Source organism: Microbacterium sp. zg.B48 (genome assembly GCF_024623505.1).
GTDB lineage: Bacteria > Actinomycetota > Actinomycetes > Actinomycetales > Microbacteriaceae > Microbacterium.
Window position 1 is genome coordinate 56,960 of sequence record NZ_JANJFE010000012.1, and the last position, 54,569, is coordinate 111,528.

Below are 54,569 nucleotides of genomic sequence, written 5' to 3' on the forward strand. Positions count from 1 at the left end.
GGGCGCAGGAGGCGATCATCAACGCGGGCGGGAAGGCCGCCTCCAGCGTGTCGAAGAAGACCGACTTCGTGGCGGCCGGACCGGGCGCGGGCTCGAAACTGGCCAAGGCCGAAGAGCTCGGGGTACGGATCATCGACGCCGCGCAGTTCCACGTGCTGGTCACCCAGGGGCCGGCCGCCCTGGGCGACGGTGCCGGCGCGGACGGCGCCGATGCCGCGTCCGCGAGTGGGGAGTGAGCGGTCATGGCGCAATGGCTCTATCGCATCGTCCCGGCCCGTCCGGGGTTGCCCGACGCAGCCGATGAGCACGAAGAGGCCGTCGCCGACCACCTCGATTACGTCCAGGCCCTGAAAAGCGCCGGCATCCTGATCCTCGCCGGCCGGATGCCGGAGGATCCCACCACGCCGGCCATCACGATCATCGAGGCGCCCGACGAGGAGACGGCGCGTGCCGTCATGCAGACCGATCCGGCGGTCGCCGCCGGTGTGATGACCGCGACGCTGTACCCGTACGCCCTCGCGGCCGGCGCAGAGCAGTAAGCGTGCCGGTCTTCGACCATCTCGGCATCACCGTCGCGGACCTGGCCCGCGCGACCGAGCAGTTCGACCCGCTGCTGCAGGCGCTCGGATTCGCGCGATACGACGCGGACGGCTCGGTCTCCTGGTATCGAGAGGGCGACGTGGAGCTGATCCTGTTCCCGGCGCGCGAGCCGGATTCGCAGCCGCACCGGCACGGCGAGGTGGGATGGCAGCACCTGGCCTTCGCGGTGGAGTCCCGGGCGGAGGTGGACCGTCTGCACTCGGTCGCCCTCGCTGCGGGGTGGTCCGCCGTGCGCGAGCCGAAGCTGTATCCGCGGTTCAACGACCGCTATTACGCGTCCTTCGTCGAGGACGACAGCGGCATCCGCCTCGAGTTCATGCACAACCCGCCTCGGTCGCCGCCCCTATCGGATCCGCGCGACTTGCGGATAGGTTGAGGGGCCGATCCTCTCGGCGGAACCGACAGGATGGGGCCGACATGCGAGTGCCGCGCACGGGCAGGGCAGAGCACATCGGCCGGCGCGGGATGAGTGGGCTGCTCGCCGCGGTCTTGGCCCTGGGGCTGGCCGCCTGCGGGGCAGGGCCGGTGTCCCAGGAGGCCTCGCCCGCGCCGACGGGTCAGACGCCGACTCCGGGGCTGGATCGGCAGCTGGTGGCCGCTCTGGAGGCGGCGCTGGACGAATCGTTCGCCGCCACGCAGCTGCCCGGCGTCCTGGTGGGCCTCTGGATCCCAGGCCAGGGTGAGTGGGTGGCCTCGCGCGGGACCGCGAACCTGGAGACGGGGGAGCCGATGAAGGCAGGCAACCAGCAGAAGATCGGCAGCATCACCAAGAGCATCGTCACCAGCGTCGCCCTGCAGCTCATCGGGGAGGGCACCTCCGGCCTCACGCTGGAGGACACGATCGACCGCTGGTACCCGGACTTCCCCGAAGCGTCCCACATCACCGTGCGGATGCTGATGAACATGTCCAGCGGCATCGGCCCTCCCGGTATGGAACAGATCGAGCGCATCTGCGCGGCCCCGTACGCGGTCGCCGACCCGGAGCGTGTCATCGCCATCGGGGCGACGACGCCGAGGTCGGGCTTCGCGCCCGGGGAGGGATTCACGTACTCCGGTTTCAACACCTTCCTCCTCGGCCGCATCCTCGAGCAGACGACCGGCGAAGACCTGGCCGGTCTGATCCGGGCCAGGATCACCGAACCGTTCGGACTGAGCCGCAGCCGGTTCGCGCCGGACGGGCAGGTGGAGGCACCGTCGACGCACGGATATTCGCTGTTCTGCCCGGAGCTGCCCCGTCCCACCGACACCATCGATTGGTCCAACGCGGAGAGCTGGGCTGCGGGCGCCATGGTCTCCACGCTCGACGACATGCACGCGTGGGGCCGGGCCCTGGGGGCAGGAGCCGGCATCTCTCCCGAGCTGCTGATCGCCCGGTACGGCGACACCGCTCCGGATTCGGGCGCGGACGGTCTGGCATACGGACTCGGCGTGCAGGTGCACCGCGACCTCGCCACGGGATGCATCCTCGATCTCGGTCACTCCGGGGCGGAGCCCGGGTACGGCACCAACGTCACCTACTTCGCGACGACCGATGCCGTGTTCGTCGCGTTCGCCAATGGCGACGGCGGGACCGGTGAGGAGGTCTTCCGGGTGGTCCAGGCGCTGCACCCCGTCTTCGCGTCGGCCGTCACGGAGATGCCCACGCAGCCCTGCAGCCGATGAAGGCCGGCGCGTCGCACTCCGCGTGCGCCGCCGCAGGAGCCGTCGCGGGGTTCCGCTAGCCTGAGCGTCGTGATTCTCGACACCTCCCAGGCTGTCGTGACCAGGCATCCGCTGGCCATCGGGCATGCCGTCGGGGCGATGACCGCCCTCGCGCTGGTGCTCGCCGCCACCTCCTCGGCGTACGGCTATCACCGCGACGAGCTGTACTTCCGCATGCTTCCGCCCGCCTGGGGCTACACCGACCAGCCGCCGCTCACTCCGCTGCTGGCCAAGGCCGCCGTCGCGCTGTTCGGCGACAGCGTCGTGGGGCTGCGGATCCTCGCGCTGGTGTGCGCAGCGGCATCCGTGCTGATCCTGACCCTGGTCACCAGGGAGGTCGGCGGCACGCGCGTGGCGCAGGCCCTCACCGCGTGGGGCATGGCCGGGGCCAGCCTCACCCTCCTCTTCGGGCACGTTCTGCTCACGGCCAGCCTCGACCTCGTGGTGTGGCCCGCCGCACTGCTGTTCACGATCCGCGCGGTGCTGCGTGCGGACGGCCGGTGGTGGCTGGCCGCGGGCGCCGTGATCGGGGCGAGCACGTTCAACAAGCTCCTGGGCGTGATCCTCATGATCGGCATCGCCGTCGGACTCGCCGTGTGCGGACCACGACGATGGTTCCTGTCGGGCTGGCTGTGGGGCGGCGTCGGGCTGGCGGGACTGCTCGCCGTGCCGAACGTGATCTACCAGGCCGCCCACGGATGGCCGCAGTTCGCGATGGGCGCCGCACTCGCTCAGAACAACGCCGACGAGGTGCGCATCCTCGTCGGACCCATGCTGATCCTCCTCGTCGGCCCGGTGCTCGCCGTGTTCTGGATCGCCGGCCTTGTCGGGCTGTTCCGCCGACCGCAGTGGCATCCGCTGCGCTTCCTGGCGGTCACCTTCGCCGTGGTGGTGCTGTTCGTCTTCATCGCCGGCACGCAGTTCTACTACACCGCAGGGGTGCTGGCGGTCCTGACCGCGATGGGCTCGGTGCTGGTTGCCCGCTGGGCGCGCACGAGACGCCGCCGCACCGTGGTGGCGATCCTGCTCGGGGTCAACGCCGTCTCGTGCGCGATCGCGTCGCTCCCGGTGCTGCCGGTGCAGGTCTTCGGCGGCACCGGGCTCGCCGCGATCAACTCGGCAGCGGCCGATCAGGTCGGCTGGGAACGGTACGCAGAGCAGGTGACGGATGCCGCGGCATCCGTCCGCGCCGATGCGATCATCACGAGCAACTACGGCGAGGCGGGGGCACTGGACCGTTTCGGTGTCGGCCTGCCGCCGGTGGTGAGCGGGCACAACGCACTCGGCGACCTGGGCCCACCCGCGGCCGATGCCCAGACGGTCCTGCTCGTGGGATGGCAAGGTCGCGGAATGCAGCGCTGGTTCGAGGAATGCGCCCTGGTGGCCACGCTGGAGAACGGCGTCGGCGTCGACAACGAGGAGCAGGGGGCGCCCGTGATGGTGTGCACCGGCCCGCTCGAGCCCTGGGACGAGTTGTGGGAGAGGTTCCGTCACCTGGATTGAGCTTCTGGCGATGCCTGCTAGCGTCCCAGCATCCGATTTCACACTGCACCGAGTTTGGAGTTTCGATGAAGCTGCTCCTGACATCCGGCGGGGTCACGAACGACAGCATCCGCCGGCGACTGATCGAGCTGGTCGGAAAGCCGATCAGCGAGAGCACAGCGCTGCTCATCCCGACGGCGCAATGGGGCCAGCCCGCGTGTACTCCCGAATCGGTGTGGCGGTCCATCGCCGGGGCGTGGCCGGACAGCCCGAACCTCGGCGGCTTGGGCTGGAAATCGGTCGGAGTGCTCGAGCTGACCGCCCTGCCGAGCATCGACCGCGCACGATGGGTCACGTGGGTTCGCGACGCCGACGTCCTCCTGGTGGACGGCGGCGAGGCCGTATACCTCGCGCATTGGATGCGGGAGTCCGGGCTGGCCGATCTGCTGCCGTCCCTCGACGAGACCGTCTGGGTCGGCGTCAGCGCCGGGAGCATGGTCATGACGCCTCGCATCGGCGACGATTTCGTGGACTGGAGACCCGGCGGCGGCGATGAGACGCTGGGCGTCGTGGACTTCTCGATCTTCCCCCACCTGGACTACCCCGGCTGGTCCGGCAACGCCCTGCCCCGTGCGCGCCGATGGGCGGCCGACATGTCCGGTCCCGCGTACGCCATCGACGACCAGACCGCGATCGCGGTGGTCGGCGATGCGGTCGATGTCGTCTCCGAGGGGCACTGGGAACTGTTCCCGCCCCAGCAGCGCCAACCGGGCGGAAGCGCCGCGCAGAAGTAGGCGCGAGGTTACGGCCGGTGGGTGCCCGACCGTTCGTTGCCGCGCTTGTAATTGCCGGTGACGCGCGCCATCACCTGCTGCGGGTCGTGGCGCTGGACATCGTCGAGGAACTTCATCGCCGAGGACGTGCGGAGCGTCGCGGCCAACCGGCCATGGTGGCGGATCTCCACGCGGTCGCCCCGGACTGTGAACTCGAAGCCGTTCGGTGTGCCTGCCATGGCTTTCAGCATGCCGCACCACGGGCCACAGGGGAATCGACAGGTCGGGTTCCGCAATCCCCTTGTGCGTCACCGCTGAAGAGGCGACACTCCAGACAACACCACCGAAGCGAATGGAGCTCTCCGCGTGCACATCGAGGACAACGGCCCGAATCCGAATGCGTTCGACATCGAGACCGCCACCCGCGAGAACTCGACGTATCGCACGGTGGCCTGGACCGGGAAGTACCTGCAGGTCACTCTGATGTCGATCTCACCCGGAGACTCGATCGGGCTGGAAGTCCATCCGGAGACCGATCAGTTCCTGCGTCTGGACGCGGGCCGCGGCAGATGCGTGATGGGTCCGGAGAAGGACCAGCTCACCTTCGAGCAGGAGGTCTCCGACGGCTGGTCCATCCAGGTGCCCGCCGGCACGTGGCACGACGTCATCAACACCGGCGACGAGCCGCTTCGCCTGTACGCGATCTACGCCCCGACACACCACGCGCCCGGCCTCGTGCAGGAAACGGCGCAGAAGGCGGAGCAGGACGAGGAGTCCGGAAAGGACGAGCCGCCGTCGTGGACCGTGCAGCCCGGCCCTCGCGCAGAGGACGAGCACGCCTGAGACAGGCGGCAGGGCCCGTGCCCTCACGAATGACCGTGCCTACGAATGACCAGTCAGCTGCAACAGCGAGTCGCGCACATGGCGACGCAGCACTTTGCCGACCATCGAGGTGGGCAGCTCGTCCACGACGAAGATCCGTCGGGGGACCTTGTAGGGGGTGAGGATGCCGCGGGCGAACTCCCGGACGGACTCGACATCGATCTCCTCACCGGGGGAGACCACGATCGCGGCGACGACCTCCTCACCGGAGTGTTCGCTCGGCAGGCCGACCACGGCCGCATCCTCCACCTGCGGGTGCTGGCGCAGCGCGATCTCCACCTCGGTGGGGGCGACGTTGAAACCGCCGGTGATGATCAGCTCCTTGATCCGATCGACGATGCGGACGAACCCGGCCTGGTCGATGGTCACGATGTCCCCGGTGCGGAACCACCCGTCCACGAAGACGCGCTCGGTCTCCTCCGGCTTGCCGTAGTAGCCACTGAACACCTGGGGACCGCGCACGATCAGCTCACCGGCAGCGCCGGGCTCGACATCCCGGGTCGGCTCCTCCGGATCGACGACCCGCGCCTCCGTGCCGGGCAGCGGCAGTCCGACCGTTCCGGGCACACGGTTGTCCGCGACCGGATTGGCCATCAGCACCGGCGAGGTCTCGCTGAGCCCGTAGCCTTCGACCAGGTATCCTCCGGAGGCCTCCTCGAACGGCACCACCAGGTCGTGGGGCAGCGGCATCGCGCCCGAGATCGCGATCCGCGTGCCCGCCAGCGACACGCCCTTCTCCCGCGATGCCTTCAAGAGCCGCTCGGCGATCGGCGGGACCAACGGCAGGAAGGTCGCAGGATGCTTCTTGGTCACCTCGAGCACCATGTCGGGGTCGAACCGCGGGAACAGGACCAGCCGGGCGCCCATCGACATCGCGAACGTCAGGCACAGGGTGAGCCCGTACGCGTGGAACATCGGCAGCACCGCGTAGACGACGCAGCCGTCGCCGCGCACGATCGAAGGCACCCAGGCGCGCGCCTGCGCGGCATTGGCCAGCAGGTTGCGATGCGTCAGCGCCGCGCCCTTCGGGGTCCCGGTCGTGCCGCTGGTGTACTGGATCAGAGCGAGATCGGCCGTCTGCGGCTTCGGGTGCGAGACCGGCAGCGGGGGAGTCGAGACGATGGATTCCCACGAGATCGTGCCGCCCGCGCGTTCGTGCAGGGCGGAGCGGGCGGCACGCGCCTTCGCGATCGGCATCCTCAGCGCCGCGCGGGTGCGCAGCGGCATCGCCTTGGTGATGTCGACCGAGATCAGCGAGGTGACGGCGAGATCGGCGGGAAACTCCTGCACGGTCGCGACGACCTTGCTCCACACGATCGCGTGACGCGCGCCGTGGTCCTCGAACTGCTTGCGCAGCTCCCGCGGCGTGTACAGCGGATTGTGCTCGACGACCACCGCACCCAGGCGCAGGATGGCGTAGAACGCCACGATGTGCTGCGGGCAGTTGGGAAGGACGATCGCCACCCGATCGCCGTGCCCGACGCCCTGGTCGCGCAGACCGGCAGCGGCGCGCTCGATCGCGAAGTTCAGCTCGCGGTAGGAAGTGGTGCGGCCGAAGAACTGCAGCGCCGGCGCGTCGGGGTAGTCACGGGCCGAGGCCTGCACGATGTCCACCAGTGATCCGCTCAGCGGCCCGAGATCCGCCGGGACGCCCTCGGCGTAGCTGGCGATCCAGGGGCGGGGAGGCTCGTACGTCGTCACCGGAACAGCCTACTTACGGTCCGAACGCGCAGGCGGGCGCTCGTAGGATGGGGGAGTGTCTGAAATCACCCCTGATCTCGTGCGCCATCTCGGTGTGCTCGCCCGGATCCAGCTGAGCGACGAGGAGGTCGGGCGCCTCACGGGGCAGCTCGACGTGATCGTCGACAACATCGCCAAGGTCTCCCAGGTGGCGACCCCCGATGTGCCGGCGACGAGCCACCCGATCCCGCTGCAGAACGTCTTCCGTCCCGACGTCGCCGCCGACATGCTCAGCACCCAGCAGGTGCTGCAGAATGCTCCGGATGCCGCGGACGGGCGTTTCCGCGTCACGGCGATCCTGGGGGAGGAGCAGTGAGCGACATCACTCGCCTGTCCGCCGCCGACCTGGCCGACAGGCTCGCCTCGCGCGAGGTATCCAGCGTCGAGGCCACCCAGGCGCATCTCGACCGGATCGCTGCCGTAGACGGCGACATCCACGCCTTCCTGCATGTCAGCGACCACGCGCTCGAGGTGGCCGCCGACATCGACCGCCGCCGTGCCGCGGGGGAGCAGCTCGGACCGGTCGCCGGCGTCCCGCTGGCGATCAAGGACGTGCTGGTCACGACCGATATGCCCTCCACGAGCGGATCACGGATCCTCGAGGGGTTCATGTCCCCGTACGACGCGACCGTGGTCGCGCGTTCCCGCGCCGCCGGGCTCGTTCCGCTCGGCAAGACGAACATGGACGAATTCGCCATGGGGTCCTCGACCGAGCACTCGGCCTACGGACCCACCCACAACCCGTGGGACCTCGACCGGATCCCGGGTGGTTCCGGTGGCGGTTCAGCCGCTGCCGTCGCCGCGTTCGAAGCCCCGCTCGCACTGGGATCGGACACCGGCGGCTCGATCCGCCAGCCCGCCCACGTCACGGGCACGGTCGGCATGAAGCCGACGTACGGCGGCGTCAGCCGCTACGGCGCGATCGCACTGGCATCCAGCTTGGACCAGGTCGGCCCGGTGACCCGAACGGTGCTGGATGCCGGACTGCTGCACGATGTCATCGGCGGTCACGACCCGCACGATGCCACCTCGTTGACCGACCTCTGGCCGTCGTTCGCGGATGCCGCGCGGGAAGGCGCTCGCGGCGACGTGCTCCGCGGTCTGCGGGTCGGAGTGATCAAGGAGCTGCCGGACTCCGGCTTCCAAGCCGGAGTGTCGGAATCCTTCCGCTCGGCGCTGGCCGCGATGCAGGCGCAGGGGGCCGAGATCGTCGAGATCAGTGCTCCGCACTTCGAGTACGGCGTGGCCGCGTACTACCTGATCCTCCCCGCCGAGGCATCCAGCAACCTCGCCAAGTTCGACTCCGTGCGCTTCGGGATGCGCCTGGATGTTCCGGGCGGCACCGTCGAGGACGTGATGGCCAAGACGCGCGACGCGGGCTTCGGCGATGAGGTCAAGCGCCGCATCATCCTCGGCACCTATGCGCTGTCCGCGGGGTATTACGACGCGTACTACGGCTCGGCGCAGAAGGTGCGCACGCTCATCCAGCGCGACTTCGCCGAGGCGTTCGCGCAGGTCGATGTCATCGCGACGCCGTCCGCGCCGACGACCGCGTTCAAGATCGGCGAGAAGATCGACGACCCGCTGCAGATGTACCTCAACGACGTCACCACGATCCCGGCGAACCTCGCCGGGGTCCCGGGCATCTCGATCCCCTCCGGCCTGGCCAGCGAGGACGGGCTGCCCGTGGGCATCCAGTTCCTCGCGCCGGCGCGCGAGGACGCACGCCTCTACCGCGTCGGAGCGGCGCTCGAAGCAGTCCTGGTCGACTCATGGGGTGCACCGCTGCTGGATCGCGCACCGACCCTTCGACAGGCTCAGGGATCCACCGGAGGGGCACGCTGATGGCCAAGGACAAGCTGATGGATTTCGACAAAGCCCTGGAACTGTACGAGCCGGTGCTCGGCTTCGAGGTGCACGTCGAGCTGAACACCGAGAGCAAGATGTTCTCGTCCGCGGCGAACCCCGCGAACTCCGCCAACCATGCTGCCGGTCCCAACACCCTGGTCGCGCCGGTGGATATGGGACTTCCCGGCTCACTGCCGACCGTGAACGCAGAGGCGATCAAGTACTCGATCAGTCTCGGGCTCGCTCTGGGGTGCTCGATCGCCCCGACCAGCCGGTTCGCGCGGAAGAACTACTTCTACCCGGACCTGGGAAAGAACTACCAGATCAGCCAGTACGACGAGCCGATCGCGTTCGAGGGCTCGGTGGACGTGGAGCTGGCCGACGGCACCATCGTCACGGTGCCGATCGAGCGGGCGCACATGGAAGAGGATGCCGGCAAGCTGACCCACATGGGCGGCGCGACCGGTCGCATCCAGGGTGCGGAGTACTCCCTCGTGGATTACAACCGCGCCGGCGTGCCGCTCGTGGAGATCGTCACCAAGCCGATCATCGGCGCCGAGCACCGCGCACCTGAGATCGCCAAGGCGTACGTCCAGACGATCCGCGACATCGTCCTGTCATTGGGCATCTCGGAGGCCCGCATGGAGCGCGGCAACCTCCGCTGCGACGCCAACGTGTCGCTGCGCCCCCGCGGACAGGAGAAGCTGGGCACGCGCACCGAGACGAAGAACGTCAACTCGATGCGCTCGGTGGAACGGGCCGTCCGCTATGAGATCCAGCGCCAAGCCGCGATCCTGGCAGCCGGCGGTTCCATCACACAGGAGACCCGGCATTGGCACGAAGACACCGGGACCACGTCGCCCGGCCGTCCTAAGTCCGACGCGGACGACTACCGGTACTTCCCGGAGCCGGACCTGCTGCCGGTAGCGCCGTCCCTCGAGCTCATCGAGGAGCTGCGCGCCGCACTGCCCGAACGCCCGGCCGAGCGCCGGCGGCGGCTGAAGAGCGAATGGGGCTTCAGCGACCTCGAGTTCCAGGACGTCGCCAACGGCGGCCTGCTCGCCGAGGTGGCCGCCACGATTGCGGCCGGGGCAGCCCCGGCAGCCGCACGCAAATGGTGGACCGGTGAGATCAGCCGCCTCGCGAACGCCCAGGGACGGGAGGCAGCCGATCTGATCTCGCCGGCCGATGTGGCAGCGCTGCAGGCGCTGATCGGGGCCGGCACCCTCACCGACAAGCTCGCACGGCAAGTGCTGGAAGGCGTCGTCGCCGGGGAGGGCACCCCGCAAGAGGTGATCGACCGGCGCGGGCTGGCCGTCGTCTCGGACGACGGCGCACTGATCGCCGCGATCGACGAGGCGCTCGCGTCGCAGCCGGACGTCATGCAGAAGATCCGCGAAGGCAAGGTGCAGGCGGCCGGCGCGGTCATCGGCGCCGTGATGAAGGCGATGCGCGGTCAAGCCGACGCCGCCCGTGTGCGTGAACTGATCCTCGAGCGCGCGGCGCAGTAGCCTCATCCGTCGTATGTCGGCGGCGCGGGGGAGAATCGACGTATGGGACGCGGGGACGGCACGGGGCGGATGGTCTCCCCGGCGGACGCGGACGACGCCGGAACCGGCATCCTGCACGTGGACATGGACGCGTTCTACGCATCGGTCGAGGTGCTGGATGACCCTTCATTGCGGGGCAAGCCGATCATCATCGGCGCCCCCGATGGGCGCTCCGTGGTCTCGAGCGCTTCGTACGAAGCACGCCGCTTCGGCGTGCGTTCGGCCATGCCGGTCGGCCAGGCACTGCGGCTGTGCCCCACCGCGATCGTCGTCCCGCCGCATTTCGACCGCTACCTCGCCCTGTCGGCGCAGGTCATGCGGATCTTCCACGACGTGACGCCGCTGGTCGAGCCGCTCTCGATCGACGAAGCGTTCCTGGACGTGCGCGGCGCGGGGCGGCTGTGGGGCAGGCCGGGGCAGATCGCGCGGATGCTGCGAGAGCGGGTGGTCGAGGAGACCGGACTGACCTGCAGCGTCGGGGTGGCCGCGACCAAGCACGTCGCCAAGATGGCCTCGACGATCAGCAAGCCGGACGGCATGCTGATCGTGCCGGCGTCCGGAACCGCGGCGTTCCTCGCGCCGCGCTCAGTCCGCGCGCTCTGGGGCATCGGCCCCAAGTCCGCAGAGGCGCTCGAGGGGCGCGGCATCCATACGATCGGGGATGTGCTGCAGACGCCCCGGCCCGTGCTGGACCGCGCTCTGGGGCCCGCGATGGGCGACCGCATCTGGCAGCTGGCGCGCGGGCTGGACGCGCGCAGGGTCGATACCGAGCGGGTCGAGAAGAGCATCGGCCACGAAGAGACCTTCCACGAGGACATCGGCGACCTCGGGGTGCTGCGCACCGAGTTCCGCCGCCTGGCCGACCGGGTGGGGGCACGCCTGCGCACACACGGCTGGGAGGCGCGCACCGTCGCCATCAAGGTGAGGTTCGCCGATTTCAGCACGATCACCCGGTCCCAGACGCTGCCCGAGCCGACGGCGGTAGGGCAGCGGATCGGCGAGGCGGCGCTCGAGCTGTTCGGCGCCGTCGACCGCCGGATGCCGGTACGACTGGTCGGCGTCCGTGCCGAGAAGCTGCTCCCCTCCGGCGGTGCGGCGCTGACGCTCTGGGACGACGACGCCGAGTGGCGTCGCATCGAGGGGGCGCTGGATGACGCCGCCGCCAGGTTCGGGCGTGGGGCTGTCACGCGCGCGACCCTGCTCGGCGGGCCGCGCGGAGGGGGGACCCTGCCCTCCCACCCGAAACCGCACAGCCTCGATTGAGACCGGACCCCGCCGTGGCTCTGGGCATGCCGCCTCCAGCCCGGTACCGTTGAGCCATGCCCAACATCGCACTCGAACTCGGCAAGCAGTCCGCGACCTTCGGCGTGAAGAGCGCCTACGGCGAGCAGACGGACATCGACGGAGTCCGCATCGTCCCGGTCGCGCTGACGTGGTCAGGATTCGGTGGCGGCTCCGATGAGTCGGGCAACGGCGGCGGGGGTGGCGGGGGATACGCCGTCCCCCTGGGTGCCTACATCCGCCGCGGCGACGATCTGCGGTTCGAGCCGAACGTCGTGTCCTTCCTCGCAGTCGCAATCCCCTTCGTGTGGGTCGCCGGTCGCGCACTCAGCCGTGTCATCCGCGCTCTCAAGCGCTAGCGCCGACCCCTTCTCCGCCGCGCTCGACGTCGCCGCTGCGCACATCCGCGAGGCCATCGTCGGTGTCGCGGCAGCCAACCCGGTCGTGCTCATCGACGGCAGAAGCGGATCCGGCAAGACGACGCTCGCGCGCCGGCTGGTCGCGCGCTGGCCGTTGCGGGGTCGCGTTCAACTGGTGGCGCTCGATTCGCTGTACCCGGGCTGGGATGGCCTGGCTGACGGTGTCGAGGCCGCTCGCGAGCTGATCCTGCGCCCGCACGCCCGCGGGATGATGGGCGTGTGGGAGCGGTGGGACTGGGATGCCTCTGCCCACGCCGAGGCGCATGCCGTGGACCCGTCTCTTCCGCTCATCGTGGAAGGCTCCGGTCTGCTGACCGCATCCACCTCTCAGCTCGCCGATGTGCGCGTCTGGCTGGAGTCACCGCCGTCCTCACGCATGCGCCGCGCCCTGCATCGCGACGGCGACGCGTATCGTCCGCACTGGCCGCGTTGGGCCGAGCAGGAGGAGAGACACCTTCTTCGCGACGCACCGACCAGCCGCGCAACCCTCGTGTTCGCGATCCCGTGACGCAGTTTCAGTCGTCCTCGGATGCGGCCTGTACGAGCCCGTCCAGCCGGTACCCGAGCCACTCGTAGATGCCGAATCGCGGATCGTCCACGTCGTGGTCCTCCTCGGTGCGGATGTCCAGCCGGGTCGCCAGCACCAGTCTGATCGCGGCCAGAGAACGCAGCCACGACCTCAGGTCCTCGGGATCGAGGCGCAGCTCGACGATCTCCATCGCCACGTCTTCCGCGGGCGCGTCCGGCAGGACGGCGGCGTCATGCAGCGAGGCCAGCACCCGATCGGCGTCATCGCGGCGGCGGTCGAGCAGATCCTGTTCGGTCACGTCTCGGAACTCCTGGGCGGCCGTGGCGTCATCGGCATAGGCATCCGGCACCAGACGAGCGATCGCCGGGTCGCCGCCCGCGCTGTGGGCTCCGTCCAGCAGCTCGGCGAACTGCTGGACGAGACCGGCAAGATGAGCCGCCTCCATCCGCGTCAGCTCCAGCACGACCGTCCGGGCGCCGCTCACTGGGGTGCCTGCCGCAGCGTTGCCCACAGACCGTAGTCGTGCATCGCCTGAACGTGCAGTTCCATCTGCTCCCTGGCCCCTTCGGCGACGACGGCATGCCCGTCGTGGTGGACAGCCAGCATCAGACGCTCCGCATGCGGTCGGTCGAACCCGAAGTACTCCCGGAACACGTGCGTGACATAGCTCATGAGGTTCACCGGGTCATTCCAGACGACCGTCTGCCACGGGCGACGAACCTGTTCGTCGAGTCGGATGTCGCGGTCTTCGACCACGTCGGGCGCGGCGGGGTTGGCCATCACGCCCATCCCAGTTCGTGCAGGCGCTCGTCGTCGATTCCGTAGAAATGCGCGATCTCGTGGACGAGGGTCGTGTGCACCTCGTCCCGGAGATCACCGATGCTGTCGCAGACAGCGAGATGCGGCTCCCGGTACAGGATGATGCGGTCGGGCAGTTCGCCGGAACCGTAGCGGTCGCGTTCGGTCAGCGCCCAGCCGTCGTAAAGGCCGAGCAGATCCAGACTCCCGTCGTCCGGGCGATCCTGCACGACGAAGATCACGTTATCCAGTCCGTCGACCATGTCGTCGGGAAGCCTATCCAGTTCGTCGACCACAAGGGCCTCGAATGCCGAGGCATCCATCTCAAGCATTGGGGTGAGTAACGGGGCTCGAACCCGCGACATCGGCCACCACAAGGCCGCGCTCTACCAACTGAGCTATACCCACCATGTCCACCGCGTGTGCGGAGGAACCAGGAAATTCTCTCATACTCCGGGCGCGAAAGACGAAACGGCGGCAGCCGCCGCAGCCCGCGCGCCGTCGCTGGTCGGCCCCGGCTCGGGCACGAAGACAGCGGAGCGGTAATACGCGAGCTCGAGGATGGATTCGCGGATGTCCGCCAGCGCACGATGGCCACCGCCCTTGGCGGGAGCGTGGATGTAGGCGCGCGGGTACCAGCGTCGGCTGAGCTCTTTGACGCTGGACACGTCGACATTGCGGTAGTGCAGCCAGCGGTCGACGCGGGGCATGTATTTCGCCAGGAACATCCGGTCGGTGCCGATGGTGTTCCCGGCCAGGGGTGCCTTGCCCTCGAGGGGGACGAAGCGCTGGATGTACTCGAGCGCCTCGAACTCGGCCTCGGCCACGCTGACGCCGTCGGGGATCTCGGTGAGCAGCCCGGATTTCTCGTGCATGGCGGTCACGAAGTCGTTCATGTGGGCCAGCGCCGTGTCGTCGGGCTTGATGACGATCGAGAAACCCGGGTCGAGCGGCCGAAGCTCGAAGTCCGTCACGACGACCGCGATCTCGACGAGTTCGTCGATCGCCAGATCGAGACCCGTCATTTCGCAGTCGATCCACACGAGTCTGTCGTTTTCCGAAGCCCCCACCATGCGCTCCATCCTAGTCAGGGGCTCGGGACACGCCCTGCCCGCCGGCGGGCACCGGATCCTCCCGCGGGGGCGCGATACGCTGGTTTCGCGCCTCCGTAGCTCAGTGGATAGAGCAGCGGCCTTCTAATCCGCCGGTCACAGGTTCGAGTCCTGTCGGGGGCACTCGTCCCCGTCCGGCCGCCGAATGGGCTCCCGCTCCGCTGGTCCGCGTGGCACTGGCGGCTCTCGCGCCGCGGTCGTATGGTCGGAGGGACGGAAGGGGTTCGATGATGAGCACGGCCGAAGCGCGCCATGGACTGTGGGTGGCCTACGGCAACTCCGGTGTCGTCGGCAGCATCCGCAGGGACGACGCCGGGTACACCGTGACGATGGCGGGAGCCGACGCTTCGGCGGGGACGTATCCGTCGATGGAGATCGCCAAGAACGCTCTGCACTCGCGGATGACACCCGGCAGCGACTGGCCGCAGTTCCGCGAGCACTGACTCGCGTCAGCGCCCGTCGCGTCGCGCGGGTGCGGCCGCGCGTGCGGCGGGTGCGGTGTCCAGGAGCGGCAGCGCGACATGCACGAGCGGTCCGATGAGCACCGCGAACAGCACGGTTCCGATCCCGACGGTGCCGCCGAGCGCCCAGCCGGCCGCGAGCACCGTCGCTTCCACGACCACGCGGCAGATCCAGATCGGCCAGCCCAGACGCGCGTGCAACCCGGTCATCAGACCGTCCCGCGGCCCGGCCCCGAACCGCGCGCCGATGTACAGGCCGGACGCCACGGCGACGAGGAGGATGCCGGCTACCAGCACGCCCAGTTGCGCGGCGAAGCCCGTCACCGGGGGGATGAGCCACAGCACCACCTGCATGCTCGTGCCCACCAGCAGGATGTTCGCCACCGTGCCGATGCCCGGCTTCTGACGGAGCGGGATCCACAGCAGGAGCACGACGAAGCCGAGGATGTTCGTGACCCAGCCGATGCCGATGCCGGTGTGGAGGGAGATGCCCTGAGCGAAGACCGTCCACGGGTCGATGCCCAGTCCGGCCTGAACCGTCAACGCGCACCCCGCTCCGTACAGGAACAGGCCGACGAGGAGTTGCAGGACGCGACGGGGCATGTCTGCTATCCAATCCCAAAAGTGGACCGTACCGACCAGTCCAATGTCGGTATGGTGGCTGCATGGACTCACGGATATCGGCACGTGCGCTGTCCGCGGCACTCGGCGGCTGGCGCACCCGAGAACCCGCCTACGAGGCTCTGGCGGACGGCATCCGGCTGCTGTGCCTGGACAACCGGCTTGCTCCGCGGACGGCACTCCCGGCCGAGCGTGAGCTCTCGGCCGGACTGCGGGTGAGCCGCAGCACGGTGGCGGCCGCGTATCGCAGCCTGCGCGAGTCCGGGCATATCGCCAGCACGCGCGGGTCCGGCAGCGTCACCCTCCCGTTGCGACGCCGCGACCCTGGACGCGCCCCGTCCACCGAGGGCGCGGTGGACCTGCAGCAGGCGAGCCCGCCGGCCTGGCCCGGCCTGGCCGGCGTGGTGGCGGAGGTGGCGCAATCCGCGGCGGCCCTGGTCTCCCGCGTCGGATACGACGTCCTCGGACGGACCGAGCTGCGGGAGGCGATCGCGGCGCGGTACCGCGACCGCGGCATCCCCACATCCGCCGGCGAGGTGATCGTCACCACGGGCGCCCAGAGCGCCATCCACCTGCTGGCCGCCGTCCTGCTCGGGCGGGGCGATCGGGTGCTGATCGAGACCCCGACCTACCCGCACGCCGCCGACGCCTTCCGGCGCGCCGGCTCGCGCCTGGTCGGTGTGCCGGTGACGACCGATGACGGCTGGGATCTGGACCGCGCGGAGCAGGCGTTCGCGCGCACACTGCCCGTGCTGGGCTACCTGATGCCCGATTTCCAGAACCCCACGGGCCGATCGATGACCGAGATCGACCGCACTGCCTTCGCCCGCGCGGCCGATCGCACCGGCACCGTCCTGGTGCTGGATGAGACCACGGCCGACCTGGACATCGACCGCGGAGCACTCTCACCCGGGTTTTTGGACGGGGACCCGGCACTGACGGTGCGCGTCGGCTCCCTCGGAAAGACGGTGTGGGGGGGACTGCGCATCGGATGGATCCGCGCCGAAGCAGACCTCATCCGTCGCCTGGTAGCGGCGCGTCCCGCGCAGGACCTGGGTACCCCCGAGTTCGAGCAGGCGGTTGCCGCAGCGGTGCTGCCCGAGTACGCCGCCGTCGTCGCGCAGCGGTCCCGCGTCCTGCGGGCCGGGCGGGATGCCGTCCTGACCGCGTTGGCGGCGGACCTGCCGGAGTGGCGTGTACCGCGGACGCACGGCGGGGTGTCGCTCTGGCTCGAGCTGGACGCGCCCCTCAGCTCCGCTCTGGTCATGGACGTGCGCTCGCGGGGCCTGCTGCTCTCCGCAGGCCCGAGATTCTCTGTCGATGGTGGCCACGACCGGCATCTGCGGATTCCCTTCACCGGCTCGCCGGATGAACTCGTCCGCGCCGTCTCGATCCTCGCCGAGGCATGGCCTCGCGTGCGCGGAGGGGCTCCGGTGTCCATCGTCGACCAACTGGACTCGGTGGTCTGAGCTGCAGTCGGTCACCGGCTGAACGTCACGCACTCCACGGCGTCGTCGGCCGACCAGAATTCGCCGAGTTCGAGGAACGCGCGGCTCGGTGCGTGAAAGCGCCGGGCGCTGTACCTCAGCTGCGCGCCCTGGCCGATCGCCCGGAGGTGACCCAGGACCAGGCCACGGCCGTCCACGATCCGCCAGAGCGCGGGCGCGGCTCGAATCAGGCGGACGCCGCGGGCGCGGGACAGGTTCGGTGTTCCCGGTGCGGGCTCTTCCAGGATGAGACTCATGTCGTGCTCCTCTCCGATAGGTCGAAGATACGTTCGACCTCCGACATCGCCCAGCGTGACGAGCGAGGGCAACCCCGTCGGCTCCTCCCCAGGGCGCCAGGGGCGACCCGTTCTGCGCAGAGCGCCACCCTCAGGCCCCGGACCGTGCTCGGTCCGCGCAGTCTGAGATGGCGCCGGTGCCCGACGGGCACTCGGGCATCGGCGCGACCCGGGGACGGTCCTCGGGCAGAGAGGATGCGACATGAGCGACACCATCACGATCGTCGGAATCATCGGGACCGACCCGGAGCGGAAGAACCCCAATGGTCTGCCGATCACCACATTCCGCGTCGCCAGTCCGCAGCGCCGTTTCGATCGCTCCACCGGCGCGTGGACGGACAGCGGCACCAACTGGTATACCGTCTCGGCGTACCGCAGGCTCGCCGAGCACGCCTTCCAGTCGTTGCGCAAGAAGGACCGGGTGATCCTGACCGGTCGACTGCGCATCAGGTCCTGGGACACCGGCGAGAGCAAGGGCACCGCGATGGAGATCGACCTGGAAGCGATCGGGCACGACCTGTTCTGGGGCACGTCCGTGTTCACCCGCGATGCGCCCGCTGCGGTGGCATCGCCGTCCGAGCCGGCGGGGGATGCCTGGGCGCCGGCCGACGTCGCCGACCCGGCGTGGGGGAGCCCTGCCCAGCAGAGCCTGGATGCGGACACGGTCGCCCCGCAGGCGGCCACCGGGTCGGAGTCGGCTGACCGACTGGCGCTGGCCGGCGTCGAGGCCCCGTTCTGACCGGCGCACAGAAAGCGCTCGGGGCGGCCCACCTAGACTCTGTCCGTGTCCCGCCACCCCGAGCGTCGCCGTGCGCGCCCCGCATCGTTCGTCCTCCTCGCTGTCGGACTCGGCGCGGCACTGGTGCTGAGCGGATGCTCCGATTCGCAGACGGCGAGCAGTCCGCCGCCGAGCGCAACCGCAACGGCGGCGCCGGAGGCATCTCCGTCGGCCGCGGTGCCCGCCGGCCCGGCGCTGATCCCCGAGGGGAGCGCGGAGGACAACCTGCCGCTGTTCACCAGCGTCACCGCTGCCGTCTGGGCCGGTCCCGAGAACGTGTCCGGACGCGCGTATGTCGATGCTCTGGTGGCAGCGGGGTTCGACAAGGCGGCCATGCAGGTCACGCCCGACCAGACCACCATCGGCAACCCGGCCGAGAGCATCCAGTTCGCCGTCCGGTGGGGTGCGGACTGTCTGGTCGGCCAGGTGGGCCCGTCGTCAGGTGCTCCGGTGACCGTGGTGACTCCCGGTCTGGGCGACGGGAAGTGCCTGGTGGGTGCCACGCGTCCCATCGACTGGTGAGCGTGTCTCGGCCCACCCGGGCGGATCTCGGGCACATGACCGCCCCGTAGACTGGAGCGGATATGGCTGAATACATCTACTCGATGGTCCGCGCCCGCAAAGCTGTCGGCGACAAGGTGATCCTTGACGACGTCACGATGGCCTTCCTCCCCGGAGCGAAGATCGGCGTCGTCGGACCCAACGGCGCCGGAAAATCCACGATTCTGAAGATCATGGCGGGGATCGACACCCCGAGCAACGGCGAGGCGAAGCTCAGCCCCGGCTACAGCGTCGGCATCCTCATGCAGGAGCCGGAGCTGGACGAGGACAAGACCGTGCTGGAGAACGTCCAGCAGGGCGTCGGTCCGATCAAGGAGAAGCTCGACCGCTTCAACGAGATCTCGGCGCTGATGGCCGATCCGGATGCCGACTTCGACACGCTGCTGGCCGAGATGGGCACGCTCCAGGAGGCGATCGACGCCGCTGATGCGTGGGATCTGGACTCGCAACTGGAGCAGGCGATGGACGCGCTGCGCACGCCGCCGTCCGAGGCGATCGTCTCGAACCTCTCCGGTGGCGAGAAGCGCCGCGTCGCGCTGTGCAAGCTCCTGCTGCAGAAGCCCGATCTCCTGCTCCTCGACGAGCCCACCAACCACCTCGACGCCGAAAGCGTCCAGTGGCTCGAGCAGCACCTCGCCAAGTACCCCGGCGCCGTGCTGGCCGTCACGCACGACCGGTACTTCCTCGACCACGTCGCGGAATGGATCTGCGAGGTCGACCGCGGCCGGCTCTACCCGTACGAGGGCAACTATTCGACCTACCTCGAGAAGAAGCAGGAACGGCTCCAGGTCCAGGGCAAGAAGGACGCCAAGCTCGCCAAGCGGCTCGCATCCGAGCTGGAATGGGTGCGCAGCAACGCCAAGGGCCGCCAGACCAAGTCCAAGTCGCGTCTGGCACGCTATGAGGAGATGGCCGCGGAGGCGGACCGCACGCGGAAGCTCGATTTCGACGAGATCGTGATCCCGCCCGGGCCGCGCCTGGGACAGCTCGTCCTGGAGGCGAAGAACCTCCAAAAGGGCTTCGACGGCCGCAGCCTCATCGACGGACTGAGCTTCACGCTGCCGCGCAACGGCATCGTCGGCATCATCGGGCCCAACGGCGTCGGCAAGACCACGCTGTTCAAGACGATCGTCGGACTGGAGCCGCTGGACGGCGGGCAGCTCAAGGTCGGCGAGACCGTCGAGATCTCGTACGTGGACCAGACTCGCGGCGGGATCGACCCGAACAAGTCGCTGTGGGAGGTCGTCAGCGACGGCCAGGACTGGATCCAGGTCGGCAAGGTCGAGATCCCGTCGCGCGCGTACGTCTCGCAGTTCGGGTTCAAGGGCCCGGATCAGCAGAAGAAGGCCGGAGTCCTCTCCGGCGGTGAGCGCAACCGCCTCAACCTGGCGCTGACTCTCAAGCAGGGTGGCAACCTGCTGCTGCTCGACGAGCCGACGAACGACCTGGACGTCGAGACGCTCGGCAGCCTGGAGAACGCTCTGCTGGAATTCCCCGGCTGCGCCGTGGTCATCACTCACGACCGGTGGTTCCTGGACCGCATCGCCACGCACATTCTGGCGTACGAGGGCACCGAAGAGGAGCCCGACAAGTGGCACTGGTTCGAGGGGAACTTCGAGGCGTACGAGGAGAACAAGATCCAGCGCCTGGGACCGGATGCGGCCAAGCCGCATCGCTCCACGTACCGCAAGCTCACCCGTGACTGATGAGCCGACCCGGGCAGCGGCATCCGCCCGGCGAATCCACATTGCGATCAACCTGCGCTGGGGCGATCTGGACGCGTTCAATCACGTCAACAACGCCGCGATGCTGAAACTCCTCGAAGAGGTGCGCATTCGCGCGTTCTGGCGCCCGGGGATCGACGAGGAGGCGCCGCCGACCGCGGTTCTGGACTCCGGGATCGACACCGGTACGCTGACGCTCGTCGCCCGGCAGGAGATCGAGTATCTGCGTCCGGTGCCGTACCAGCGCAATCCGCTGGACGTACAGCTCTGGTTCGGCAAGGTCGGCGGCTCCAGCATCGAGGTCTGCTACGAGGTGTTCAGCCCCGCCACCTCGGCCCAGCAGGAGCTGTACGCCCGTGCCTCGGCCGTCGTCGTGATGGTGGATGCCGCCACGGGCAGACCCGTGCGACTGACCGACGAACAGCGGCAGGCCTGGACGCCGTATCTGGGCGAGCCCATCGCGTACGCGCACCGTCGCTGAGGAGCACCGTCGCTGAGGATCAGCGCCCGCCCGAGGACTCGGCCGGAACACGCACCATGATCTCCTGCGCGACGCTGGCGATCAGGGTCCCGTCTCGGGAGTAGATCCGCCCGGTCGCCAGGCCGCGCCCGCCGCGCGCGCTCGGGGACTCCTGCACGTACAGCATCCAGTCATCGGCCAGGCCGGGACGATGCCACCACATGGCGTGATCCAGGCTCGCCACCTTCAGGCCGGGTGTGGCCCAGGCGATGCCGTGAGCGCGCAGGATCGACTCCTGGATCGTCAGGTCGCTGAGATAGGCCAGCACCGCTCGGTGGGTCCTCTGATCGGCGGGAAGCGCCCGCCGTGTCCGGACCCAGACGGCCTGGCGCGGCGCGGGCTCATCCTCCGCGGTGAGATAGATGGACGATGGGATGTGGCGCAGGTCCAGCGGGCGGTCCACGAACAGCCGCCGCGACATCGGATGCACGCCGGCCAGCTGAGCCTCCAGATCGGGAAGATCCTCCGGGGCGGGCAGTCCCTCGGGCATCGGCTCGGCGTGCTCGACTCCGGGGCCCTCGTCCTGGAAGGACGCGATCATGGAGAAGATCGGCACACCCTCCTGGAACGCCTGGGTGCGCCGGGTGGAGAAGGACCGACCGTCGTGGATGCGGTCCACGGCGAAAGTGATGCCCTTGGACGCGTCGCCCGGCCGGAGGAAGTAGCCGTGCATGGAGTGCGCCGCGCGTCCCTCGGGGGTGGTGCGCTCGGCGGCCACGATCGACTGCGCGAGGACCTGACCTCCGAACACGCGACCGTACGGCATGGACTGCGAGACACCCGTGAAGATGTCCTCTGTGGTGCGCGCACCCGAGTGCGACAGGTCGAGCACGGCGAGCATCGATCCGACCGGATCGGGATCGGGGACGAAGTCGTCCGTGGCAGGCTGATCCGCGGAGGTCGGTGGCTGTTCTTGGGTCACAGGCTCTCTCGTCTCTGCGGCGGGGCAGCGCCCCGCCATCGTTGGTAGTTTAGGGCGGATGCCCCAGCGCCTGATCTTCACCGAAGCCGCCGCCGCGGTGGATGCCCTGACGTTCGCCGGGCGCACGGCCCGCGTCGGCGACGGTGCGGTACGACTGCGCGCAGTGGACGGCACTCTGGTGATGACGTCGGCCCCCTTCGCCCCCCGCGGACTGCTGGATGCGACGCCCACGGTGCTGGCGATGCGCACCGTGCCGGTCGACCCCGAACTCATCTGCGATGTGGTCGTCGACGCGTCCCAGCTGGTCCCGGCGGATGACGATGCCGCGCAGCTGCTGCTTCCGGACGTGGGTCTGTCTCCTTCGTGGACGGGCGTGACACCCCCGCGGGGCGGCTGGGTGCAGACGGGGACGATCGGGACGTCCCTCCTGGCGGCGCGTGCCCAGTGGGGGATCACCGCGGTGGCCGAGGCGCTGCCGGACAATCCGGGTGAGGACGCCGTCCGCGCGGTGCGCGCAGCGGTCTGGGGTGTGCCGGATGACGCACTGGGCGGGCTGCCGTTGGGCGTCGCGTTCGCCGCATTCACGCTGGGGTTCATCGTCGGCGAGGAGGAGGGCGTGCTCCGCACCGGCGGCGCGTGGACGCGCCTCACGCTGCGCAGGGGCCACGTGCTGCTGCGCGGACCCGCGCGCGTCGGCATGACGGACGTGCGTACGACGGGCGCAGCAGCCTAGACCGCCGCGGCGGCGGCCCGGCCGGCGATGCGGCCCGAGAAGAGGCATCCGCCCAAGAATGTCCCTTCCAGCGCACGGTATCCGTGGACCCCGCCGCCGCCGAACCCGCTCGCCTCACCGGCGGCGTACAGACCCGGGATGGGCGCGCCGTCGGTTGCGAGGGCACGGCTCTGCAGGTCCGTCTCGATGCCGCCCAGTGACTTGCGGGTCAGGATGTGCAGCTTCACCGCGATGAGCGGACCGGCCTTCGGGTCCAGGATGCGGTGAGGGTTGGCCGTGCGGACCAGGCGATCGCCTCGGTACGAGCGGGCTGAGCGGAGCATCGCGATCTGCGCGTCCTTGGTGAAGTCGTTCTCGATCTCCCGATCGCGGGCCTCGACCTCGGTGCGCATCACCGCGGCATCCAGCACCTCGCCGCCGGGCAGCGCCCGCATCCCGGCGATGAGGTCATCCAGGTTGTCGCGCACCACGAAGTCGGCTCCGCTGTCCATGAAGGCCTGGACGGGACCGGCCGCGCCCTTGCCGAGGCGGGACTTCACCAGGAGCGGGATGTCACGACCGGTCAGGTCGGGGTTCTGCTCGCTGCCGGAGAGCGTGAACTCCTTCTCGATGATCTGCCGCGACAGCACGAACCAGCTGTGGTCGTGGCCGGTGGTGCGCAGGTGCGCAAGCGTGCCGAGCGTGTCGAAGCCCGGGAACAGCGGCACGGGCAGTCGCCGCCCGGTCGCATCCAGCCACAGGGAGGAGGGACCGGGCAGGATCCGGATGCCGTGCAGCGGCCACACCGGATCCCAGTTCTGAATGCCCTCCACGTAGTGCCACATCCGGTCGCCGTTGATCAGGCGGGCACCGGCCTGCTCGGAGACGGCGAGCATGGAACCGTCGACGTACGCCGGGACGCCCGAGAGCATCGCGGAGGGCGGCTCGCCGAGACGGGCAGGCCACTGCGCACGGACCATCTCGTGGTTGCCGCCGATCCCGCCCGAGGAGACGATGGTGGCTCCCGCGGTGATCTCGAACGCTCCGACCACTTCGCGTGAGCTGGCCATGCCCCGGGCGGCGCCGGACGGGGCCAGGATCTCGCCGGCAGCGCCCGTGACCACACCGTCCGCACTCGTCAGCGTGTGCACGCGGTGGCGGGGCAGGATCGTCAGCAGACCGCGCGCTTCGCCGTCCTCGACGGCGGATTGGAACGGGGCCACCACGCCGGGTCCGGTGCCCCAGGTGATGTGGAAGCGCGGGACGGAGTTGCCCGGTCCGGTCGCGGTGTAGCCGCCCCGTTCGGCCCAGCCGACGACGGGGAAGAACCCCATGCCCTTCTGCCGTAGCCACGATCGCTTCTCCTCGTGGGCGAACTGCAGATACGCCTCGGCCCAGCGCCGCGGCCACGCGTCCTCGTCGCGGTCGAATCCGGCGGTGCCGAACCAATCCTGGTGCGCGAGCGCGAAGGAGTCCTTGATCCCCATCCGGCTCTGCTCGGGCGAGTCGATGAAGAACAGACCGCCGAAGGACCACCACGCCTGCCCGCCGAGGTTGGTCCGCGGCTCCTGGTCCACGAGCAGAACCCGCTTGCCGGCCGCGAGGGCCTCGGCGGCGGCGACGAGTCCGGCCAGCCCCCATCCGATCACCAGGATGTCAGCGGAGTGCGAGGTGGGGGATGCGGGCATGGCGACTCCTTCGTCGGGGCGGTGCAGCTCAGCGCGTCAGTGCGGGGGAGTCTGCGGTGAGAGGGGCAGTCCGGTCGTGCTGCGCCCGCCGGCCGAGGGACCGATGCCGGACGGTTCGAAGGTGTTGACCATCGCGAAGGCGGCCCGTTGCAGGTAGTCCCACAGCGTCTCCTCATGCAGCGGCGCGAGCTTCAGCTCGTCCACCGCGACGCGCATGTGGGCGAGCCACCGGTCCCGCGCGTCGGGGTTGACATGGAACGCCGCGTGCCGCATCCGCAGCCGTGGGTGGCCGCGCTGCTCGCTGTAGGTGCCCGGCCCGCCCCAGTACTGCTCGAGGAACAGCGTCAGGCGCTCTTTGGCGGGTTCCAGGTCGTCCTCGGGATACATCGGCCGCATCACCGGATCGTCGGCGACGCCCCGGTAGAACGCGTCGACCAGTCGGACGAAGGTCTCGTGACCGCCGACCTCATCGTAGAAGCTGATGCTCATCGGGGTCCTTCGGGTGTCTGTGGGGGCTTCTTGAGCGTGCGCTTGGGCCGCCACACGGCGCGATCCGGCGGCGCCGGATCGGTGGTGACCTTCGTCGGGCGAGTCTTCGGGGGGTTCGCGCCACGCACCCGCTGCGCTCCGTCCAGGCCGCTCAGGGTGATCGAGTTGAGCTGCGGCAGCGTGAGCCCCAGGTTCTCGGCCATGTTGAGCACGCGCATCCGCAGTTCTCGCGCGACGTCATCCTTCGCGTTGGCGCGGGTCTTCATCACGAGCCGGATGATCAGCGCGTCGCCGGAGACGGACTCCAGACCCCAGACCTCAGGCTTGTCGATCACACGGGTTCGCCATTTCGGATCCTTCGCGAGGTCCTGCATGGTCTGCAGCAGCGCAGCCTCCACCTCGGGGATGTCCGCGCCCACCGGCAGGGCGAGGTCCACGATCACCCGGGACCAGCCCATCGACATGTTGCCGATTCGGGTGATCTCGCCGTTGCGCACGTACCAGAGGGTGCCGTTGACGTCGCGCACGGTGGTGACGCGCACGCTGACATACTCCACGATGCCGGTCGCCAGACCGAGATCGACGACGTCCCCGATGCCGACCTGGTCCTCGGCGACGATGAAGATTCCGTTGAGCACGTCTTTGACGATGTTCTGCGCGCCGAAACCCAGGCCGGCGCCGATCGCCGCCGTCAGCAGGGTCAGCGAGGCCAGGGCGTTCGGCGCCAGCACGTTCACGATCAGCAGCAGAGTGACGACGACGATCGACACGTTCACGATGTTCTGCAGGATCGATCCGAGGGTGCGCGTGCGCTGCACCAGACGGATCGACGCGAGCGGTGAGCGATCCAGCGCCTGCGTGTCATCCACGTTGGCTTTGCTCTTTGCGCCGTTCACGATGCGCCCGACGACACGGCGGATGACCAGTCTGAGGACCCAGCCGATCAGGAAGGCGCCGAGCAGGATCGCGAGCACGCGGACGACGTTCCATCCCGCTTCGGCGAAGAAGCGGCCCACCTCGGCCCAGAACTCGGGGTTGGTGATCGTCGGGTCCGCAGCAGTCCACATCATCGTCACGATCCTAACGAGGGACGCCTCGGCGCCGCCTGAGTGCGGGGCCGAGGCGTCCGATCACATCGTCACTCCGCGTCGCGGGCCTGCACGGCCAGGGCGCGCTCGACGCCCGCGAGGTTCTCCTCCACGAGCCGACGCAGCGCGGGGGAGGCAGCGCCGTTGGCCGTCAGCCACGCCCGCGTCGCGTCGCGCAGCTCCAGGTTCGCCAGCGGCGCCGGATACAGCCCGACGATGATGTACTGCGCGATCTGGTAGGAGCGGGACTCCCAGATCGGCAGCAGCATGTCGAAGTACGGCTGGATGAAATCGCCGAGTTGGCCGACGGTGGCCGGATGCTGGAACCCGAGCGCCGTGGAGCGCACGATCGTGTTCGGCTGGTCATCGTTCTCGATGATCGAATTCCACGCCGCGCGCTTGGTGGCCGGCTGCGGGATCGATGCCCTCGCCTGCGCCGCGAACTCCCCGCCCTTGGCGGTGTTGTCGGCGGCGAGCGCCGCATCGATCGTCTTCTCGTGCGCCACCCCACCGGCCGCGAGGGAGATCAGCAGCTGCCAGGACAGGTCGGTGTCGATCTGGAGACCCTCCAGCGTCCGCTCGCCGTCGCGCAGGGACGCCACGATCGCCCAGTGCTCAGGCGTCGACGCCGCGGTCGCGAACGCGGTCACGAACTGGAGCTGGCTGTCGCTGCCCGGTTCGGCCGCCTGCGCGAGCGCCCACAGCCCGTCCGCCACCTTCTCGCGTGCCGCCGTGCGCTTCTCGGGCGCCACGTAGGCGTTCGCGGCGAGCTGCAGCTGGCCGAGCGTGGTGCGCACCGTCGTGGACTCGGTCTCGCTGCCGATGTTGCGCAGCACGAGATCGATGTACGCGCTGGGGGAGGATTCGGCATCGCGGGTCTGGTCCCACGCCGCACCCCACACCAGCGATCGGGCGAGCGGGTCGGTGATGCTGCCGAGGTGCTCGATCGCGGTGGCGAGCGAGCGCTCGTCGAGCCGGATCTTCGCGTAGGCGAGGTCCTCGTCGTTCAGCAGGACCAGGTCGGGGCGCTTCTGGCCCTTCAGCTCGGGCACCTCCGTGAGGTCGCCGTCCACATCCAGCTCGACGTGGTGCGCGCGCTGGAGACCGTTGTCCGTGACGTTGTAGAAGCCGACTCCGAGCCGGTGCGGGCGGATCGTGGGATAGTCCGCCGGGGCGGTCTGCAAGATGGCGAACCGGGTGATCGTGCCGTCCGTGTCCGCGGAGATCACCGGCGTCAGAGTGTTCACTCCTGCCGTCTCGAGCCACTTCTTGGACCACGTGCCCAGCTCGCGGCCGCTGGTCGCCTCCAGCTCGGAGAGCAGGTCGGACAGCTCGGTGTTGCCCCATTCGTTCTTCTGGAAGTACTGCGCGACCCCGGCGAAGAACGCCTCGATGCCCACCCATGCGGCCAGCTGCTTGAGCACCGAACCGCCCTTGGCGTACGTGATGCCGTCGAAGTTGACCTGGACGTCCTCGAGATCTGCGATCTCGGCCACGACGGGGTGCGTGGAGGGGAGCTGGTCCTGACGGTATGCCCAGGTCTTCTCCATCGCGTTGAAGGTCGTCCAGGCCTCGGTCCACTCGGTGGCCTCGGCGGTGGCGATCGTCGACGCCCACTCGGCGAAGGACTCGTTGAGCCACAGGTCGTTCCACCATTTCATGGTGACCAGGTCGCCGAACCACATGTGCGCCAGTTCGTGCAGGATCGTCACCACGCGGCGCTCCTTGATGGCGTCGGTGACCTTGCTGCGGAAGACGTAGGACTCGGTGAAGGTCACCGCGCCGGCGTTCTCCATCGCGCCCGCGTTGAACTCCGGAACGAACAGCTGGTCGTACTTGGCGAAGGGATACGGGTAGTCGAACTTCTCCTCGTAGTACGCGAAGCCCTGGCGGGTCTTCTCGAAGATGTAATCGGCATCCAGGAACTGCCACAGGCTTTTGCGCGCGTACACGCCCAGGGGGATGACGCGGCCGGAGGCGCTGGTCAGCTCCGAGAAGATCTCCTCGTAGGGGCCGGCGATGATGGCGGTGATGTAGGAGGAGATCGGCGGTGTGGGCTCGAACGTCCAGGTCGCCCGGCCGTCACCGTGCTTCTTCGGCTCGGGGGTGGGGGAGTTGGAGACGACCTTCCACGGTTCCGGAGCGGTGACGGTGAACTGGAACGCGGCCTTCAGGTCGGGCTGCTCGAATACGGCGAAGACGCGACGTGAATCGGGAACCTCGAACTGCGAGTAGAGGTAGACCTCCTCGTCGACGGGGTCCACGAAGCGGTGCAGTCCCTCGCCGGTGTTCGTGTAGAGGCAGTCCGCGTCCACGATCAGCTCGTTCTCACGCTCCAGGCCGGTCAGCGCGATCCGCGAGTCGGCGAACGCCGACACGGGCACGTCGCGGCCGTTGAGCGTGATGGAGTGGACCTCGCGTGCGATCAGGTCGATGAATGTGTCGGCGCCCTCGGTGGCGGAGAAGGTGACGACCGTGCGCGAGCCGAAGACCTCGGCGCCCTTCGTCAGATCGAGCGCGACGTCGTACGAGTGGGTGTCGACGATCGCGCGGCGCTCCTGCGCCTCGATGCGGGTGAGGTTCTCTCCAGGCACGGCAGCTCCCGATGTGTAGGGGTTCGGATGTCACGAGAGCGGCGGATGGCCGGCGCTGGCAACCTCCCCAGCCTACGTCAGGGCGCCCTCCCGTGACCGGCTGCGTCGCGTCGAGATCGCCTCACGCGAGGGCGTCGCGGCCCGCCCACCACTTCCGCGGCTCCGTAGACTGAGGGCCATGCGCATCCACATCGCGACCGATCACGCCGGCCTCGAATTCTCCACCCAGCTGCAGCACCACCTCGCGGGTCAGGGGCACGACGTCGTGGATCACGGTCCGCTCGAATACGAGCCCCTCGACGACTACCCGGCGTTCTGCATCCGCGCCGCTCAGGCGGTCATCGCCGATCAGGAGGCCGGGATCGACGCTCTCGGAGTCGTCTTCGGCGGGTCGGGCAACGGCGAGCAGATCTCCGCGAACAAGGTCCGCGGCATCCGTGCGGCACTCGTGTGGAGCATCGCCACGGCGGAGCTGGCCCGAGAGCACAACGACGCGAACGTCATCGCGATCGGGGCCCGCCAGCACACCTTCGAAGAGGCGGCATCCTTCATCGATCGATTCGTCGCCACGCCGTTCTCCGGCGAGGAGCGCCACGCGCGTCGCATCGCGCAGATCGCGGCGTTCGAGCGCGACGGTGTGCTGGAACCGGACCCGCGGGCCGGCGCCGGACGACCCGACGTGCTCGCCGCCGCCGACAGTTCGTTCGACCCCGAAGCCGGCTGATGCCGGAGGGGCATTCCGTCCACCGGATCGCCCGACAGTTCGACCGGAACTTCGTCGGGCGCACGGTCGCCGCATCCAGTCCGCAAGGCAGGTTCGCCGAAGGCGCGCACATCCTCAGCGGTCGCACCGCGACGGCGGTGCGTGCGGTGGGCAAGCAGATGTTCCTGGAGTTCGACGACGATCTGTGGCTCCGCGTCCACCTGGGCATGTACGGGGCGTGGGACTTCGCCGGCGAGATCGAGGCGGACCCGACGATCGCAGCGGCCAACGGCCGGATGGGTCAGACCAACCAGCGCGGCACGGCGCTGGATGCCCCGATCCTGGATGCCGCGGGCGAGAACTCACTGACCTCGATCGGAGCACCGCGCCGTGCCCGCGTGCGCGTGCGCATGTCCGAGCAGACGACCGGCCTCGCCGACGACGGGGACGCCTGGCCGCCTCCGGTGGTCGGCCAGGTCCGGCTGCGGCTTCTCACCGACCTCACCTGCGCGGACCTGCGTGGACCGACTGCCTGTGAGCTGCAGACGCCCGACGAGGTCGCCGCCACGATCGCGAAGCTCGGGCCCGATCCGCTGGTGGACGACATCGCTGAGGGGGAGGAGCGGTTCGTCGCAGTCGCGCGGCGCAAGCCCACCCCGATCGGCCAGCTGCTGATGGATCAGAGCGTGGTCAGCGGCATCGGCAACGTGTACCGCGCGGAACTGCTCTTCCGCGCCAGGCAGAACCCGCACACACCGGGACGCGATGTCCCCGACGACGTGCTGCGACACCTGTGGCACGACTGGGTCCGCCTGCTCGCGATCGGAGTGGAGACCGGGCAGATGATGACGATGGACGACCTGGATCCGGAGGCGTACCGCGCGGCCATGGCCAGCCGTGACGATCGCCACTGGGTGTACCACCGCGCGGGCTTGCCCTGCCGGGTCTGCGGCACGGCGATCGCGGTCGAGGAGATGGCCACCCGCAAGCTGTATTGGTGCCCCTACTGCCAGAGGTGAGGCGGTGCGACGGACCGTAGCATGGTCAGCATGCGTCAGAACCCGAGCTTCACCATGACGGATGTCGCGGAGCTGCGTCGCCTCATCGACCGCAACCCGTGGGTGACCCTGGTCAGCGATACGCAGGACGGCCTCGTCGCTTCCCACTATGCCGTGCTGCTGGACGAGGGCCGGGACGATCTGACCATCGTCGGACACGTCGGCAAGCCGGACGACATGATCCACGGCCTGGGCGCAGGTGAGCTGCTGGTCGTGGTGCAGGGTCCGCACGGCTACATCTCGCCCGGCTGGTACGGCGACGCGCAGAGCGTGCCCACCTGGAACTTCGTCTCCGCGCACCTGTCCGGCATCCCGGAGGTGCTCACTCCCGAGGAGAACCTGGCGGTGCTGGATCGTCTGGTGACGCGGTTCGAGTCCCGCCTGCCGGAGCCGCGGATGATGTGGGAACGACCGAACGATCCCGCGTTCGTCGAGCGCCTCGAGCGCGGGACCATCGGCTTCCGCCTGACTCCCACGAGGATCGTGGCCAAACGCAAGCTGAGCCAGAACAAGGCCGCTGAGGTCGTGGAGACCGTGATCGCCCAACTCGAGGGCGACGGCCCGTACGCCAATCCCGCCTTGGCCGCCGAGATGCGCCGCGCCCACGAGGCGATGGCGCGCGCGTGATCGGTGCGACGGTCGGGACGATCGCACGCGCCCGCGTTTCGGGTGCCGGGCGCGCCCTGCTTCCGACGGACGGGCCGGTCGATGTCTTCCTGCAGGACGGGATCATCTCCGACATCGCACCGGCCGGTGTCCTGGCGCCGCGCGGCGAGGTGCTCGACGCGGACGGCGGCTGGCTGATCCCGGGGCTGTGGGATCACCACGTGCACGTCATGCAGTGGGCGCTGATCTCCCAGCGCGTGCCGCTGATCGGCGCGGAGTCGGCCGCGCACGCCGCCCGCCTGATGGGACGGGCGGCGACCTTGGGGGACGGTCGCCGCGTCGGCACCGGTTTCCGCGACGCACTCTGGCCGGACACGCCGAGCCTGGACGTGCTGGATGCAGCCACCGGCGACGTTCCGACGTATCTGATCAACGCGGACGTGCACAGCGTGTGGCTGAACACGGCGGCGCTGCGCCGCGAGGGTCACCGGCCCGACGGCATCGGCATCCTGCGTGAGGGCCCCGCGTTCGAGATCTCGCGGCGACTCAACGATGTCGACCCCGACTCCGGCGACGCGCTGGTGGCGCAGGCTGCTCGGGATGCCGCCTCTCGAGGCGTCGTCGGCATCGTGGACCTGGATATGGCGTGGAACGAGTCCGCGTGGGCGCGGCGCCTGCGCGGCGGGTTCGACACGCTGCGGGTGGAGTTCGGCATCTACCCGGAGCTCCTGGAGCGTGCGATCGCCGAAGGACTGCGCACCGGTGACCCGGTGCGCGGCGAGGATTCCGGCTTGGCCCGCGTCGGAGCGCTCAAGGTGATCACCGACGGTTCGCTCGGCACCCGTACGGCGGCGTGCTCGCACGCGTACCCGGGAGATCCGCACAACCACGGCGTGCTCGCGGTCGATCAGGCGACACTGCGCGAGCTGATGACCGCGGCGACCGGCGCCGGGCTCGCCTGCGCGATCCACGCCATCGGCGACACCGCCAATACGCATGCGCTGGACGCGTTCGCGCTCACCGGCGCCGTCGGCACCATCGAGCACGCCCAGTTGGTGGCCCACGCCGACATCCCGCGGTTCGCGCGGCTCGGCGTCGGCGCGAGCGTCCAGCCGGAGCATGCGATCGACGACCGCGATCTGACCGACTCGATCTGGGCGGGGCAGACCGCGCTGCCGTATCCGCTGCGCGCCCTCGCCGATTCCGGCGCGAACCTGCTGTTCGGCTCCGACGCGCCCGTCTCGCCGCTGGACCCGTGGGCGGCGATCGCCGCCGCGACGTTCCGGACGCGCGATGGAAGGCAGCCGTGGCATCCGGAGCAGGCGATCGATGCCGAAACCGCGCTGGCCGCATCCACCCACGGCGGATCGACCGCCGCGGCGGCGACCGAACCGGGCGCCCGCGCCGACCTGGTCCTGGTGGAGCGCGATCCGCTCAGCGCGGGTGAGCCCGAGTTGCGGCGGATGGGCGTTGCGGCGACACTCCTGGCCGGACGCGTGACGCACCGCGCGTGACCCTCGTGCCTGACACGACGAAGCCCCCGGTCTGAACGGACCGGGGGCTTCGTCATGTGTCGGTGCTACTCCGCGAGGTGCGCGAAGAGGAACCAGCGGTCCTTGTCCAGCGACTCGCGGATCGTGATCGCCACGTCCTGGCTGGCGAGGTCGACCTCGTCGAGCCCGTCGATGGCCGCCTTGACGTCGATCAGCACGGCATCGATGTCGGCGATCACGCCGCGGATCATGGCCTCCCACTGCGTGAAGCCGGCCGGGACCTGCGAGGTCGGGACCTTCGCGGCCACCGTCGACAGGCGGGCGTCGATGGGCAGTCCGAGAGCGACGATCCGCTCGGCGGCCAGGTCGGCGCCGTCCTGCGCGTGCGCCACGATGGTGTCGAGAAGTTCGTGGATCGCGATGAAATTCGCACCGCGCACGTTCCAGTGCGCCTGCTTGCCGTTCACGGCCAGCGCCTGCAGCCCGAGCGCAACCGGGGTCAGGAACTGGGCAGCTCCTGCTGCGACCGTCGGATCGGCGGCTGTTGCGGGGATTGTCTGCATCTTGGTCATCTCTTTCGCCTCCATCTGGCAGCTCGTGCGCGTGGGACGCGGGCTGCCTGCTTGCTGCAACGGTACTCAGCGGGGCGCATTCCGCAAGCAAGCACAGGCTGGGCTAACCCGGCCGGGTCCTCCCGACGGGTCGAGCCGGAATGCGCGGCCTCAGCGACTAACGTCGAGGGGTGCCCTCCGCCGATCATGACCTCGGACCGCAGCATCTGGCCGATCCGTCGCGGCCGGTTCGGCGTGAGCCGACCGACCGCTCGCCGGAGCATGCCGAACCGTCGCGGTTCCTCCCGCACGTTCAGGGGCTGCGTGCCATCGCCGTGCTGGCGGTCGTGCTCTACCACTTCTGGCCGGCACGGTTCTCGGGCGGCTACGTCGGCGTGGACATCTTCTTCGTCATCTCCGGGTTCCTGATCACCGGACACCTCATGCGCGAGCTCAGCGCCACCGGCACCGTTCGGCTCGGACAGTTCTGGGCCCGACGCGCGCGACGCCTGCTGCCGGCATCCCTCCTCGTCCTGCTCTTCTGCGCGCTGGTCGCGATGTCGCCCTACCTGACACCCACTTCGGCCCTGCCGAACGAGGTGCGCGAGATCCTCGCCTCGACCTTCTACGTCGAGAACTGGTACCTGGCCCTGAACTCCGCGGACTACCTGAACCACGGCGGGGAACCGACGTCCGTCCAGCACTACTGGTCACTGTCGCTGGAAGAGCAGTTCTACGTGATGTGGCCGCTGATCATGCTGCTGGCGGCGTGGGTGGCCGTGAAGTGGTTCCGCGGATCGCGTCGCCGCGCGGTCATCATCGCCCTCGCCGCGGTGACCGTGCTGTCCTTCGCCTTCTGCGTGGTCTTCACGCTGACCGATCCGGCACCGGCGTACTTCGTGACGTTCGGTCGGATGTGGCAGTTCGGCATCGGGGCGATGGTCGCCCTGGTTCCGGCGCTGCGGATCCGCAACGCGGTCGCAAGCTTCGTGCTCGGCTGGGCGGGCATCGCCGTCCTCGTCTTCGTGATCTTCCGATTCGACGGACAGACGCCCTTCCCCGGGTATGCCGCCGCGCTGCCGACCCTCGCTGCCGCCGCGGTGATCGCGGCGACCAACACCGAGCGGTGGTGGTACCCGACGCGCCTGCTCGCGCTGCGACCCGCTCAATTCGTCGGCGACATCTCCTATTCGCTGTATCTGTGGCACTGGCCGCTGATCATCATCGCCCCGTCGGTGCCCTTCTGGGGGCTGACGATCTATCACCGCGTCGCGCTGCTCGGCATCTGCTTCCTCCTGGCCTGGCTGACCAAGCGGTTCGTTGAGGACCCGGCGCGCGGTTGGAAGGTCCTCACGTCGCGTCCGGCCCGGGTGACGCTGTGGTCCTCGCTGGCCGCGATGCTGGTGGTCGCCGGCGCCGCCGGTGGTGCCTGGGCGGTGAACGCGCCGACCTACAGCGAGGGCGTGCGCGCCATCCAGGAGCTGCGTGAGAACCCACCGGCGTGCTTCGGTGCAGCGGTCGGGATGGATGCCGTCTGCGGGGGCGCGGACTTCGGCGACACGATTCTGCCGGCACCGGGATTCGCGGGTGTGGACCGTCCCGCCGACGAGCAGTGCTTCGTCCAGCTCAACAACGCCAGCCCGGTCTCGTGCGAGTTCGGCTCCGACGCCCCGGACGCACCGCGCATCGCGCTCATCGGCGACAGCCACGCGTACCAGTTGCTGTCGACCTTCCAGCGCATGGCCGACGAGAACGGATGGCACCTGGTCACCTACTTCAAGGGCGCATGCCCGTGGAACACCACGCCGCTGTCCACACCCGGCGCGTTCAGCGCCGCGTGCACGCAGTGGCGCGACGGGGTGCGCGCCCAACTGGCGGACCGCGATCTGGACGCCGTCTTCACGGCGGCGATCGCCACGACCCCGTACTCCTCGGCCGGCTACGACTCCGCACACGACGCCGCGGTGGCGGGCTACCGCGACGCGTGGGGCGAGGTCTTGGACCGCGGCATCCCGGTGGTCACCGTGGTGGACAACCCGGTGTGGGAGACCGATCCGAACAAGTGCCTGCGCACCCGCTCCCTGAGCGAATGCGACGGGCCCCGCGCGCAGCTGCTGGTCGCGGACGATCCCCTGCGGGATGCCGCGGAGGGCGTGCCCGGGGTGACCCTGCTCGATTTCACCGGCGTGTTCTGCGGTGAGCAGCTGTGCTCCCCGGTCATCGGCGGTGCCAACGTCTACCGGGACCAGGACCACCTCACCGTGACCTTCGCCGACACGCTCGCGCCCTGGTACACGGCCGCGCTGAGCGACGCGCTCGGCAGGGGGGTGCCCAGCGCGGGGTGAGCGTCGGTGGGCGGGGCGCGGTTCGCGCGTCACGGTGCGCCGCGTCTGCGGCGATATGGTCGAAGGCATGACCGTCTCCTCGCAGGCCTCCGTCCTTCCCTTCGGCGACGCAACGCCCGACACCGCAGAGACCTCGTTCGTCGCCGCCGGTGCGCGCGTGATCGGGGCCGTGACCCTCCACGAGGGCGCCAGCGTCTGGTACAACGCGGTCCTGCGCGCCGACGGCGACAGCATCACGGTGGGTGCCGGCAGCAACATCCAGGACAACGTCTCCGTCCACGTCGACCGCGGCCACCCGGTCGTCATCGGCGAGAACGTGTCGGTCGGGCACAACGCGGTGGTCCACGGCTGCACGATCGGCGACGGCTGCCTGATCGGGATGGGCAGCGTCATCCTCTCCGGAGCGGTGATCGGCGAGGGCTGTTTGGTGGCCGGCGGCGCGGTGGTGCTCGAAGGGGCGATCATCCCGGCCGGATCGCTGGTCGCCGGCGTCCCGGCCAAGGTGCGGCGGGAGCTGACCGCCGAAGAGCGGGAGAGCATCCTGCGCAATGCCGACGGATACCGCACCCACAGCGTCCGCCACGCCGAGGCCGAGTCCGGCGCATGAGCAGACCGGTCGCGCTGGTCACCGGCGTCGGCCGCCCGCAGGGGATCGGCGCCGGCATCGCGCGGGCACTGGCCCGCGAGGGGTGGGATCTCGCGCTCAGCCGCTGGCAGCCGGCTGACGATGCCATCTTCGGTGCTGACGCGGCCCGGGGCCTTGAGGCCGTGATCGCCGATGCGCGGAATGCCGGCGCGCGGATCGTGGACATCCCGGTCGATCTGCAGCGCACGGATGCCGCGGCATCCCTCTTCGACGCGGCGCATGCTGAGCTCGGCACCGTGTCCGGACTGGTGCTCTCGCACGCGTGGGACGTGGAGTCCGGGATCCTGGACACCACCGTCGAGGAGTTCGACCGACACGTCGCCGTCAATGCGCGGGCCAGCTGGCTGCTGATCCGGCAGTTCGCGCAGCAGGCCGATGCGGGCGGTGCGATCGTCGCGCTCACCAGCGACCACACCACCGGCAACCTGCCCTACGGGGCCAGCAAGGGCGCGCTGGATCGGATCGTCATCTCGGCCGCCCGCGAACTGGCGCCTCAGGGGATCTCGGCCAACGTGCTCAACCCCGGTCCGATCGACACCGGATGGATGACGGACGAGGTGCGTGCCACGCTGACCGGCATGCAGCCGGGTGGACGCCTGGGCGCACCCGCCGACGTCGCCGAGGTCGTCGCTTTCCTGGTCTCCCCGCGCGGCCGGTGGGTCACCGGTCAGCTGCTCAGCGCGGATGGCGGCTTCTCCATCTCGATCTGAGGTCGTCAGCGCGGGCGCACACGCTGCGCTGGGTAGCGATCGCGGATGCGGTCGCGGAAGAAGCGGCCTTTGCTGGCGGCGGCGAGCAGGTCGCGGTGCACGCGTGCGGGCACCGCGAAGTAGCGGTACACGTCACCGCTGACGAATTCGATCTCCAGTTCCGCAGTCTGCGGGTCGTAGCCGACCGACGCGAGGGCGGAGGAGTCGACGTGCGCCCGCCTCATCGCAGCTCGACCTCCCCGCGGTCACCGACCCGCTCGGCGAGGGCCAGCGCATCGTGGGGGGCGTGCCCGTGCGCGTCGTTGTCGAAGTACACGTACACGTCGCGGGGCTGCCCGTCCGGGGTGCCCGATCCGCCGGCCCAACCGGCGATGCGTGCCGCCCACGCGTCGAGTTCGGCATCCGTGTATCCGCTGGTGTACAGATCCTGAGCGCCGTGCAGGCGCACATAGACGAAGTCGGCGGTGACCTCGCCGAACGCGGGCCACCTTCCGGCGGTGTCGGCGACCGTCAGCGCGACCTGGTGGCGACGCAGCTGCGCGATCAGGGCGGGGTCCTCGAAGGTCGCCGAGCGCGGTTCGAGCGCGTGCCGGATCGGGAGGTCTGCGTCGATGGCCAGCCAGGAGCGGCCGTCCAGCCGCTCGTCGTGGCCTCGGGCGAGCGCGAGGGCGGCGCCGGTGGTGCGCGGAAGGCCGGCCAGGAAGGTCTCCAGGCCGTCCGGGTCGTAGGCGAGCCGCTCGGGCAGCTGCCAGAGGATCGGTCCCAACTGCCTGCCGAGCATGAGGACGCCCGAGGCCAGGAAGTTCGCCATGGCGGTGTCGATGTTGCGCAGCCGCATCATGTGCGTGATGTAGCGGGAGCCCTTCACCGCGAACACGAAGTCCTCCGGAACGGACTGCACCCATCGCCGGTAACTCTCCGGCCGCTGCAGCGAGTAGAACGACCCGTTGACCTCGAGCGTCGACATGCGCTGACCGACGAACTCCAGTTCGCGGCGTTGTACGAGGCCGCGCGGATAGAAATCTCCCCGCCACGACGGATACCGCCATCCCGAGATCCCGACGCGCACGCGTCCGGGCTCAGTGTCGAATGTCCCAGACGCCATGACTCCGGGATACCAGCACGCGCAGCGGACGGCACGGGACTTGCGGACGGCGGCGAAATCGGTCGCACGTGAGGGCAGTGGAGGGGCTGACGGGAATCGAACCCGCATCATTAGTTTGGAAGACTAAGGCTTTACCACTAAGCTACAGCCCCGAATTCGGCGGAATCCCGCCGGTACAGGTGTTCGATTGTCTGCCCTGGACTGCGTTCCGGCAGGCCGCGGCATCGTCGATTCTATGACATGCCGCAGGGCATTCTCTGACCACGCCGTGGATTGGGGTTCTCGGGTCGGTTCGGAATCGGGTCACTGCACTGGATTCGGATGGCCGGCGGGCGGGGATCCGAATCCGGTGGCGGTCTCCGAATGCGGATGCCGCGCACCGACGCGCCGGCCGCGTCAACGCCGCCGGACGCCCGTATCGGGCAGGTGCCATGGGGCACCGGCCTGTCGGCTAGACTTCTGGGGGCCGATCAGCACGTATTCGCGTGCGCACCCGCCCGGGGCGTAGCTCAGCTTGGTAGAGCGCCCGCTTTGGGAGCGGGAGGCCGCAGGTTCAAATCCTGTCGCCCCGACGTCACGGCACCACATACCCAGACCTTCAGCTGCCGCGCTGGCACGCGGTCGATCACGAGGAGAACGAACAGGCATGGTCAAAAGCACCGTCGAGAAGCTCACCCCCACCCGGGTGAAGCTGCACATCACGGTTTCGCCGGATGAGCTCAAGTCGAGCATCGCTCACGCATACGAGCACATCGCGCAGGACGTGCAGATTCCGGGGTTCCGAAAGGGCAAGGTCCCCGCTCCGATCATCGATCAGCGCGTCGGCCGCACCGCCGTGCTCGAGCACGCGGTCAGTGAAGGCCTGGACACCTTCTACCGTGAGGCCGTCGAGGCCAACGAGCTGCGCGTCCTCGGCCGTCCGAGCGCCGACGTCGTGGAGTGGCCGAACGAGAAGGACTTCGCCGGCGACCTACAGGTCGAGGTCGAGGTGGATGTCCGCCCCGACTTCGAGCTCCCGGACTTCGCGGGCACCACGATCGAGGTCGACGCCGTCGAGGTCGACGAGGCCGCCATCGACGAGGAGCTGGACCGCCTCCGCGCCCGCTTCGGCACGCTGGTGACCGTGGACCGGCCGGCCACGACCGGCGACTTCGTGGAGCTCAACCTGGTCGCCACCATCGACGGCACCGAGATCGACCGCGCCGAGGGCGTCTCGTACGAGATCGGATCCGGCGAGCTGCTGGAGGGCATCGACGAGGCCATCGACTCGCTCACCGCGGGTGAAGAGACGACCTTCCGCTCCACGCTCATCGGCGGCGACCACGCCGGCGAGGAGGCCGAGGTGGCCGTCGTGGTCACGGCCGTCAAGGAGCGCGAGCTGCCCGAGGCCGACGACGACTTCGCGCAGATCGCCAGCGAGTTCGACACCCTCGCCGAGCTGCGCGAGAGCCTGAAGGATCGTGTGGCGCAGCAGTCCACCTTCACCCAGGGATCGGCCGCCCGCGACAAGCTCGTGGAGCAGCTGCTCACGCAGGTAGAGATCCCCGTGCCGCCGAAGCTGATCGAGGACGAGGTGCACACCCACCTCGAAGGCGAGAACCGCCTCGAGGACGACGTGCACCGCGCCGAGGTCACCGAGGCCAGCGAGAAGCAGTTCCGCACGCAGATGCTGCTGGACGCGATCGCGGAGAACCTCAACGTGTCGGTCTCGCAGGACGAGCTGACGCAGTACCTCGTGCAGTCCGCCGCGCAGTACGGGATGGCGCCGCAGGAGTTCATCGAGGCGCTGCAGCAGAACAACCAGCTTCCGTCGCTGGTCGGCGAGGTCGCCCGCAACAAGGCACTGGCCGTCGCGCTGGGCAAGGTCAACGTCGTGGACACGAACGGCGCCCCGGTCGACCTGACCGGCTTCGTATCGGTCGAGGACGAGGCCGCCGCCGAGGAGCAGGTCCTCGAGGAGGCTGAGGAGATCGCGGACGCCGCTGCCGAGGCGGACGCCGTGATCGAGGCCGAGGAAGCACCCGCGAAGCCGGCCAAGAAGGCTGCGGCCAAGAAGGCTCCGGCCAAGAAGAAGGCCGCCGAGTAAGACACCAGGTCGCCGACGCCGGCGATGCGGAAGGGGACGGGTGCCGCGGCATCCGTCCCCTTCTTTCGCACAGAGGGGGCAGTCATGACCGAGTGGGACGAGCGCGTGGCAGCCGTGTGGGCGGACGCGTCGCTGAGCGAGCAGCAGGTGATCGAGCGGATCGACGCCCTGGCCGCGCAGCGTCCCGATGCTGACCCGCGGGCACTGTTCGAACGCGCCGGCGCACGGGATGCCGCCGGGCGGGAAAGCGAGGCCGAGCCGCTGTACCGTGCAGCCCTGGCCGGAGGGCTGGATGACCCGCACCGGCCACAGGCGGTGATCCAGCTGGCCAGCACGCTGCGCAACCTCGGTCGCCACGACGAGGCGATCAGGATGCTGCGCGCCGAAGTCGAGCAGACCCCGCCGTCGGTGCTGCATGACGAGGCGGCGGCGTTCCTCGCCCTCGTACTGGCGTCCGCCGGAGACATGCGGGAAGCGGCTTGCATCGCCCTGCGCACCCTGGCCCCGCACCTGAGCATGTACCGCCGGGCGGTGCTGCGGTACGCGGAGGATCTCGTCGGCGACGACGGCTTCTCTGCCCAGGGCGAACACGGCCGGGTCGGATGCGGAGCGCCGGTAGATTCGTAGCCACGACCACCGAATCAGGAGTGAACATGGCCGAACCCCTTGTCGCGACCAGCGTCTTCGACAGGCTGCTGAAAGACCGCATCATCTGGCTGGGCTCGGAGGTGCGTGACGACAACGCCAACGAAATCTGCGCGAAAATCCTCCTCCTCGCCGCCGAGGACCCGGAGAAGGACATCTTCCTCTACGTGAACTCGCCCGGCGGATCCATCACCGCGGGCATGGCGATCTACGACACGATGCAGTTCGTCCCGAACGACATCGTCACCGTGGGCATCGGCATGGCCGCGTCCATGGGTCAGCTGCTGCTGACCAGCGGCACGAAGGGCAAGCGTTACATCACGCCCAACGCGCGTGTGCTGCTGCACCAGCCCCACGGCGGGTTCGGCGGAACCGCCAGCGACATCCAGACGCAGGCGCAGCTCATCGTCTCGATGAAGAACCGTCTGGCCGAGATCACCGCCGCCCAGACCGGCAAGAGCATCGAGCAGATCAACGAGGACGGCGACCGGGACCGCTGGTTCACCGCCCAGGAGGCGCTCGAGTACGGTTTCGTCGACCACATCCGCGCGCATCTCGAAGACGTCGTCGGCGGCGGCGGAACCGACCAGGAGTGACCGAAGGCGAATGAGAAGGAACGACAGCGATATGAGCACCCCCACCTTCGGCGGCACTGCAGGCAACGGCCTGGCACTGCCCTCCAGCCGATACATCCTTCCCCAGTTCGAGGAGCGCACGGCGTACGGCTACAAGCGCCAGGACCCGTACAACAAGCTGTTCGAGGATCGAGTGATCTTCCTCGGCGTGCAGGTCGACGACGCATCGGCGGACGACGTCATGGCGCAGCTGCTCGTGCTGGAGAGCCAGGACCCCGACCGCGACATCATCATGTACATCAACTCGCCCGGTGGTTCGTTCACCGCGATGACGGCGATCTACGACACGATGCAGTACATCTCCCCTCAGATCCAGACCGTCGTCCTCGGGCAGGCCGCCTCCGCGGCAGCCGTCCTGCTGGCGGCCGGAGCGCCCGGCAAGCGACTGGCGCTGCCCAACGCTCGCGTGCTGATCCACCAGCCCGCGATGGGCGAGGCCGGGCACGGCCAGGCATCGGACATCGAGATCCAGGCGGCGGAGATCCTCCGCATGCGGACATGGCTGGAGATGACTCTCGCCGCGCACTCCAACCGCACGGTCGAGCAGGTCAACCGCGACATCGACCGCGACAAGATCCTGGACGGCCGCGAGGCCGTCGAGTACGGACTCGTCGACCAGGTGCTGACCACGCGCAAGCGCATTCCGGCCGCGCTGACCAAGTAGCCCATCGCCTCGACGCCCCGTTGCCTCTGCGAAGAGGGAGCGGGGCGTCGTCGTGCACCGGTTCCGCCGTCAGCAGAAACCCGGGTCGCGCTTTCCCAATGCGCCCCGCAATCCCTCCGCATGTCGATGTCACCGGTTAGGCTCTGAGGACAGCCGGGGCAGGGATCCCGACGCCATGGGGGCGAGGCCCTCACTGCATGAAACGAGGAGAGCCTGATGGCGCGCATCGGTGAGAGTGCCGACCTGTTCAAGTGCTCCTTCTGCGGAAAGAGCCAGAAGCAGGTCCAACAGCTGATCGCCGGGCCCGGTGTCTACATCTGCGACGAATGCGTCGAGCTGTGCAACGAGATCATCGAAGAGCGCATGGCGGAGTCCTCCACCGGCGTCGTGTCGGATTTCGATCTGCCCAAGCCGCGCGAGATCTTCGCCTTCCTCGAGGAGTACGTGGTCGGCCAGGTGGCCGCCAAGCGCGCGCTGTCGGTGGCCGTGTACAACCACTACAAGCGCATCCGCGCGCACGGCACGATTCAGAGTGCGGAGCAGCGTGCCGACGAGGTCGAGATCGCCAAGAGCAACATCCTGCTCATCGGCCCGACGGGCTGTGGCAAGACCTACCTGGCGCAGACGCTCGCCAAGCGCCTGAACGTCCCGTTCGCGGTCGCGGACGCGACAGCGTTGACCGAGGCGGGGTACGTCGGCGAGGACGTCGAGAACATCCTGCTCAAGCTCATCCAGGCCGCCGATTTCGACACGAAGCGGGCCGAGACCGGCATCATCTACATCGATGAGGTCGACAAGATCGCGCGCAAGGCCGAGAACCCCTCGATCACCCGCGACGTCTCCGGCGAGGGCGTCCAGCAGGCGCTGCTGAAGATCCTCGAGGGCACGGTCGCATCCGTGCCTCCCCAGGGCGGGCGCAAGCATCCGCACCAGGAGTTCATCCAGATCGACACGACGAACGTGCTGTTCATCGTCGCCGGCGCATTCGCAGGGCTGGAGGACATCATCTCCAGCCGGGTCGGCAAGCACGGCATCGGCTTCGGCGCTCCGCTGCACAACAAGGGCGACGATCTGAGCCTGTTCAGCGAGGTGCGCCCCGAGGACCTCCACAAGTTCGGGCTCATCCCCGAGTTCATCGGACGGCTTCCGGTCGTCGCATCCGTCACGCCACTGGACCAGGTGGCTCTGATGGAGATCCTGACCGAGCCGAAGAACGCGCTCGTCAAGCAGTACCAGCGCATGTTCGAACTGGATGGCGTGGCACTGGAGTTCGAGACGGATGCCCTGGAGGCGATCGCGGATCTCGCCGTGGACCGCAAGACCGGGGCTCGCGGGCTGCGGGCGATCCTCGAGGATGTGCTCGGACCGATCATGTTCGACATCCCCTCGAACGATGACATCGAGAAGGTCGTGGTCACCCGTGACGCGGTGGACACCGGCGCAGCGCCGACCTTCGTGCACCGCCGGGCTCGCAAGAGCGCCTGAGGCCCGGCGTCTCCCCGCCGCAGCACGCCGCGTCCGGGCTCCGTCGTAACGTTCTCTCATGATCCCGGTCAGGCCGTTCACCCTCCACGTGCCGGATGCCGTCCTCGACGACCTGCGGGATCGGCTGGCGCGCAGTCGGCTGCTGGAGGATTCGCCACGCCGCCCTGCCGCCGGGATGAGCGCGCAGTACCACCGGCAGCTCGTGGAATCCTGGCGGGATTTCGACTGGCGGGAGCGGGAGCGATGGCTCGGCGCGCATCCGCAGTTCCTCGCCGACATCGAGGACACCACCATTCACTTCGCGCATCGGCGGGGGACGGGGGAGAACCCCCCGGCACTGCTGGTGATGCACGGCTGGCCGCACACCTTCGCCCTGCAGCTGGAATTCGCCGATCTGCTGCCGGACTTCTCGGTCGTGGTGGCCAGTCTCCCCGGATTCGCGTTCTCGACGCCGTACGCGGCGGGACCGATCACCGAACGGCGCCTGGCTGCCACGATGCACCGTCTGATGACCGACGTCCTGGGCTATCGGCGGTACCTGACCTACGGCGAGGACGTGTCCGCGAACGTGAACGACCTGATCGCGGCGTCCTACCCGGACGCGGTGGCCGGCGTCCTGGTCACGCACGCGCACTTCCCGACACCGGACGAACGCCGTCAGAGCGCCTCACCCGAGGAGCGCGGATTCTTTGCACGGCTGGCCGCATCGCACGACAGAGACGGTGCCTACGGGCACGTACAGGCGACCCGCCCGGACACGCTGGCCGTGGCGCTGAACGATTCCCCGGCCGGTCTGATCGGGTGGCTCACCGAGAAGCTCGTGGAGTGGAGCGACACCCCGCCGGCAGAGCCGGTCGCTGTCGAGCGGCGCATCGCCCGGGAGCGGATCCTGACCGAGGCGATGATCTACTGGGTCACGCAGAGCATCGGCACCTCGTTCCGACCGTACTACGAGGGCGCGGACACACCGGATCCGATCCCCCCGGTGGAGGTGCCCGCAGCGGTGTTCATCCAACGACACGAGCACGACTATCCCGAGTCGCTTGCGCGGACGTTCTACCGGGACCTCCGGGTGTTCGAGCGGCTGGCCGAGGGCGGCCACTTCGCCGTTGCCGAGGTCCCCGGCGCCATGGCAGCGCGCACGCGCGCGTTCGCGCGCGAGATCGGCCTGCTCTAGCGTCAGGCGGCGAGGCCGCGGCGCTCCAGCAACGGCTGGATCTCGGCATCCCGCCCGCGGAAGTCGCGGTAGGCCTCCAGCGGATCCTTGGACCCGCCGACGCCGAGCAGGCGCTCGCGGAACCGTTCTCCGTTGGCACGCTGCAGACCGCCGTTCTCGCGGAACCACTCGACGGTGTCTGCGTCCAGCACCTCGCTCCAGATGTACGAGTAATAGCCGGCGCTGTAGCCCCCGGAGAACACGTGTGCGAAATACGTCGATGAGTAACGGGTCGGAACGACGGGGTTGTCCAGGCCGATGTCGGACAGCGCCGCCGCCTCGAAATCCGCCACGTCCAGATCTCCCGCGGCCGTCTCGGCATCCAGCGAGTGCCACGCCTGATCGAGCCATGCGGCGGCGAGATACTCGCTGGTGGCGAACCCCTGGTTGAACGCCTCCGATGCCCGCAGCTTCTCCACCACGTCGCGGGGGAGCGCCTCCCCGGTGTCGACGTGGCGCGCATAGGTGTCCAGGATCTCCGGCCAGTAGATCCACATCTCGTTCACCTGGCTGGGGAACTCGACGAAGTCGCGGAACACGTTCGTCCCGGCGAAGTGCGGATAGGTGACTGTGGCGAACAATCCGTGCAGCGCGTGCCCGAACTCGTGGAACAGGGTCGTGACCTCGTCCAGCGTCAGCAGGGTGGGGCGGCCGGCCGCGGGCTTGGGCACATTCAGGTTGTTCACGACGATCGACTGAGTACCGCGCAGGCGCGACTGCAGCACGATCGAGTTCATCCACGCCCCGCCGCGTTTGGTGTCGCGTGTGTAGAGGTCCAGGAGGAACAGACCCAGAGTGGATCCGTCGCCATTGCGCACCTCGAAGACGCGCACGTCCGGGTGGTATGCGTCCAGGTCGGCGCGCTCTTCGAACGTGATTCCGTACAGTTCGGTCGCCGCGTGGAACACCCCGTCCCGCAGCACCCGCTCGGCCTCGAACCAGGGACGCAGCGCGGAACGGTCCAGATCGTACTCGGCGGCTCGCACGCGCTCGGTGTAGAACGCCCAGTCGTGCGCCTCCAGCGGGAACGGCTCCGGTTCGGCGTCGATGATCCTCTGCAGGACCGCCTGCTCCCGTGCCGCGTTGCGCGCCGCGGGCACCGCGAGGCGGCGCAGCAGGTCGTGGACCGCCTCGGGCGAGCCGGCGGTCTCGTCCGAGGTGACGTAGGCGGCGTGCGAGCGGTAACCGACCAGGGCGGCGCGCTCGGCACGGAGCCTGACGATCTCGCGCAGCACGGGTCGATTGTCGTTCAGTCCGGCCCGTGAACCTCGCGCTCGTGAGGCATCCAGGATGCGCTTGCGGCTGGTGCGGTCGGTCAGCGTGGACAGGTACGGGTGCCCCGTGAACAGCGTCAGCGTGACCACCCACTTGCCCTCGAGCCCGCGGTCCGCCGCCGCCTGTGCGGCCGCGGAGAGTTCACCCTCGGCGAGGCCGTCCAGCTCAGCGGCGTCCTCGAAGACCACAGCGAGCTCGTTCGTGTCACGGAGCAGGTTCTTCTCGAAGGTCGTCGTCAGGGTGGACAGCCGCTGGTTCACGGCCGTCAGACGCGCCTTCGCCGCGTCATCCAGGCCCGCGCCGGCATGGGACATCTCCCGGAAGTGGCGCTCAACCAGATACCGCTGCTCGGCGGTCAACCCCAGATCGTCCCGCTGCTCGTGCAGCGTCTTGATGCGTCGGTACAGGTCGGCATCCAGCTGGATCGAGTCCTGGTGCGCGGACATGAGCGGCGCGAGCGTCTCTTCGATCTCCTGGATCTCCGGTGTGGCGTCGGCGGAAGAGACGGTGTAGAAGGTGCGGGCCACATCGCCCAGCAGTCTGCCGCTGGATTCCAGCGCGACCATCGTGTTCTCGAATGTCGGCCGGGCTCGCAGACGCGTGATGGCCTCGATCTCGCGACGCTGCGCGTCGAACGCGGCCTCGAAGGCAGGAAGGTAATGCTCGGGGCGGATCAGCGAGTACTCCGGGAGCCCGTAGGGAAGTGGACTCGGGGACAGCAGGGGGTTCTCATTCGCCATGCGACCAAGCCTAAAGCCAACGTAGATGCCAAGATATGTTTGCAAAGAGATGCTTGCAAAGATCCCTTTGCACCGCTATCGTCGTCCTATGACCGACGAACCGCAACCCGCCCAGCCCGACGATTGGCGCTCGGGTGACCGGGTGCTGGATGCCGGCGCCCTCCGCGCGCTGGCGCACCCCCTGCGGGTGAAGATCTACGACATCCTCAGCCAGTACGGCCGTCAGACCGCCAGCTCCCTCGCGGAGCGGCTAGGGGAGTCCTCGGGGTCGACCAGCTACCACCTGCGGGCACTGGCCAAGCACGAGCTGATTCGGGAGTGCACCGACCAGGGCACGGGCCGCCAGCGGTGGTGGGAGCGGCCGGCAGGAGGCGTGTCCTTCGCCAATCCCGAGGCGATGAAGACGCCATCCGGCAAGGCGGCCACGCAGATCGTCATGAACGAATTCTTCACGCTGCGCCAGGACCAGCTGCTGGAGTTCATCCATCGCGGGATCGCTCAGGACGTCGCGGGGCGGGACGCGTGGCAGGAGGCAAGCATGATCTCGACCGCCACCGCGCGTCTCACGGCAGACCAGAGCAGAGAGCTCAACAGGAAGATCATGGCGCTCATCGACCAGACCGTCGACGAATATCGCGACCAGACCGGCGAGGGCGTGCGCCCCGTCACCATCCGAGCGGATGTGTTCCCGCTCCCCGAGCTAGGAGAACCGTCATGACCGCCGTCTCCGCGCCCCGCGTCCTCCCGCGGGCGACTCCCTTCGAACGCGCGCTCCTGCGCGCCGCCTCCGGCCTGGATCGGTACGTCGCCGCTCGCGTCGACCGTCGTGGCCACCCCGCCTACCGCCGCGCTGCGGAGGCTCGTTCCCACGCCGTCACCCTGCGCGCCGCCGCAGAGGCGCGTGGCGCGATGGGTGTTCTTCCGCGATGACCGACGCGGCCGCGCATGGCCGTCCCGCTCATCGCCACGACGCTGACCCGCGATCCGCTGGCCATCGCCGTGGTGGGCGCCCTCGCGTTCCTGCCGTGGCTGGTGTTCGGTCTGCCCGCCGGAATGATCGTCGACCGATTCGACCGCCGCATCATCATGGCGGTCGCCAACGGCATCCGCGGTGCGGTCGCGCTATGGCTGGCGATCCTCACCGCCACCGGGCAGATCAGCCTGTGGGCGCTGTTCGCCGGCACGCTGGTCTTCGGCCTGGGCGAGCTTCATCGCGACGCCCATCGCGGGAGTGCTGTTCGCCGTCGCGCTGGCGCTGCCCCTGTGGGTGGGCTCGGTGGGCTATCTCGTCCCGATCGTGCTGGCCGTCCTGCTTCCGCTGTCGGCCGCCCGCCCGCTTCGCGATCACGCCGCTTCTGCGCAACCGGATCCGCCACAGGTCGCGACCGGCCAGGCCGCACCGTCGAAGGTTTTCTGCGCGCGAGGCGATCGCTTACCTGTGGGGGAGCCGCTATCTGCGGGCGATGGTCGTCTTCACGTCGCTCGTCGGCTCCGCGTTCGCATTCGCGCAGGCCGGGACGATCCTGTATTTCCTGGACGTTCAGCACGTGGCGCCGGCCGCGATCGGTCTCGTGACGGCGGGCATCGGCGCCGGAGCCCTCGTCGGCGCGCTGACGGCGCCGCGGCTTGTGGCCGGGTTCGGCCGTGGCTGGGTGCTGTTCGCCGCCAACGTCGTCTCAGCGCTGGCGATGCTGCTGACCGGCCTCGCCCCCGACGTCGTGATGGCTGTACTCGCGTACGGCCTGTTCGCGTTCGCCGTGTCCACCTGGAACGTCCCGTGGGGAGCGCTTCGGCAGCAGATCGTGCCGGGGCACCTGTTCGGTCGAGTGCTGGGGATCATCCGGATGCTGACCTGGGGGATGTTCCCGATTGCGACGCTTCTGGGCGGATGGGTGGCGCGGATCGATCTGCGGCTGCCGTTTGTGATCGCCGCCGCCGTCGTTGCCGTCGCCGCTCTCGTCGCGGCCCGGCTGCTGATCGTCGGCACCCGACGAGCCGGAGCCGAGCCTCAGGGCGGGTCCTAGCCGAACTCGTCATCCTCGTCGTAGCGCACGACCGCCTTGCCGTTCGCGTCCAGACTGACGATGACTCCGGTGTCCAGCTCGGCGATCGGCCGCCCCTCCAGCCACGTCAGCGTCCATCGCGGCGTCGGCTGCCCGAGCTGATCGGCCGGCATCGCGTCCTCGACGGCTTCGATCTGCTGGCGAAGCGAGGCGGGGACCGACGCGGGTGGTTCGCTTCCCGCCGACCATCGTGTGCCCAGTTGCATCTCAGACCTCCTGCTGCTCGAGCTCGATGCCGGAGACGGCGATGGTCTCGGCATCCGCGTATGTGATCTCGGCGATCCGCCCGACTGCCTTCAGATCGCCCTCGGCCAGCTGCAGCAGCGCGACGGTGTCCGCGGGGGCGCCGATCGTCATGCGCGTCACGGGCGTCTTCTGCGAGGCCTTCGCTTCGGTCTTTGCCCGGCGGATGCCGATCAGGGCGTCGCCGACGACCGTGAGCACCGCGGGGTCGCCCTGGATGCCCAGCGGCTCGGGCCACGGTGCGGTGTGCACCGAGCCGTCGTTGAACCACGACCACGCCTCCTCGGTGGCGAACGCCAGGACCGGCGCGAACAGCCGCAGGAGCGTCGACAGGGCGATGCGCAGTGCGAGCGCGGCCGAGGCCTGGCCGACATCGGAGCGGTCGTAGGCCCGCTCTTTGACCAGTTCCAGGTAGTCGTCGCAGAACGTCCAGAAGAACGACTCGGTGATCTCCAGGGCGCGGGCGTGATCGTAGGCATCCAGCGCCTTCGTCGCTTCGCGGACCACGCCGTCGAGGGTCGCGAGCATCGACGCGTCCAGCGCGTGCGTGACCGCGGCGTCCTCGGGCACGGGGAACGAGAGCACGAACTTCGCGGCGTTGAGGACCTTGATGGCCAGGCGACGGCCGATCTTGATCTGCGTCGGGTTCTGCGGGTCGAAGGCGGCGTCGGTGCCCAGCCGGCTGGAGGCCGACCAGTACCTGACCGCGTCCGAGCCGTGCTGGTGCAGGATGTCGGCGGGGGTGACGACGTTGCCCTTCGACTTGGACATCTTCTTGCGGTCCGGGTCGACGATGAAGCCGGAGATCGCGGCATCCGTCCACGGCGCGCGGTCATCCTCCAGCGCGCTGCGCAGCATCGTCGAGAACAGCCAGGTGCGGATGATGTCCTGCCCCTGCGGGCGCACGTCGAACGGTGCGACCAGCGACCACAGTTCCTCGTCGCGCTGCCATCCGCCGGCCAGCTGCGGGGTCAGCGACGATGTCGCCCAGGTGTCGAAGATGTCGCGCTCGCCGTCGAAGCCGCCGGGGACTCCGCGCTGCGATTCGGTATAGCCGGCCGGCGCATCGGTGGTCGGGTCGACCGGGAGCTGCTCGGCCGAGGGCACCAGCACGCGGCTGTAGTCGCGCTCGCCGTGCTCGTCCAGGGCGTACCAGACCGGGATCGGCACACCGAAGAAGCGCTGGCGCGAGACCAGCCAGTCGCCGGTCAGCCCATTGGTCCAGTTCTCGAACCGCACGCGCATGAAGTCCGGGTGCCAGGACATCTGCTGACCGAGCTCGATCAGCTTCTCGCGCAGCGCCTGGTCGCGGGCGCCGTTGCGCAGATACCACTGGCGGGTGGAGACGATCTCGAGGGGGCGGTCGCCCTTCTCGTAGAACTTGACGGCGTGGGTGAACGGCTTCGGGTCGCCGATGAGCTCGCCGGACTCGCTCAGCAGCTCCGCCACGCGCTTCTTGGCGCTGAACACGGTCTTACCGGCAAGTTCGGCGTAGGCCGCCTTGCCCGCTTCGGTGACGATCACGTCGGGCGCCTCGGCGAGCACGCGGCCGTCCTTGCCCAGGACCGTGCGGTTGGGCAGGTCGAGCTCGCGCCACCACACGATGTCCGTGACATCGCCGAAGGTGCAGATCATCGCGATGCCCGACCCCTTGTCCTGCTGGGCGAGCGGGTGCGCCAGGACGGGGACCTCGACATCGAACAGCGGCGTGCGCACCGTCGAGCCGAACAGCGGCTGATAGCGCTCATCGTCCGGGTGCGCCACCAGCGCCACGCAGGCGGGCAGCAGCTCGGGCCGGGTCGTCTCGATGAACACGTCACCGGAGCCGTCCGTCTTGTGGAAGGCGAGTCGGTGGTACGCAGCGGGCTGGTCGCGATCCTCGAGTTCCGCCTGCGCGATCGCCGAGCGGAAGTCGATGTCCCACAGCGTCGGCGCCATCGCCTGGAACGCCTCACCGCGCTCGAGGTTGCGCACAAAGGCCAGCTGCGACGTGCGGATGGTGTCGTCGCTGATCGTGCGGTACGTCTGCGTCCAGTCGACGCTCAGCCCGAGCTGGCGGAAGAGCTCCTCGAAGGTGACCTCGTCCTGTGCGGTGAGGGCCTCGCAGAGGTCGATGAAGTTGCGCCTGCTGATGGGCACCTGGTCGGCCGCGCGCGAGCTCTTGTTGTCGCCGCCCTCGTACGGCGGCGTGAAGTCCGGGTCGTACGGCAGTGAAGGATCGCAGCGCACGCCGTAGTAGTTCTGGACGCGGCGCTCCGTGGGCAGGCCGTTGTCGTCCCAGCCCATCGGGTAGAACACCGACTTGCCGCGCATGCGCTCGAAGCGCACCTTGATGTCGGTGTGCGTGAACGAGAACACGTGGCCGATGTGCAGGCTGCCGGAGGCGGTCGGCGGGGGAGTGTCCACCGAGTACACGCCGGCGCGTCCCCGTCGCACCGCTTCGGCCCGGTCGAACAGATATGTGCCCTGGCCCTGCCAGGCGGCGTCCCATTTCGTCTCGAGACCTTCAAGAGCGGGCTTGTCCGGGATCTGTGCGTCGGCCATGAGGGTCTCCTTGGCGATATGTGCGGCACTGTGTGAGCGTGCCTGAGTGTGGGATATCGATTCTATCGCTCTTGCTGCCGGGAGCCGGGAGCGCTCAGTCCCGGACGTCGACACCGACCGCCTCGGCAAAGGCGCGGCCGAGCCATGAGACCTGCCGCTCGCTGAGGGTGGTGCCGCGCAGCGCAGCCATGTCGAGGTAGTTGGCACCCTCGAGGCCGCGCAGATCGACGTTCTCGGTGCGCCACCCGCGGTTGTCGACCTCGGTGACGCGGCACCCGGAGAACGCCACCCTGCGCAGAGTCGCCTGCGGGGCATCCAGCGCGCCGATGGTGCAGTCGACGAAGTTCAGATCCGAGGCATCGGAGCCCGCCAGGGTGAGGTAGTCGATGCGCGTACCGCGGATCTCGACGCCGGAGAGGGTGCTGCGTGAGAGATCCAGCGTGGCGATGCGGCCGCCGTCGATCCGGACGGTCTGCCAGCGCGACTCGGATGCTGTGGCCGCGACTGCGCAGAGCCCGGAGATGTCGACATCGCTCAACCGCGCGCGGCGGAAATCGAAACGGCCGAGATCGAGATCCCGCAGGATGCTCTCGCTCACGTGCGCGTCCGGCGCGTCCAGATCTCCGGTCGTTCCCTGTACGAGAGCGCCGAGAAGATCGACCCGGGCGCCCAGCACCGCCGGATCAAGCCGCGCGGGAAGATCCGGGGCGCTGATGCGCGGGGAGAGGGGGAGCGATGCACGGGCCATGTCTCCACGCTACGCGGCAGCCAATCGCCGACGGCGCGGCGCTGCAGGAGGGGAGCAGCGCGAAACGGTTCTTGGACTCGGTGCAAGATGTAGGATGGAGCGTTCCCCCTCCACCCGCTTGATCAGAGGTGCTCTTCATGCCTGCACACCGCCGACGCTCCCGTCGTCTGCTCCCGATTCTCGCAGCGCTCACGACCGCCGCGCTCGCGCTGAGTGCCTGCGCCGCGCAGAGCGGCGACGCCACGGACGGCGAAGAGATCGTCTGGGCGATCGAGGGGGCCAATCTCTCGGCTGGTCACATGGATCCCCAGACCAGCCAGCTGGATGTCTCCGCGATGGTGCAGCGCGTGGTCCTCGACTCGCTGGTATTCCAGAACGCCGATGGCACCTTCTCGCCCTGGCTCGCGACGGAGTGGAGTGTGTCCGATGACGGGCTCGCCTACACGTTCCAGCTGCGTGATGACGTGGAGTTCCACGACGGCACACCCTTCGACGCGGCAGCGGTCAAGGCGAACTTCGACCGCATCGCCGACCCGGAGACCGCATCGGCGCAGGCGGCCAGCATGCTCGGCGCCGACTTCTATGCGGGCACCGAGGTGGTCGATGAGCACACGGTGACGGTGCGCTTCACCCAGCCGAACGCTCCCTTCCTGCAGGCGGCGAGCACCGCGAACCTCGGGTTCTATTCGCCCGCCGTGTTGGAGACGAGCGCCGACAAGCTCAAGGCCGGTGGGCCGGACGTGACGGTGGGAACGGGCCCGTTCCTGCTGAGCGAGTACGTGCCCGACCAGGAGATCGTCTACACCCGCAACCCCGACTACGCCTGGGGTCCGGACGGAGCGGGCGTGCCGCAGGTCGATACCCTGCGCGTGACGATCGTGCCGGAGTCCGCGGTGCGGTCCGGAGTGGTCTCCAGCGGAGAAGCGGATCTGGCGAGCCAGCTGCCGCCGAGCGTCGTGTCCGAGCTCGACGCCGGCCTCACCGTCGACGCGAAGAGCCTGCCCGGGCTGCCCTACTCGCTGTTCCTCAACGAGAAGTACGGCGTCTTCGGCGATGAGCGGGTGCGGCAGGCCTTCTCTCGTGCGATCGACGTCGACACCGCCGTCGAGACGATCTACTTCGGTCAGTTCCCGCGGGCCTGGAGCGTTCTGGGGCCGGCGACGCCGGGCTATGACGAGACTCTCGAAGGCACCTGGACCTACGACCAGGCGGCCGCGGGGGCGCTGCTGGACGAGGCCGGCTGGACGCAGCGGGACGCCGACGGTTACCGCGTCAAGGACGGGCAGCGGCTTTCGGCGCGCTGGATCGCCTGGACCCCCGTGCCCGATGACCGCGCAGCGCTGGCCAACGCCATCCAGGCCGATCTGAAGGATGTCGGTTTCGAGATCGTACGGGAGGTGCTGGAGCCCGGCGCCTACAACGAGCAGTACGAGCCCAAGACCTTCGATCTGACCGACTGGGGCTTCTCCGGAGTCGACGCGGATCTGCTGCGCAGCCACCTGCACACCGAGGGATTCCAGAACGCATCGCAGGTCAGCGATCCCGCCCTGGACGAACTGCTCACCCGGGCCGTCGCCGAGGGCGACGCAAACTCTCGCGCCGGCATCTATCGCGAGGTCCAGCAGTGGAACGCGCAGCACGTCGCCATCGTGCCGCTCTACGTTCCGTCTGTGATCACGGCGGTGGGAGCGGAGGTTCAGGGTCTGACCTACGATCTGTACGGTCGTCCGCTGTTCTACACCGCCTCACTCGGCTGACGACGCACAGCCGCCGTCCAGGCCCGAGGAGGGCACGCCCGTCATGAGCACGCCCAGGATGCCCCGGCGATCGCTGCTGCGCATCGCGGAGATCGTCGGAGGCATCCTCCTGGTGCTGTGGGGTGCGGCAACCCTCGCCTTCCTGACGATGCGGATCGTCCCCGGTGACCCGGTGGATGTCATGCTCGGCCCGCAGGCGCAGGTTTCGCAGGCCGTGAAGGACTCCATCCGGACCGAGCTCGGCCTGGACCGTCCCGCGATCGCGCAGTACCTGGATTACCTCGCGGGGTTGCTGCGCGGGGACCTCGGCGAGTCGTACCAGTTGCGGATGCCGGTGACCGAGGTGATCGGCCGTCAGCTCTTTCCGACCCTCCAGCTCGCCGCGCTCGCGCTGGTGTTCGCCCTCCTGATCGCGCTCGCCGTCGTGCTGCTCGCCCGCGGCCGTCGCGCCGGGGCGGCCGTGGCCGCCGCCGAGCTGGTGATCCTCTCCTCGCCGGTGTTCTGGATCGGGCTCGTGCTGCTCACGGTCTTCTCGTTCACTCTCGGCTGGTTCCCTGTGTCCGGTTCGCGTGGCTTCGCCGCGCTGGTGCTGCCG

Annotated in this window: 59 protein-coding genes and 4 tRNA genes (2 of these 63 running past the window's edge); 41 read left to right on the plus strand and 22 right to left on the minus strand. The window is 69.1% G+C overall.

Annotated features, from left to right (window positions below; genetic code table 11):
* The 6 genes from ligA to NQ152_RS09325 all read left to right on the plus strand — a co-directional run.
* Positions 1–236, plus strand: the end of a protein-coding gene (gene ligA / locus NQ152_RS09300) for an NAD-dependent DNA ligase LigA (RefSeq protein ID WP_374113584.1). 2,092 nt of this gene lie to the left of the window's left edge; the window shows 236 of its 2,328 coding nt (coding positions 2,093–2,328); its start codon lies beyond the left edge, outside the window; its stop codon occupies positions 234–236.
* A 6-nt stretch (positions 237–242) separates the two neighbouring features.
* On the plus strand, positions 243–539 hold the full coding sequence (locus tag NQ152_RS09305; protein ID WP_257502085.1) for a YciI family protein: 297 nt from the start codon (positions 243–245) through the stop codon (positions 537–539).
* Positions 540–541: 2 nt separating this feature from the next.
* Positions 542–976, plus strand: coding sequence for a VOC family protein (locus tag NQ152_RS09310; protein ID WP_257523768.1), 435 nt, complete (start codon positions 542–544; stop codon positions 974–976).
* A gap of 41 nt (positions 977–1,017) precedes the next feature.
* A complete protein-coding gene (locus NQ152_RS09315) occupies positions 1,018–2,262 on the plus strand; it encodes a serine hydrolase (RefSeq protein ID WP_257523769.1) in 1,245 nt (414 codons plus the stop codon).
* A 69-nt stretch (positions 2,263–2,331) separates the two neighbouring features.
* Positions 2,332–3,804 carry a glycosyltransferase family 39 protein gene (locus NQ152_RS09320; RefSeq protein ID WP_257523770.1) on the plus strand — a complete coding sequence of 491 codons (1,473 nt, stop codon included), beginning with the start codon at positions 2,332–2,334 and terminating at the stop codon, positions 3,802–3,804.
* Positions 3,805–3,869: 65 nt separating this feature from the next.
* Complete coding sequence (locus NQ152_RS09325; protein WP_257523771.1) at positions 3,870–4,577, plus strand: Type 1 glutamine amidotransferase-like domain-containing protein; 708 nt, start codon at positions 3,870–3,872, stop codon at positions 4,575–4,577.
* Positions 4,578–4,585: 8 nt separating this feature from the next.
* Here NQ152_RS09325 and NQ152_RS09330 read toward each other — a convergent pair whose 3' ends face one another.
* Positions 4,586–4,795, minus strand: a complete 210-nt coding sequence (locus NQ152_RS09330; RefSeq protein WP_257523772.1) for a hypothetical protein — start codon at positions 4,793–4,795, stop codon at positions 4,586–4,588.
* Between the two features lie 127 nt (positions 4,796–4,922).
* Here NQ152_RS09330 and NQ152_RS09335 point away from each other — a divergent pair, with 127 nt between their 5' ends.
* Positions 4,923–5,399, plus strand: a complete 477-nt coding sequence (locus NQ152_RS09335) for a cupin domain-containing protein (RefSeq protein ID WP_257523773.1) — start codon at positions 4,923–4,925, stop codon at positions 5,397–5,399.
* A gap of 39 nt (positions 5,400–5,438) precedes the next feature.
* Here the strand turns inward: NQ152_RS09335 and NQ152_RS09340 are convergent, their stop codons facing one another.
* A complete protein-coding gene (locus NQ152_RS09340; protein ID WP_257523774.1) occupies positions 5,439–7,139 on the minus strand; it encodes a long-chain-fatty-acid--CoA ligase in 1,701 nt (566 codons plus the stop codon).
* A gap of 55 nt (positions 7,140–7,194) precedes the next feature.
* Here NQ152_RS09340 and gatC point away from each other — a divergent pair, with 55 nt between their 5' ends.
* From gatC to NQ152_RS09370, 6 genes are read left to right on the plus strand one after another with little or no spacing between them, the layout of a single operon-like run.
* On the plus strand, positions 7,195–7,494 hold the full coding sequence (gatC, locus tag NQ152_RS09345) for an Asp-tRNA(Asn)/Glu-tRNA(Gln) amidotransferase subunit GatC (RefSeq protein WP_257523775.1): 300 nt from the start codon (positions 7,195–7,197) through the stop codon (positions 7,492–7,494).
* The gene (gatA, locus tag NQ152_RS09350; RefSeq protein ID WP_257502096.1) at positions 7,491–9,023 is read left to right on the plus strand and encodes an Asp-tRNA(Asn)/Glu-tRNA(Gln) amidotransferase subunit GatA; all 1,533 of its coding nucleotides are present in this window, start codon (positions 7,491–7,493) and stop codon (positions 9,021–9,023) included. Before gatC ends, gatA begins: the two co-directional genes overlap by 4 nt.
* Positions 9,023–10,537: an Asp-tRNA(Asn)/Glu-tRNA(Gln) amidotransferase subunit GatB gene (gatB, locus tag NQ152_RS09355; RefSeq protein ID WP_257523776.1), complete on the plus strand. Its 1,515-nt coding sequence runs from the start codon at positions 9,023–9,025 to the stop codon at positions 10,535–10,537. Before gatA ends, gatB begins: the two co-directional genes overlap by 1 nt.
* A 42-nt stretch (positions 10,538–10,579) precedes the next feature.
* Positions 10,580–11,839, plus strand: a complete 1,260-nt coding sequence (gene dinB / locus NQ152_RS09360) for a DNA polymerase IV (RefSeq protein ID WP_257523777.1) — start codon at positions 10,580–10,582, stop codon at positions 11,837–11,839.
* Positions 11,840–11,895: 56 nt separating this feature from the next.
* Positions 11,896–12,216 carry a hypothetical protein gene (locus NQ152_RS09365; protein ID WP_257502099.1) on the plus strand — a complete coding sequence of 107 codons (321 nt, stop codon included), beginning with the start codon at positions 11,896–11,898 and terminating at the stop codon, positions 12,214–12,216.
* The gene (locus tag NQ152_RS09370; protein WP_257523778.1) at positions 12,191–12,784 is read left to right on the plus strand and encodes a hypothetical protein; all 594 of its coding nucleotides are present in this window, start codon (positions 12,191–12,193) and stop codon (positions 12,782–12,784) included. Before NQ152_RS09365 ends, NQ152_RS09370 begins: the two co-directional genes overlap by 26 nt.
* Before the next feature lie 7 nt (positions 12,785–12,791).
* Here the strand turns inward: NQ152_RS09370 and NQ152_RS09375 are convergent, their stop codons facing one another.
* From NQ152_RS09375 to orn, 5 genes are all read right to left on the minus strand, one after another.
* Positions 12,792–13,289: a DUF2017 domain-containing protein gene (locus NQ152_RS09375; protein ID WP_257502101.1), complete on the minus strand. Its 498-nt coding sequence runs from the start codon at positions 13,287–13,289 to the stop codon at positions 12,792–12,794.
* On the minus strand, positions 13,286–13,594 hold the full coding sequence (gene clpS / locus NQ152_RS09380) for an ATP-dependent Clp protease adapter ClpS (RefSeq protein WP_257523779.1): 309 nt from the start codon (positions 13,592–13,594) through the stop codon (positions 13,286–13,288). Before clpS ends, NQ152_RS09375 begins: the two co-directional genes overlap by 4 nt.
* On the minus strand, positions 13,585–13,935 hold the full coding sequence (locus NQ152_RS09385) for a metallopeptidase family protein (protein WP_257523780.1): 351 nt from the start codon (positions 13,933–13,935) through the stop codon (positions 13,585–13,587). Before NQ152_RS09385 ends, clpS begins: the two co-directional genes overlap by 10 nt.
* A tRNA-His gene (locus NQ152_RS09390) sits at positions 13,936–14,011 on the minus strand.
* Between the two features lie 38 nt (positions 14,012–14,049).
* Entirely contained in the window at positions 14,050–14,676 is a 627-nt protein-coding gene (gene orn, locus NQ152_RS09395; RefSeq protein WP_257502104.1) for an oligoribonuclease, read from the minus strand.
* 89 nt (positions 14,677–14,765) lie between these two features.
* Between orn and NQ152_RS09400 the strand changes: the two genes are divergently transcribed.
* Positions 14,766–14,838: transfer RNA gene (locus tag NQ152_RS09400), tRNA-Arg, on the plus strand.
* 107 nt (positions 14,839–14,945) lie between these two features.
* Entirely contained in the window at positions 14,946–15,158 is a 213-nt protein-coding gene (locus tag NQ152_RS09405) for a methyltransferase (protein ID WP_257502105.1), read from the plus strand.
* 6 nt (positions 15,159–15,164) lie between these two features.
* Here NQ152_RS09405 and NQ152_RS09410 read toward each other — a convergent pair whose 3' ends face one another.
* Positions 15,165–15,779 (minus strand): YitT family protein, encoded by a 615-nt coding sequence (locus tag NQ152_RS09410; protein WP_257523781.1) that lies wholly within the window; start codon positions 15,777–15,779, stop codon positions 15,165–15,167.
* 62 nt (positions 15,780–15,841) lie between these two features.
* On the opposite strand from NQ152_RS09410, the gene NQ152_RS09415 reads away from it, so the two are divergent.
* A complete protein-coding gene (locus tag NQ152_RS09415; protein ID WP_257523782.1) occupies positions 15,842–17,266 on the plus strand; it encodes a PLP-dependent aminotransferase family protein in 1,425 nt (474 codons plus the stop codon).
* Between the two features lie 11 nt (positions 17,267–17,277).
* On the opposite strand, the gene NQ152_RS09420 is transcribed toward NQ152_RS09415, so the two are convergent.
* On the minus strand, positions 17,278–17,541 hold the full coding sequence (locus tag NQ152_RS09420) for a hypothetical protein (protein WP_257523783.1): 264 nt from the start codon (positions 17,539–17,541) through the stop codon (positions 17,278–17,280).
* 241 nt (positions 17,542–17,782) lie between these two features.
* On the opposite strand from NQ152_RS09420, the gene NQ152_RS09425 reads away from it, so the two are divergent.
* From NQ152_RS09425 to NQ152_RS09440, 4 genes are all read left to right on the plus strand, one after another.
* Positions 17,783–18,319: a single-stranded DNA-binding protein gene (locus NQ152_RS09425; protein WP_257502109.1), complete on the plus strand. Its 537-nt coding sequence runs from the start codon at positions 17,783–17,785 to the stop codon at positions 18,317–18,319.
* 45 nt (positions 18,320–18,364) lie between these two features.
* Positions 18,365–18,880, plus strand: a complete 516-nt coding sequence (locus NQ152_RS09430; RefSeq protein WP_257523784.1) for a hypothetical protein — start codon at positions 18,365–18,367, stop codon at positions 18,878–18,880.
* Positions 18,881–18,942: 62 nt separating this feature from the next.
* A complete protein-coding gene (ettA, locus tag NQ152_RS09435; protein ID WP_257502111.1) occupies positions 18,943–20,625 on the plus strand; it encodes an energy-dependent translational throttle protein EttA in 1,683 nt (560 codons plus the stop codon).
* The gene (locus tag NQ152_RS09440) at positions 20,618–21,124 is read left to right on the plus strand and encodes a thioesterase family protein (protein WP_257502112.1); all 507 of its coding nucleotides are present in this window, start codon (positions 20,618–20,620) and stop codon (positions 21,122–21,124) included. Before ettA ends, NQ152_RS09440 begins: the two co-directional genes overlap by 8 nt.
* A gap of 19 nt (positions 21,125–21,143) precedes the next feature.
* Here the strand turns inward: NQ152_RS09440 and NQ152_RS09445 are convergent, their stop codons facing one another.
* Complete coding sequence (locus NQ152_RS09445) at positions 21,144–22,004, minus strand: acyl-CoA thioesterase II (protein ID WP_257502231.1); 861 nt, start codon at positions 22,002–22,004, stop codon at positions 21,144–21,146.
* Between the two features lie 139 nt (positions 22,005–22,143).
* On the opposite strand from NQ152_RS09445, the gene NQ152_RS09450 reads away from it, so the two are divergent.
* Complete coding sequence (locus tag NQ152_RS09450; RefSeq protein WP_257502113.1) at positions 22,144–22,818, plus strand: hypothetical protein; 675 nt, start codon at positions 22,144–22,146, stop codon at positions 22,816–22,818.
* On the opposite strand, the gene NQ152_RS09455 is transcribed toward NQ152_RS09450, so the two are convergent.
* The 4 genes from NQ152_RS09455 to pepN form a co-directional block, all read right to left on the minus strand.
* Positions 22,815–24,485 carry an FAD-binding dehydrogenase gene (locus tag NQ152_RS09455; RefSeq protein ID WP_257523785.1) on the minus strand — a complete coding sequence of 557 codons (1,671 nt, stop codon included), beginning with the start codon at positions 24,483–24,485 and terminating at the stop codon, positions 22,815–22,817. The two genes, NQ152_RS09450 and NQ152_RS09455, sit on opposite strands and share 4 nt — an antisense overlap.
* Before the next feature lie 36 nt (positions 24,486–24,521).
* Positions 24,522–24,974: a globin gene (locus tag NQ152_RS09460; protein ID WP_257523786.1), complete on the minus strand. Its 453-nt coding sequence runs from the start codon at positions 24,972–24,974 to the stop codon at positions 24,522–24,524.
* The gene (locus tag NQ152_RS09465) at positions 24,971–26,044 is read right to left on the minus strand and encodes a mechanosensitive ion channel family protein (RefSeq protein ID WP_257523787.1); all 1,074 of its coding nucleotides are present in this window, start codon (positions 26,042–26,044) and stop codon (positions 24,971–24,973) included. The genes NQ152_RS09460 and NQ152_RS09465 overlap by 4 nt, the downstream gene beginning before the upstream one ends.
* 68 nt (positions 26,045–26,112) lie before the next feature.
* Positions 26,113–28,656, minus strand: coding sequence for an aminopeptidase N (gene pepN, locus NQ152_RS09470; protein ID WP_257502117.1), 2,544 nt, complete (start codon positions 28,654–28,656; stop codon positions 26,113–26,115).
* A 178-nt stretch (positions 28,657–28,834) separates the two neighbouring features.
* Between pepN and NQ152_RS09475 the strand changes: the two genes are divergently transcribed.
* Genes NQ152_RS09475 through NQ152_RS09490 form a run of 4 tightly spaced genes read left to right on the plus strand, consistent with a single transcriptional unit; the run spans position 28,835 to position 32,537 of the window.
* Complete coding sequence (locus NQ152_RS09475; protein WP_257523788.1) at positions 28,835–29,380, plus strand: ribose-5-phosphate isomerase; 546 nt, start codon at positions 28,835–28,837, stop codon at positions 29,378–29,380.
* Positions 29,380–30,378: an Fpg/Nei family DNA glycosylase gene (locus NQ152_RS09480; RefSeq protein WP_257523789.1), complete on the plus strand. Its 999-nt coding sequence runs from the start codon at positions 29,380–29,382 to the stop codon at positions 30,376–30,378. Before NQ152_RS09475 ends, NQ152_RS09480 begins: the two co-directional genes overlap by 1 nt.
* 30 nt (positions 30,379–30,408) lie before the next feature.
* Positions 30,409–31,044: an FMN-binding negative transcriptional regulator gene (locus NQ152_RS09485; protein WP_257523790.1), complete on the plus strand. Its 636-nt coding sequence runs from the start codon at positions 30,409–30,411 to the stop codon at positions 31,042–31,044.
* Complete coding sequence (locus NQ152_RS09490) at positions 31,041–32,537, plus strand: amidohydrolase family protein (RefSeq protein WP_257523791.1); 1,497 nt, start codon at positions 31,041–31,043, stop codon at positions 32,535–32,537. The genes NQ152_RS09485 and NQ152_RS09490 overlap by 4 nt, the downstream gene beginning before the upstream one ends.
* Before the next feature lie 65 nt (positions 32,538–32,602).
* Here NQ152_RS09490 and NQ152_RS09495 read toward each other — a convergent pair whose 3' ends face one another.
* Positions 32,603–33,088: a Dps family protein gene (locus NQ152_RS09495; RefSeq protein ID WP_257502122.1), complete on the minus strand. Its 486-nt coding sequence runs from the start codon at positions 33,086–33,088 to the stop codon at positions 32,603–32,605.
* Between the two features lie 170 nt (positions 33,089–33,258).
* On the opposite strand from NQ152_RS09495, the gene NQ152_RS09500 reads away from it, so the two are divergent.
* The 3 genes from NQ152_RS09500 to NQ152_RS09510 all read left to right on the plus strand — a co-directional run bounded on the left by NQ152_RS09500 (position 33,259) and on the right by NQ152_RS09510 (position 36,768).
* Entirely contained in the window at positions 33,259–35,412 is a 2,154-nt protein-coding gene (locus tag NQ152_RS09500; protein ID WP_257523792.1) for an acyltransferase family protein, read from the plus strand.
* A 67-nt stretch (positions 35,413–35,479) separates the two neighbouring features.
* Positions 35,480–36,019, plus strand: coding sequence for a gamma carbonic anhydrase family protein (locus NQ152_RS09505; RefSeq protein ID WP_257502124.1), 540 nt, complete (start codon positions 35,480–35,482; stop codon positions 36,017–36,019).
* Positions 36,016–36,768, plus strand: a complete 753-nt coding sequence (locus tag NQ152_RS09510) for an SDR family oxidoreductase (protein ID WP_257523793.1) — start codon at positions 36,016–36,018, stop codon at positions 36,766–36,768. The genes NQ152_RS09505 and NQ152_RS09510 overlap by 4 nt, the downstream gene beginning before the upstream one ends.
* A gap of 5 nt (positions 36,769–36,773) precedes the next feature.
* Here NQ152_RS09510 and NQ152_RS09515 read toward each other — a convergent pair whose 3' ends face one another.
* From NQ152_RS09515 to NQ152_RS09525, 3 genes are all read right to left on the minus strand, one after another.
* On the minus strand, positions 36,774–36,992 hold the full coding sequence (locus tag NQ152_RS09515) for a KTSC domain-containing protein (protein WP_257502126.1): 219 nt from the start codon (positions 36,990–36,992) through the stop codon (positions 36,774–36,776).
* Positions 36,989–37,873 (minus strand): DUF72 domain-containing protein, encoded by an 885-nt coding sequence (locus NQ152_RS09520; protein ID WP_257523794.1) that lies wholly within the window; start codon positions 37,871–37,873, stop codon positions 36,989–36,991. Before NQ152_RS09520 ends, NQ152_RS09515 begins: the two co-directional genes overlap by 4 nt.
* Before the next feature lie 78 nt (positions 37,874–37,951).
* Positions 37,952–38,025, minus strand: a tRNA-Gly gene (locus tag NQ152_RS09525).
* Positions 38,026–38,371: 346 nt separating this feature from the next.
* Here NQ152_RS09525 and NQ152_RS09530 point away from each other — a divergent pair.
* The 7 genes from NQ152_RS09530 (at position 38,372) to NQ152_RS09560 (ending at position 44,565) form a co-directional block, all read left to right on the plus strand.
* A tRNA-Pro gene (locus tag NQ152_RS09530) sits at positions 38,372–38,445 on the plus strand.
* 74 nt (positions 38,446–38,519) lie between these two features.
* A complete protein-coding gene (gene tig / locus NQ152_RS09535) occupies positions 38,520–39,959 on the plus strand; it encodes a trigger factor (RefSeq protein WP_257502128.1) in 1,440 nt (479 codons plus the stop codon).
* An 84-nt stretch (positions 39,960–40,043) separates the two neighbouring features.
* Entirely contained in the window at positions 40,044–40,586 is a 543-nt protein-coding gene (locus NQ152_RS09540; protein ID WP_257523795.1) for a tetratricopeptide repeat protein, read from the plus strand.
* Positions 40,587–40,612: 26 nt separating this feature from the next.
* Positions 40,613–41,200, plus strand: coding sequence for an ATP-dependent Clp protease proteolytic subunit (locus tag NQ152_RS09545; RefSeq protein ID WP_257502130.1), 588 nt, complete (start codon positions 40,613–40,615; stop codon positions 41,198–41,200).
* Positions 41,201–41,231: 31 nt separating this feature from the next.
* Positions 41,232–41,903 (plus strand): ATP-dependent Clp protease proteolytic subunit, encoded by a 672-nt coding sequence (locus NQ152_RS09550; protein ID WP_257502131.1) that lies wholly within the window; start codon positions 41,232–41,234, stop codon positions 41,901–41,903.
* 216 nt (positions 41,904–42,119) lie between these two features.
* Entirely contained in the window at positions 42,120–43,388 is a 1,269-nt protein-coding gene (gene clpX, locus NQ152_RS09555; RefSeq protein WP_257502132.1) for an ATP-dependent Clp protease ATP-binding subunit ClpX, read from the plus strand.
* 58 nt (positions 43,389–43,446) lie between these two features.
* Positions 43,447–44,565, plus strand: coding sequence for an epoxide hydrolase family protein (locus NQ152_RS09560; RefSeq protein WP_257523796.1), 1,119 nt, complete (start codon positions 43,447–43,449; stop codon positions 44,563–44,565).
* A 2-nt stretch (positions 44,566–44,567) separates the two neighbouring features.
* Here NQ152_RS09560 and NQ152_RS09565 read toward each other — a convergent pair whose 3' ends face one another.
* Positions 44,568–46,619, minus strand: a complete 2,052-nt coding sequence (locus NQ152_RS09565) for a M3 family metallopeptidase (protein ID WP_257523797.1) — start codon at positions 46,617–46,619, stop codon at positions 44,568–44,570.
* A gap of 88 nt (positions 46,620–46,707) precedes the next feature.
* Here NQ152_RS09565 and NQ152_RS09570 point away from each other — a divergent pair, with 88 nt between their 5' ends.
* Genes NQ152_RS09570 through NQ152_RS09585 form a run of 4 tightly spaced genes read left to right on the plus strand, consistent with a single transcriptional unit; the run spans position 46,708 to position 48,643 of the window.
* The gene (locus NQ152_RS09570; RefSeq protein WP_257502135.1) at positions 46,708–47,337 is read left to right on the plus strand and encodes a helix-turn-helix domain-containing protein; all 630 of its coding nucleotides are present in this window, start codon (positions 46,708–46,710) and stop codon (positions 47,335–47,337) included.
* A complete protein-coding gene (locus tag NQ152_RS09575) occupies positions 47,334–47,549 on the plus strand; it encodes a hypothetical protein (RefSeq protein WP_257523798.1) in 216 nt (71 codons plus the stop codon). The genes NQ152_RS09570 and NQ152_RS09575 overlap by 4 nt, the downstream gene beginning before the upstream one ends.
* A gap of 15 nt (positions 47,550–47,564) precedes the next feature.
* Complete coding sequence (locus NQ152_RS09580; RefSeq protein WP_257523799.1) at positions 47,565–48,194, plus strand: MFS transporter; 630 nt, start codon at positions 47,565–47,567, stop codon at positions 48,192–48,194.
* A complete protein-coding gene (locus NQ152_RS09585) occupies positions 48,083–48,643 on the plus strand; it encodes an MFS transporter (RefSeq protein ID WP_257523800.1) in 561 nt (186 codons plus the stop codon). Before NQ152_RS09580 ends, NQ152_RS09585 begins: the two co-directional genes overlap by 112 nt.
* Here the strand turns inward: NQ152_RS09585 and NQ152_RS09590 are convergent.
* The 3 genes from NQ152_RS09590 to NQ152_RS09600 all read right to left on the minus strand — a co-directional run bounded on the left by NQ152_RS09590 (position 48,640) and on the right by NQ152_RS09600 (position 52,217).
* Positions 48,640–48,888 carry a hypothetical protein gene (locus NQ152_RS09590; RefSeq protein ID WP_257523801.1) on the minus strand — a complete coding sequence of 83 codons (249 nt, stop codon included), beginning with the start codon at positions 48,886–48,888 and terminating at the stop codon, positions 48,640–48,642. The two genes, NQ152_RS09585 and NQ152_RS09590, sit on opposite strands and share 4 nt — an antisense overlap.
* A gap of 1 nt (position 48,889) precedes the next feature.
* Complete coding sequence (gene valS, locus NQ152_RS09595) at positions 48,890–51,469, minus strand: valine--tRNA ligase (RefSeq protein WP_257523802.1); 2,580 nt, start codon at positions 51,467–51,469, stop codon at positions 48,890–48,892.
* A gap of 94 nt (positions 51,470–51,563) precedes the next feature.
* A complete protein-coding gene (locus NQ152_RS09600; RefSeq protein WP_257502140.1) occupies positions 51,564–52,217 on the minus strand; it encodes a pentapeptide repeat-containing protein in 654 nt (217 codons plus the stop codon).
* 137 nt (positions 52,218–52,354) lie between these two features.
* On the opposite strand from NQ152_RS09600, the gene NQ152_RS09605 reads away from it, so the two are divergent.
* Together NQ152_RS09605 and NQ152_RS09610 are read left to right on the plus strand one after the other, a co-directional pair.
* Positions 52,355–53,974, plus strand: a complete 1,620-nt coding sequence (locus NQ152_RS09605) for an ABC transporter substrate-binding protein (RefSeq protein ID WP_257523803.1) — start codon at positions 52,355–52,357, stop codon at positions 53,972–53,974.
* Between the two features lie 43 nt (positions 53,975–54,017).
* On the plus strand, positions 54,018–54,569 hold the 5' portion of the coding sequence (locus NQ152_RS09610) for an ABC transporter permease (RefSeq protein WP_257523804.1). It continues 438 nt past the right edge of the window; 552 of the gene's 990 nt are visible here — the first part of the coding sequence; its start codon is at positions 54,018–54,020; the stop codon falls past the right edge of the window.

Coding starts and splice junctions, on each gene's coding strand:
- NQ152_RS09580 (WP_257523799.1), top strand. CDS start 47,565: ATGGCCGTCCCGCTCATCGCCACGACGCTGACCCGCGATCCGCTGGCC.
- NQ152_RS09460 (WP_257523786.1), bottom strand. CDS start 24,974: ATGAGCATCAGCTTCTACGATGAGGTCGGCGGTCACGAGACCTTCGTC.
- orn (WP_257502104.1), bottom strand. CDS start 14,676: ATGGTGGGGGCTTCGGAAAACGACAGACTCGTGTGGATCGACTGCGAA.
- NQ152_RS09505 (WP_257502124.1), top strand. CDS start 35,480: ATGACCGTCTCCTCGCAGGCCTCCGTCCTTCCCTTCGGCGACGCAACG.
- NQ152_RS09475 (WP_257523788.1), top strand. CDS start 28,835: ATGCGCATCCACATCGCGACCGATCACGCCGGCCTCGAATTCTCCACC.
- NQ152_RS09415 (WP_257523782.1), top strand. CDS start 15,842: ATGGACTCACGGATATCGGCACGTGCGCTGTCCGCGGCACTCGGCGGC.
- NQ152_RS09450 (WP_257502113.1), top strand. CDS start 22,144: ATGCCCCAGCGCCTGATCTTCACCGAAGCCGCCGCCGCGGTGGATGCC.
- NQ152_RS09480 (WP_257523789.1), top strand. CDS start 29,380: ATGCCGGAGGGGCATTCCGTCCACCGGATCGCCCGACAGTTCGACCGG.
- NQ152_RS09515 (WP_257502126.1), bottom strand. CDS start 36,992: ATGAGGCGGGCGCACGTCGACTCCTCCGCCCTCGCGTCGGTCGGCTAC.
- NQ152_RS09605 (WP_257523803.1), top strand. CDS start 52,355: ATGCCTGCACACCGCCGACGCTCCCGTCGTCTGCTCCCGATTCTCGCA.
- NQ152_RS09465 (WP_257523787.1), bottom strand. CDS start 26,044: ATGATGTGGACTGCTGCGGACCCGACGATCACCAACCCCGAGTTCTGG.
- NQ152_RS09565 (WP_257523797.1), bottom strand. CDS start 46,619: ATGGCGAATGAGAACCCCCTGCTGTCCCCGAGTCCACTTCCCTACGGG.
- NQ152_RS09550 (WP_257502131.1), top strand. CDS start 41,232: ATGAGCACCCCCACCTTCGGCGGCACTGCAGGCAACGGCCTGGCACTG.
- NQ152_RS09305 (WP_257502085.1), top strand. CDS start 243: ATGGCGCAATGGCTCTATCGCATCGTCCCGGCCCGTCCGGGGTTGCCC.
- NQ152_RS09445 (WP_257502231.1), bottom strand. CDS start 22,004: ATGCTCGCCGTGCTCGACCTGTCGCACTCGGGTGCGCGCACCACAGAG.
- NQ152_RS09585 (WP_257523800.1), top strand. CDS start 48,083: ATGGTCGTCTTCACGTCGCTCGTCGGCTCCGCGTTCGCATTCGCGCAG.
- NQ152_RS09545 (WP_257502130.1), top strand. CDS start 40,613: ATGGCCGAACCCCTTGTCGCGACCAGCGTCTTCGACAGGCTGCTGAAA.
- NQ152_RS09410 (WP_257523781.1), bottom strand. CDS start 15,779: ATGCCCCGTCGCGTCCTGCAACTCCTCGTCGGCCTGTTCCTGTACGGA.
- NQ152_RS09315 (WP_257523769.1), top strand. CDS start 1,018: ATGCGAGTGCCGCGCACGGGCAGGGCAGAGCACATCGGCCGGCGCGGG.
- valS (WP_257523802.1), bottom strand. CDS start 51,469: ATGGCCGACGCACAGATCCCGGACAAGCCCGCTCTTGAAGGTCTCGAG.
- dinB (WP_257523777.1), top strand. CDS start 10,580: ATGGGACGCGGGGACGGCACGGGGCGGATGGTCTCCCCGGCGGACGCG.
- tig (WP_257502128.1), top strand. CDS start 38,520: ATGGTCAAAAGCACCGTCGAGAAGCTCACCCCCACCCGGGTGAAGCTG.
- NQ152_RS09485 (WP_257523790.1), top strand. CDS start 30,409: ATGCGTCAGAACCCGAGCTTCACCATGACGGATGTCGCGGAGCTGCGT.
- NQ152_RS09570 (WP_257502135.1), top strand. CDS start 46,708: ATGACCGACGAACCGCAACCCGCCCAGCCCGACGATTGGCGCTCGGGT.
- NQ152_RS09455 (WP_257523785.1), bottom strand. CDS start 24,485: ATGCCCGCATCCCCCACCTCGCACTCCGCTGACATCCTGGTGATCGGA.
- NQ152_RS09575 (WP_257523798.1), top strand. CDS start 47,334: ATGACCGCCGTCTCCGCGCCCCGCGTCCTCCCGCGGGCGACTCCCTTC.
- gatB (WP_257523776.1), top strand. CDS start 9,023: ATGGCCAAGGACAAGCTGATGGATTTCGACAAAGCCCTGGAACTGTAC.
- NQ152_RS09590 (WP_257523801.1), bottom strand. CDS start 48,888: ATGCAACTGGGCACACGATGGTCGGCGGGAAGCGAACCACCCGCGTCG.
- NQ152_RS09600 (WP_257502140.1), bottom strand. CDS start 52,217: ATGGCCCGTGCATCGCTCCCCCTCTCCCCGCGCATCAGCGCCCCGGAT.
- NQ152_RS09420 (WP_257523783.1), bottom strand. CDS start 17,541: ATGAGTCTCATCCTGGAAGAGCCCGCACCGGGAACACCGAACCTGTCC.
- NQ152_RS09560 (WP_257523796.1), top strand. CDS start 43,447: ATGATCCCGGTCAGGCCGTTCACCCTCCACGTGCCGGATGCCGTCCTC.
- NQ152_RS09540 (WP_257523795.1), top strand. CDS start 40,044: ATGACCGAGTGGGACGAGCGCGTGGCAGCCGTGTGGGCGGACGCGTCG.
- clpX (WP_257502132.1), top strand. CDS start 42,120: ATGGCGCGCATCGGTGAGAGTGCCGACCTGTTCAAGTGCTCCTTCTGC.
- NQ152_RS09520 (WP_257523794.1), bottom strand. CDS start 37,873: ATGGCGTCTGGGACATTCGACACTGAGCCCGGACGCGTGCGCGTCGGG.
- clpS (WP_257523779.1), bottom strand. CDS start 13,594: ATGGGCGTGATGGCCAACCCCGCCGCGCCCGACGTGGTCGAAGACCGC.
- NQ152_RS09325 (WP_257523771.1), top strand. CDS start 3,870: ATGAAGCTGCTCCTGACATCCGGCGGGGTCACGAACGACAGCATCCGC.
- NQ152_RS09425 (WP_257502109.1), top strand. CDS start 17,783: ATGAGCGACACCATCACGATCGTCGGAATCATCGGGACCGACCCGGAG.
- NQ152_RS09510 (WP_257523793.1), top strand. CDS start 36,016: ATGAGCAGACCGGTCGCGCTGGTCACCGGCGTCGGCCGCCCGCAGGGG.
- NQ152_RS09405 (WP_257502105.1), top strand. CDS start 14,946: ATGAGCACGGCCGAAGCGCGCCATGGACTGTGGGTGGCCTACGGCAAC.
- ettA (WP_257502111.1), top strand. CDS start 18,943: ATGGCTGAATACATCTACTCGATGGTCCGCGCCCGCAAAGCTGTCGGC.
- NQ152_RS09385 (WP_257523780.1), bottom strand. CDS start 13,935: ATGCTTGAGATGGATGCCTCGGCATTCGAGGCCCTTGTGGTCGACGAA.
- NQ152_RS09365 (WP_257502099.1), top strand. CDS start 11,896: ATGCCCAACATCGCACTCGAACTCGGCAAGCAGTCCGCGACCTTCGGC.
- NQ152_RS09495 (WP_257502122.1), bottom strand. CDS start 33,088: ATGACCAAGATGCAGACAATCCCCGCAACAGCCGCCGATCCGACGGTC.
- NQ152_RS09330 (WP_257523772.1), bottom strand. CDS start 4,795: ATGGCAGGCACACCGAACGGCTTCGAGTTCACAGTCCGGGGCGACCGC.